The sequence below is a fragment of the Bacillus sp. PAMC28748 genome (assembly GCF_014250415.1).
Taxonomy (GTDB): domain Bacteria; phylum Bacillota; class Bacilli; order Bacillales; family Bacillaceae; genus Bacillus; species Bacillus licheniformis.
Genome location: NZ_CP060192.1, coordinates 1,998,654 through 2,056,324, shown reverse-complemented (window position 1 = coordinate 2,056,324; position 57,671 = coordinate 1,998,654). Strand labels below are relative to the sequence as shown.

Annotated in this window: 57 protein-coding genes (2 of these 57 cut by a window edge); 13 read left to right on the top strand and 44 right to left on the bottom strand. The window is 47.0% G+C overall.

Going from position 1 to position 57,671, the window contains the following annotated elements:
- The 8 genes from H7F26_RS10440 to H7F26_RS10405 form a co-directional block, all read right to left on the bottom strand.
- On the bottom strand, positions 1 to 1,511 hold the 5' portion of the coding sequence (locus H7F26_RS10440; RefSeq protein ID WP_185855270.1) for an NTTRR-F1 domain. 1,681 nt of this gene lie to the left of the window's left edge; the window shows 1,511 of its 3,192 coding nt (coding positions 1-1,511); the start codon lies at positions 1,509 to 1,511; its stop codon lies off the left edge, out of view.
- Between the two features lie 219 nt (positions 1,512 to 1,730).
- Entirely contained in the window at positions 1,731 to 3,056 is a 1,326-nt protein-coding gene (locus tag H7F26_RS10435) for an NTTRR-F1 domain (protein WP_061576136.1), read from the bottom strand.
- Positions 3,057 to 3,182: 126 nt separating this feature from the next.
- Complete coding sequence (locus H7F26_RS10430; RefSeq protein ID WP_185855269.1) at positions 3,183 to 3,875, bottom strand: N-acetyltransferase; 693 nt, start codon at positions 3,873 to 3,875, stop codon at positions 3,183 to 3,185.
- Between the two features lie 106 nt (positions 3,876 to 3,981).
- Positions 3,982 to 4,698 carry a trehalose operon repressor gene (treR, locus tag H7F26_RS10425; RefSeq protein ID WP_003179748.1) on the bottom strand — a complete coding sequence of 239 codons (717 nt, stop codon included), beginning with the start codon at positions 4,696 to 4,698 and terminating at the stop codon, positions 3,982 to 3,984.
- A 21-nt stretch (positions 4,699 to 4,719) separates the two neighbouring features.
- Positions 4,720 to 6,408: an alpha,alpha-phosphotrehalase gene (treC, locus tag H7F26_RS10420; RefSeq protein ID WP_003179746.1), complete on the bottom strand. Its 1,689-nt coding sequence runs from the start codon at positions 6,406 to 6,408 to the stop codon at positions 4,720 to 4,722.
- A gap of 73 nt (positions 6,409 to 6,481) precedes the next feature.
- Positions 6,482 to 7,894 (bottom strand): PTS system trehalose-specific EIIBC component, encoded by a 1,413-nt coding sequence (gene treP / locus H7F26_RS10415; protein WP_003179744.1) that lies wholly within the window; start codon positions 7,892 to 7,894, stop codon positions 6,482 to 6,484.
- Between the two features lie 189 nt (positions 7,895 to 8,083).
- Positions 8,084 to 9,496 (bottom strand): alanine/glycine:cation symporter family protein, encoded by a 1,413-nt coding sequence (locus H7F26_RS10410; protein WP_003179741.1) that lies wholly within the window; start codon positions 9,494 to 9,496, stop codon positions 8,084 to 8,086.
- A 61-nt stretch (positions 9,497 to 9,557) separates the two neighbouring features.
- Positions 9,558 to 9,944 (bottom strand): DnaJ family domain-containing protein, encoded by a 387-nt coding sequence (locus H7F26_RS10405; RefSeq protein ID WP_003179739.1) that lies wholly within the window; start codon positions 9,942 to 9,944, stop codon positions 9,558 to 9,560.
- 261 nt (positions 9,945 to 10,205) lie between these two features.
- Here H7F26_RS10405 and H7F26_RS10400 point away from each other — a divergent pair, with 261 nt between their 5' ends.
- The 4 genes from H7F26_RS10400 to H7F26_RS10385 all read left to right on the top strand — a co-directional run bounded on the left by H7F26_RS10400 (position 10,206) and on the right by H7F26_RS10385 (position 13,548).
- Positions 10,206 to 12,167 carry a lipoteichoic acid synthase gene (locus H7F26_RS10400; protein WP_003179737.1) on the top strand — a complete coding sequence of 654 codons (1,962 nt, stop codon included), beginning with the start codon at positions 10,206 to 10,208 and terminating at the stop codon, positions 12,165 to 12,167.
- 124 nt (positions 12,168 to 12,291) lie between these two features.
- A complete protein-coding gene (map, locus tag H7F26_RS10395; RefSeq protein ID WP_003179735.1) occupies positions 12,292 to 13,044 on the top strand; it encodes a type I methionyl aminopeptidase in 753 nt (250 codons plus the stop codon).
- A gap of 85 nt (positions 13,045 to 13,129) precedes the next feature.
- Positions 13,130 to 13,285 carry a hypothetical protein gene (locus H7F26_RS10390; protein ID WP_003179733.1) on the top strand — a complete coding sequence of 52 codons (156 nt, stop codon included), beginning with the start codon at positions 13,130 to 13,132 and terminating at the stop codon, positions 13,283 to 13,285.
- A 131-nt stretch (positions 13,286 to 13,416) separates the two neighbouring features.
- A complete protein-coding gene (locus H7F26_RS10385) occupies positions 13,417 to 13,548 on the top strand; it encodes a DUF2639 domain-containing protein (protein WP_003179731.1) in 132 nt (43 codons plus the stop codon).
- 226 nt (positions 13,549 to 13,774) lie between these two features.
- Here H7F26_RS10385 and H7F26_RS10380 read toward each other — a convergent pair whose 3' ends face one another.
- Positions 13,775 to 14,425, bottom strand: a complete 651-nt coding sequence (locus tag H7F26_RS10380) for an MOSC domain-containing protein (protein ID WP_011197643.1) — start codon at positions 14,423 to 14,425, stop codon at positions 13,775 to 13,777.
- A gap of 111 nt (positions 14,426 to 14,536) precedes the next feature.
- On the opposite strand from H7F26_RS10380, the gene H7F26_RS10375 reads away from it, so the two are divergent.
- The 3 genes from H7F26_RS10375 (at position 14,537) to H7F26_RS10365 (ending at position 15,835) form a co-directional block, all read left to right on the top strand.
- Positions 14,537 to 14,809: an acylphosphatase gene (locus H7F26_RS10375; protein ID WP_003179727.1), complete on the top strand. Its 273-nt coding sequence runs from the start codon at positions 14,537 to 14,539 to the stop codon at positions 14,807 to 14,809.
- Positions 14,810 to 14,915: 106 nt separating this feature from the next.
- Positions 14,916 to 15,200: an autorepressor SdpR family transcription factor gene (locus H7F26_RS10370; protein ID WP_009329070.1), complete on the top strand. Its 285-nt coding sequence runs from the start codon at positions 14,916 to 14,918 to the stop codon at positions 15,198 to 15,200.
- Entirely contained in the window at positions 15,197 to 15,835 is a 639-nt protein-coding gene (locus H7F26_RS10365) for an SdpI family protein (RefSeq protein WP_003179724.1), read from the top strand. The genes H7F26_RS10370 and H7F26_RS10365 overlap by 4 nt, the downstream gene beginning before the upstream one ends.
- 87 nt (positions 15,836 to 15,922) lie before the next feature.
- Here H7F26_RS10365 and H7F26_RS10360 read toward each other — a convergent pair whose 3' ends face one another.
- The 3 genes from H7F26_RS10360 to H7F26_RS10350 all read right to left on the bottom strand — a co-directional run bounded on the left by H7F26_RS10360 (position 15,923) and on the right by H7F26_RS10350 (position 19,795).
- Positions 15,923 to 17,020 carry a nitric oxide synthase oxygenase gene (locus tag H7F26_RS10360; RefSeq protein ID WP_003179722.1) on the bottom strand — a complete coding sequence of 366 codons (1,098 nt, stop codon included), beginning with the start codon at positions 17,018 to 17,020 and terminating at the stop codon, positions 15,923 to 15,925.
- A gap of 128 nt (positions 17,021 to 17,148) precedes the next feature.
- Entirely contained in the window at positions 17,149 to 18,792 is a 1,644-nt protein-coding gene (locus H7F26_RS10355) for a M14 family metallopeptidase (protein ID WP_003179721.1), read from the bottom strand.
- Between the two features lie 208 nt (positions 18,793 to 19,000).
- On the bottom strand, positions 19,001 to 19,795 hold the full coding sequence (locus tag H7F26_RS10350) for an MBL fold metallo-hydrolase (protein WP_026080777.1): 795 nt from the start codon (positions 19,793 to 19,795) through the stop codon (positions 19,001 to 19,003).
- 105 nt (positions 19,796 to 19,900) lie between these two features.
- On the opposite strand from H7F26_RS10350, the gene H7F26_RS10345 reads away from it, so the two are divergent.
- Positions 19,901 to 20,683, top strand: a complete 783-nt coding sequence (locus tag H7F26_RS10345) for an MBL fold metallo-hydrolase (protein WP_003179719.1) — start codon at positions 19,901 to 19,903, stop codon at positions 20,681 to 20,683.
- A gap of 46 nt (positions 20,684 to 20,729) precedes the next feature.
- Here the strand turns inward: H7F26_RS10345 and H7F26_RS10340 are convergent, their stop codons facing one another.
- The 4 genes from H7F26_RS10340 to H7F26_RS10325 all read right to left on the bottom strand — a co-directional run bounded on the left by H7F26_RS10340 (position 20,730) and on the right by H7F26_RS10325 (position 23,328).
- The gene (locus H7F26_RS10340; RefSeq protein ID WP_228767674.1) at positions 20,730 to 20,975 is read right to left on the bottom strand and encodes a VanZ family protein; all 246 of its coding nucleotides are present in this window, start codon (positions 20,973 to 20,975) and stop codon (positions 20,730 to 20,732) included.
- A 2-nt stretch (positions 20,976 to 20,977) separates the two neighbouring features.
- Entirely contained in the window at positions 20,978 to 21,307 is a 330-nt protein-coding gene (locus H7F26_RS10335) for a hypothetical protein (RefSeq protein WP_003179718.1), read from the bottom strand.
- A 127-nt stretch (positions 21,308 to 21,434) separates the two neighbouring features.
- Positions 21,435 to 22,871 (bottom strand): anion permease, encoded by a 1,437-nt coding sequence (locus H7F26_RS10330; RefSeq protein ID WP_003179716.1) that lies wholly within the window; start codon positions 22,869 to 22,871, stop codon positions 21,435 to 21,437.
- Positions 22,872 to 22,980: 109 nt separating this feature from the next.
- Positions 22,981 to 23,328 carry a YflT domain-containing protein gene (locus H7F26_RS10325; RefSeq protein WP_003179714.1) on the bottom strand — a complete coding sequence of 116 codons (348 nt, stop codon included), beginning with the start codon at positions 23,326 to 23,328 and terminating at the stop codon, positions 22,981 to 22,983.
- A 194-nt stretch (positions 23,329 to 23,522) separates the two neighbouring features.
- Between H7F26_RS10325 and H7F26_RS10320 the strand changes: the two genes are divergently transcribed.
- Positions 23,523 to 23,906: a YfmB family protein gene (locus tag H7F26_RS10320; protein ID WP_003179712.1), complete on the top strand. Its 384-nt coding sequence runs from the start codon at positions 23,523 to 23,525 to the stop codon at positions 23,904 to 23,906.
- Positions 23,907 to 23,962: 56 nt separating this feature from the next.
- Entirely contained in the window at positions 23,963 to 24,985 is a 1,023-nt protein-coding gene (locus H7F26_RS10315; protein ID WP_003179710.1) for an NADP-dependent oxidoreductase, read from the top strand.
- A gap of 43 nt (positions 24,986 to 25,028) precedes the next feature.
- On the opposite strand, the gene H7F26_RS10310 is transcribed toward H7F26_RS10315, so the two are convergent.
- Positions 25,029 to 26,159, bottom strand: coding sequence for a DEAD/DEAH box helicase (locus H7F26_RS10310; RefSeq protein WP_003179708.1), 1,131 nt, complete (start codon positions 26,157 to 26,159; stop codon positions 25,029 to 25,031).
- Between the two features lie 137 nt (positions 26,160 to 26,296).
- Between H7F26_RS10310 and H7F26_RS10305 the strand changes: the two genes are divergently transcribed.
- Positions 26,297 to 27,853 (top strand): ABC-F family ATP-binding cassette domain-containing protein, encoded by a 1,557-nt coding sequence (locus H7F26_RS10305; protein WP_003179706.1) that lies wholly within the window; start codon positions 26,297 to 26,299, stop codon positions 27,851 to 27,853.
- A gap of 42 nt (positions 27,854 to 27,895) precedes the next feature.
- Here H7F26_RS10305 and H7F26_RS10300 read toward each other — a convergent pair whose 3' ends face one another.
- Together H7F26_RS10300 and H7F26_RS10295 are read right to left on the bottom strand one after the other, a co-directional pair.
- On the bottom strand, positions 27,896 to 29,080 hold the full coding sequence (locus tag H7F26_RS10300; protein ID WP_003179705.1) for an MFS transporter: 1,185 nt from the start codon (positions 29,078 to 29,080) through the stop codon (positions 27,896 to 27,898).
- 58 nt (positions 29,081 to 29,138) lie between these two features.
- Positions 29,139 to 29,561, bottom strand: coding sequence for a MerR family transcriptional regulator (locus tag H7F26_RS10295; RefSeq protein WP_003179703.1), 423 nt, complete (start codon positions 29,559 to 29,561; stop codon positions 29,139 to 29,141).
- A gap of 163 nt (positions 29,562 to 29,724) precedes the next feature.
- Between H7F26_RS10295 and H7F26_RS10290 the strand changes: the two genes are divergently transcribed.
- A complete protein-coding gene (locus H7F26_RS10290; RefSeq protein ID WP_003179701.1) occupies positions 29,725 to 30,555 on the top strand; it encodes an ion transporter in 831 nt (276 codons plus the stop codon).
- Between the two features lie 42 nt (positions 30,556 to 30,597).
- Here H7F26_RS10290 and H7F26_RS10285 read toward each other — a convergent pair whose 3' ends face one another.
- From H7F26_RS10285 to H7F26_RS10245, 10 genes are all read right to left on the bottom strand, one after another.
- Complete coding sequence (locus H7F26_RS10285) at positions 30,598 to 31,794, bottom strand: cytochrome P450 (RefSeq protein WP_003179699.1); 1,197 nt, start codon at positions 31,792 to 31,794, stop codon at positions 30,598 to 30,600.
- 17 nt (positions 31,795 to 31,811) lie between these two features.
- On the bottom strand, positions 31,812 to 32,813 hold the full coding sequence (bioB, locus tag H7F26_RS10280) for a biotin synthase BioB (RefSeq protein WP_003179696.1): 1,002 nt from the start codon (positions 32,811 to 32,813) through the stop codon (positions 31,812 to 31,814).
- Positions 32,810 to 33,517 carry a dethiobiotin synthase gene (gene bioD / locus H7F26_RS10275; protein ID WP_003179691.1) on the bottom strand — a complete coding sequence of 236 codons (708 nt, stop codon included), beginning with the start codon at positions 33,515 to 33,517 and terminating at the stop codon, positions 32,810 to 32,812. Before bioD ends, bioB begins: the two co-directional genes overlap by 4 nt.
- On the bottom strand, positions 33,514 to 34,653 hold the full coding sequence (gene bioF / locus H7F26_RS10270) for an 8-amino-7-oxononanoate synthase (RefSeq protein WP_003179689.1): 1,140 nt from the start codon (positions 34,651 to 34,653) through the stop codon (positions 33,514 to 33,516). The genes bioD and bioF overlap by 4 nt, the downstream gene beginning before the upstream one ends.
- Positions 34,643 to 35,989, bottom strand: coding sequence for an adenosylmethionine--8-amino-7-oxononanoate transaminase (gene bioA, locus H7F26_RS10265; protein ID WP_003179686.1), 1,347 nt, complete (start codon positions 35,987 to 35,989; stop codon positions 34,643 to 34,645). Before bioA ends, bioF begins: the two co-directional genes overlap by 11 nt.
- Positions 35,970 to 36,755 (bottom strand): 6-carboxyhexanoate--CoA ligase, encoded by a 786-nt coding sequence (locus H7F26_RS10260; protein WP_003179683.1) that lies wholly within the window; start codon positions 36,753 to 36,755, stop codon positions 35,970 to 35,972. The genes bioA and H7F26_RS10260 overlap by 20 nt, the downstream gene beginning before the upstream one ends.
- Positions 36,756 to 36,923: 168 nt before the next feature.
- Positions 36,924 to 38,126 (bottom strand): GTP-binding protein, encoded by a 1,203-nt coding sequence (locus H7F26_RS10255; protein ID WP_003179681.1) that lies wholly within the window; start codon positions 38,124 to 38,126, stop codon positions 36,924 to 36,926.
- Positions 38,127 to 38,191: 65 nt separating this feature from the next.
- Positions 38,192 to 39,142, bottom strand: a complete 951-nt coding sequence (locus tag H7F26_RS21965; RefSeq protein ID WP_227592814.1) for a nucleoside recognition domain-containing protein — start codon at positions 39,140 to 39,142, stop codon at positions 38,192 to 38,194.
- Positions 39,037 to 39,864, bottom strand: a complete 828-nt coding sequence (locus tag H7F26_RS21960) for a GTPase (protein ID WP_011197635.1) — start codon at positions 39,862 to 39,864, stop codon at positions 39,037 to 39,039. The genes H7F26_RS21965 and H7F26_RS21960 overlap by 106 nt, the downstream gene beginning before the upstream one ends.
- A complete protein-coding gene (locus H7F26_RS10245; RefSeq protein WP_075876106.1) occupies positions 39,858 to 40,970 on the bottom strand; it encodes an NAD(P)/FAD-dependent oxidoreductase in 1,113 nt (370 codons plus the stop codon). The genes H7F26_RS21960 and H7F26_RS10245 overlap by 7 nt, the downstream gene beginning before the upstream one ends.
- Positions 40,971 to 41,102: 132 nt before the next feature.
- Here H7F26_RS10245 and folE2 point away from each other — a divergent pair, with 132 nt between their 5' ends.
- Positions 41,103 to 42,005 (top strand): GTP cyclohydrolase FolE2, encoded by a 903-nt coding sequence (folE2, locus tag H7F26_RS10240; protein ID WP_003179674.1) that lies wholly within the window; start codon positions 41,103 to 41,105, stop codon positions 42,003 to 42,005.
- Here the strand turns inward: folE2 and H7F26_RS10235 are convergent.
- From H7F26_RS10235 to H7F26_RS10165, 15 genes are all read right to left on the bottom strand, one after another.
- The gene (locus tag H7F26_RS10235; protein ID WP_124932269.1) at positions 42,002 to 42,187 is read right to left on the bottom strand and encodes a hypothetical protein; all 186 of its coding nucleotides are present in this window, start codon (positions 42,185 to 42,187) and stop codon (positions 42,002 to 42,004) included. The genes folE2 and H7F26_RS10235 overlap by 4 nt on opposite strands.
- Positions 42,174 to 44,063 (bottom strand): ABC-F family ATP-binding cassette domain-containing protein, encoded by a 1,890-nt coding sequence (locus H7F26_RS10230; protein WP_003179669.1) that lies wholly within the window; start codon positions 44,061 to 44,063, stop codon positions 42,174 to 42,176. The genes H7F26_RS10235 and H7F26_RS10230 overlap by 14 nt, the downstream gene beginning before the upstream one ends.
- A gap of 84 nt (positions 44,064 to 44,147) precedes the next feature.
- Entirely contained in the window at positions 44,148 to 45,572 is a 1,425-nt protein-coding gene (locus H7F26_RS10225) for an SLC13 family permease (RefSeq protein WP_003179667.1), read from the bottom strand.
- Positions 45,573 to 45,717: 145 nt separating this feature from the next.
- Entirely contained in the window at positions 45,718 to 46,119 is a 402-nt protein-coding gene (locus H7F26_RS22230) for a methyl-accepting chemotaxis protein (protein WP_370510519.1), read from the bottom strand.
- A gap of 466 nt (positions 46,120 to 46,585) precedes the next feature.
- Complete coding sequence (locus H7F26_RS10215) at positions 46,586 to 48,043, bottom strand: benzaldehyde dehydrogenase (RefSeq protein ID WP_009329084.1); 1,458 nt, start codon at positions 48,041 to 48,043, stop codon at positions 46,586 to 46,588.
- Between the two features lie 157 nt (positions 48,044 to 48,200).
- Positions 48,201 to 48,524 carry a DUF2178 domain-containing protein gene (locus H7F26_RS10210; RefSeq protein WP_223307071.1) on the bottom strand — a complete coding sequence of 108 codons (324 nt, stop codon included), beginning with the start codon at positions 48,522 to 48,524 and terminating at the stop codon, positions 48,201 to 48,203.
- A complete protein-coding gene (locus H7F26_RS10205) occupies positions 48,508 to 48,717 on the bottom strand; it encodes a helix-turn-helix transcriptional regulator (protein ID WP_003179660.1) in 210 nt (69 codons plus the stop codon). The genes H7F26_RS10210 and H7F26_RS10205 overlap by 17 nt, the downstream gene beginning before the upstream one ends.
- A gap of 156 nt (positions 48,718 to 48,873) precedes the next feature.
- Positions 48,874 to 49,593, bottom strand: coding sequence for a YebC/PmpR family DNA-binding transcriptional regulator (locus tag H7F26_RS10200; RefSeq protein ID WP_003179658.1), 720 nt, complete (start codon positions 49,591 to 49,593; stop codon positions 48,874 to 48,876).
- Between the two features lie 411 nt (positions 49,594 to 50,004).
- Positions 50,005 to 50,763: a class I SAM-dependent methyltransferase gene (locus H7F26_RS10195; RefSeq protein ID WP_061565909.1), complete on the bottom strand. Its 759-nt coding sequence runs from the start codon at positions 50,761 to 50,763 to the stop codon at positions 50,005 to 50,007.
- Between the two features lie 165 nt (positions 50,764 to 50,928).
- On the bottom strand, positions 50,929 to 51,051 hold the full coding sequence (locus tag H7F26_RS10190) for a PhrK family phosphatase-inhibitory pheromone (RefSeq protein WP_011197633.1): 123 nt from the start codon (positions 51,049 to 51,051) through the stop codon (positions 50,929 to 50,931).
- On the bottom strand, positions 51,048 to 52,160 hold the full coding sequence (locus H7F26_RS10185) for a Rap family tetratricopeptide repeat protein (protein WP_003179651.1): 1,113 nt from the start codon (positions 52,158 to 52,160) through the stop codon (positions 51,048 to 51,050). Before H7F26_RS10185 ends, H7F26_RS10190 begins: the two co-directional genes overlap by 4 nt.
- A gap of 247 nt (positions 52,161 to 52,407) precedes the next feature.
- Entirely contained in the window at positions 52,408 to 53,256 is an 849-nt protein-coding gene (locus H7F26_RS10180) for a PRD domain-containing protein (protein ID WP_003179649.1), read from the bottom strand.
- A 29-nt stretch (positions 53,257 to 53,285) separates the two neighbouring features.
- A complete protein-coding gene (locus H7F26_RS10175) occupies positions 53,286 to 54,752 on the bottom strand; it encodes a glycoside hydrolase family 1 protein (protein ID WP_026080778.1) in 1,467 nt (488 codons plus the stop codon).
- A gap of 5 nt (positions 54,753 to 54,757) precedes the next feature.
- Positions 54,758 to 56,623, bottom strand: a complete 1,866-nt coding sequence (locus H7F26_RS10170) for a beta-glucoside-specific PTS transporter subunit IIABC (protein WP_016886279.1) — start codon at positions 56,621 to 56,623, stop codon at positions 54,758 to 54,760.
- Positions 56,624 to 57,281: 658 nt separating this feature from the next.
- Positions 57,282 to 57,671 carry the end of an MrcB family domain-containing protein gene (locus tag H7F26_RS10165; RefSeq protein ID WP_003179643.1) on the bottom strand. Its footprint extends 726 nt past the window's final position, so the window shows 390 of its 1,116 coding nt (coding positions 727-1,116); the start codon falls outside the window, past its right edge — the gene reads right to left on this strand; it ends in the stop codon at positions 57,282 to 57,284.

Sequence of the window (57,671 nt, the reverse complement as noted above, 5' to 3'; positions counted from 1 at the left end):
GTTGCTCCGGTTGCCCCGGTTACTCCTGTTGGACCTGTGGCTCCGGTTGGACCCGTTGGGCCTGTCGCCCCTGTTGGACCCGTCGCTCCCGTTGCGCCTGTGGCTCCCGTTGCCCCGGTTACTCCTGTTGGACCCGTTGGGCCTGTTGCTCCCGTCGGACCTGTTGCTCCTGTTGGGCCGGTTGCTCCTGTCGGACCTGTTGCTCCTGTCGGGCCTGTTGGGCCTGTTGCTCCCGTCGGACCTGTTGCTCCTGTTGGACCCGTTGCTCCGGTTGGACCCGTTGCTCCGGTTGCGCCTGTCGGGCCGGTTGCTCCTGTTGGGCCTGTTGCTCCCGTTGGACCTGTTGCCCCTGTTGGACCTGTCGCTCCTGTTGCCCCTGTTGGACCCGTCGCTCCTGTTGCCCCTGTTGGACCCGTCGCTCCTGTTGCCCCTGTTGGACCCGTCGCTCCTGTTGCCCCTGTTGGACCCGTCGCTCCCGTTGCCCCGGTTACTCCTGTTGGACCCGTTGGGCCTGTTGCTCCTGTCGGACCTGTTACTCCTGTTACTCCTTTTGGACCGGTTGAGCCTGTGGCTCCGGTTGCTCCCGTCGGGCCGGTTGCTCCTGGCGGACCTGTTGCGCCTGTCGCTCCAGTTGGACCCGTTGGGCCTGTTGCCCCTGTTGTACCCGTTGCTCCTGTTGGGCCTGTTGCTCCTGTTGCCCCTGTTGGACCCGTTGCTCCTGTTGCCCCGGTTACTCCTGTTGGACCTGTGGCTCCCGTTGCGCCTGTCGGGCCTGTTGATCCTGTTGAGCCGGTTGCTCCCGTTGGTCCTGTTGGACCCGTTGCTCCTGTTGGGCCTGTTGCCCCTGTTGGGCCTGTCGCTCCCGTTGGGCCAGTTGCGCCTGTCGCTCCTGTCGGGCCGGTTGCTCCTGTTGGACCCGTTGGGCCTGTCGCCCCTGTTGGACCCGTTGCTCCTGTTGCCCCGGTTACTCCTGTTGGACCTGTGGCTCCCGTTGCGCCTGTCGGGCCTGTTGATCCTGTTGAGCCGGTTGCTCCCGTCGCTCCTGGTTGATCAATTGTTATCATTGCAACATCATCAATTAGTATCGGTGCCCCCCCACTAAGAGGGAGTTTTTGAATAGTTACCACTCCTATAACGGTTCCAGGAGGAGCACTATTCGTTGTAGCATATATTTCATTCCACACATTTACTGCAGATAGACGGTTTACTGGAATTGTTAAGCTTAATCCCTGCGACAAAAAGTCAAAAGAGGAGTTGTAATAATCTACTGTTATTACAATCGCAGGATTAGGAGCGCTGCTAGCTTTTGAAATAGATATAACAAATTCAAAATTCTCTCCCGGGTTAACCAGAAAGCTCTGAGCTAAGATTCCAATCGATGAAGTTACCAAGTTAACACTATAAATCCCTGAATGGCTGAAATTAGAAGTAACTACGGCATTAAATCCTGTCCAAGGCGGCAGAGAACCGGTTTCAAACCCTCCATTTATTATTCGATTCTCAATGGTCAATCAAGTTTCACCACCCTTTCTCAAAAATTGAGATAATAATATCCCTCAAACAAAATATGAAATATCTATGTATACCGTTTGGATAAAACTCTATTTCTTTGAATTTTTATAACGCCAATCGCTATAAATGATAAATTTTATAATTTATCATTAGAATCTTTTAAACAAAAACCCCCTTTAAGCTTTATGAAAACTTAAAGGGGACTCTTCATTTTACAATCAATCAAAGATTACAGCATTTAGCGCTCTTGTATTAACATTGGCTGCCAAAAGGTTAGTCCCTGTTACATTAATTCTAACCTCATAAGTTTGTGTTCCTGCCCCTGGTGTATCAACCCATGTAAGGTTAGGAATATCACCATATACACGAACCGAACCTGCCGATTTTTCATCCTGAGAATCAACAGACACTTGTGCGATAGCGCTGTTATTTCTATACAATGTAAAAATTATACTGTATTCAAAAGTAGTAGCTGGCCCTATGATAATATCAACTTCAGCCATAGAATCGAGTTTTATATTCTGTCCAGCTGAAGAGGTAACAGTTGTCGTTAGAATTGGTGTTTCGCTGCCAACTGTGAGTGAAACAGGGTCAGTTGACTGCGCCGGTGTTCCCAACAGACTTCCCGGACCCGTTGCGCCTGTTGGACCTGTTGCTCCCGTCGGACCGGTGGCTCCCGTTGCGCCTGTTGCTCCCGTCGGACCTGTCACTCCGGTCGGACCCGTCGCTCCTGTCGAACCTGTTGCTCCTGTCGGACCTGTTGCTCCCGTCGGACCTGTCACTCCTGTTGGACCTGTCGCTCCGGTGGCTCCGGTGGCTCCGGTCGGGCCGGTGGCTCCCGTTGGACCGGTCGTTCCTGTCGGACCTGTCGCTCCGGTGGCTCCGGTCGGGCCGGTGGCTCCCGTTGGACCGGTCGGGCCGGTTGCGCCTGTTACTCCCGTCGGACCTGTTACTCCTGTTGGACCCGGCGCTCCTGTCGGACCTGTCACTCCTGTTGCTCCTGTCGCTCCCGTGGCTCCCGTTACTCCTGTTGCTCCCGTCGGACCTGTCGCTCCTGTTGGACCTCCTCCACCCTCAACACTCAATAGAGCAACATCATCCACAAGCACACTTGCAGTTCCCGCCTGCGGAATGTTGTTGATCAAAATGAATGCCTGGGTGGTGCCAGAGGGAGCCGGTGAAGTTGTTTGATAGACTTCAAGCCATGTCCCATTTTCGGCTGCCGGTATTCTGCTTGACGGCACAGTGGCAAACAGCCCGTATCCGAGAAAATTAAATTGACTGTCAAAATAAGTAACCTGTATCGTTACAGAAGGTGCCGGGAGAAAGCTTGCTCTCGCAAGAGAAACAAGAAATTCGCTTCCTTCCCCCGCCCTGGCCGGAACAAATTGAGCAATATATGATGTGACTGTTCCGCCAAGAAATCTCGCAGAGAAAAAACCTGAATGCGAAAACTGGCTTGTAACAGATGCGTTTACGCCTAACCAGGACGAGAGGGTACCTGTCTCAAAACCCCCGTTCATCACCGCGTTTCGAATGGACATTTTTCCACCCCCAATTCCTCTTCAATTTGTGGCTGCAATGATCTTTAATAGATATTGAAGCTCTATATCCTATGATCTCTCTTTTTATGCAGACACGTTATATAACACGGCTGAGATGAAAAACCGTCACTTCATCAACCGGCCTGGATTGCCCACAGCCGTTTTGCCTGCGGGAACATCTTTTGTAATGACGGCACCCGCTCCAATGACCGCCCCCTCCCCGACGACAACCGCCGGCAGCAATGTTGCGTTATTCCCGATTTTCGCTCCTCTTTTAATAGTTGGACCTTGATACGGGTAGTTTCCCTTTCCCATATATTTATCATTTGACGTGGAACAGCAGGGACCGATAAACACTTCATCCTCAATCGTCATATCAGCAGTGATATAGCAGCCCGTTTGAATTGTTGCTTTACTTCCAATTCTGGTATTGTTTTCAACCATCGCATTGCGTCCTATAATGCTTTCTCTGCCGATCGCGACATTTTCGCGAATGCTCGCCATATCCCCCACGAAGACGCCTTGTTCCAACAGCACGTCTCGGTAAATCACAGCGCTTGCTCCAACTATGGCATCATCTTCTATCCGCAAAGGGGCTCCTGCCTGCTTCGGCTGGCGAGCCATTTTTTTATTTGAAGAAGCCGCTTTGCCAAGGACGGCCAAATCGCCGATTTTCACCCCGCTGCCGATATGAGTGTCCTTTTTAATAATGGCATGATGGCCGATTGTTACGTTGTCCCCGATGACCACATTTTCTTCAATAACGGCATACTCTCCCAATACCACGTTCTTTCCGATCTTTGCAGTTTCATGAATCATTGCTTACATCCTCCATTTCTCATTTACACCTGCTGTAGCATATTCAATGCGGACGTAATGAGAAACGGCTTCATAAAAAAACACGGCCGCCGTCAGGCGAACCGTGCTACTTTTCTCTTCTTGCAAAATCGACAAACCGGAATTTATCAAGGCGGTGTCTGCTTTCCGTATATTGAAACAAGGTCGTATCATCAAGAAAAACGAAATTTTTCACGACCACAATGTGCTCGTATCCGTTCAGATCCAAATACTCTTGATCCTCTGCCGTACATGGCTCGACTACAATTTCCTTATGAGCATAGCTGATGACGAGCCCGCATTCATCTTCAAGGTATTGATAGATCGAGTCCTCGCATATTTCTTTCGTTAAAAGCGGCACGTGTTTGCGGATAAGATAGTCTTTATCCAGGATGATACGCTCTCCGTTGATGTTCCGCGACCTGACAACCCGCCATACCTCTTCATCTCCGGAAGTGCGGAGCTGCTTTTGAATATATGCGTCCGGATGCGTCAAGCCGAACTCATGGACCGTCGTGCTTGTCTCTTTTCCGAGCGTTTCTGAAAGCTCCTTAAAGCTGACCAAACCGGAAACCGGGAACTGCATTTTCTCCCTGTGCAGCACGACTGACCCCTTCCCTTTAATCTTCTGAATATATCCGTTCTGAGCAAGCACGTTCAGCGCTTTCCGAACGGTTTCCCTCGAGGTGTCGTGCTGTTCGGCAAGGTCGTTTTCAGACGGCAGGATATCTCCGGCATTCAGTATGCTTTGATCGATTTGTTCCGCGATTTGTTTGTAAATCATCATATACTTGTTGATCTTCATTTTTTTACCACCACGCTTAGTTTAGCATGGTTTGGCAAGATGATAAACAATCGATTGATATGGTTTCACTGTGAAGCGTTTAAATGACTCGGGAAGATCGGTGTCATTGGAAATGAGAACCTTGGCATCATAGCCTTCAATATCAATATCGTCAGGCAGCTGAAACTCGGTCTCTTTCCCGTAAAAATTATTGATCACCAGCAGTTTTTCATCCGCTCCGTTTCTCAAATACGCGTAAAGCTCTTGATCGTCTTCCAGTATGAGCTGATAATCGCCGGTTGTAATGATATCGAATTCCTTGCGGAGCTCATTCAGCTTTTTATAATGGTAGAAAATCGAATCAGGATCGTTGAGCGCTTCTTCTGCGTTGATTTCTTTGTAGTTGTCAGGCACCGGAATCCACGGTGTGCCCGCCGTAAACCCGGCATTTTCTTCTCCGTTCCACTGCACCGGCGTCCGCGAATTATCACGGGATTTCGCTTTCAAGATTTCGATGATTTCGGCTTCCGGCTTCCCTGCTTCTTTCAGGATACGGTACATATTGAGAGATTCGACATCCCTGTAAAGGGAGATGTCATCGAATTTCGGGTTGGTCATCCCAAGCTCTTCTCCCTGGTAAATGTATGGCGTTCCCTGAAGCATATGAATCGCGGTTGCCAGCATTTTCGCAGACTTTTTGCGGTATTTTCCGTCGTCCCCGTACCGTGAGACGATCCGCGGCTGGTCGTGGTTGCACCAGAACAATGCGTTCCATCCGCCCCCTTTATTCATTTCCGTCTGCCATTCAGAAAGAATCTTCTTCAGCTTTAGAAAATCAAAATCCGCAAGCGCCCATTTTTCCCCGTTTGGATAGTCGGCCTTTAAATGATGAAAGTTAAACACCATATCGAGCTCACGGCTTTCGGGGTTTGTATACCGGATGCAATCTGCGATTGTAGTCGATGACATTTCTCCGACCGTCATGCTGTCATATTTTGAAAAAACCTCCCTGTTCATTTCATTCAAAAACTCGTGAACCCTCGGCCCGTCCGTATAAAATCTGCGTCCGTCCCCCTCGTCATCATCAGGGAAACGCTGGTCTTTTGAGATGACATTGATGACATCAAGTCTGAAGCCGTCGATTCCTTTTTCAAACCAGAAATGCATCATCTCGTACACTTTTTTTCTGACTGCTTCATTCTCCCAATTCAAATCCGCCTGTGTCACATCATAGAGATGGAGATAATACTGTCCGCTCTCTGCATGAAACTCCCACGCCGAGCCGCCGAATTTCGATTCCCAATTTGTCGGCGGAGCGCCGTTCGGCTTCATGTCTTTCCAAATATAAAAGTCGCGGTACAGATTTTCTTTGCCGGACGCCGCTTCTTTAAACCATCTGTGCTCTGTTGATGTATGGTTGACGACAAGATCCATGATCACCTTTATGCCGCGCTTGTGGGCCTCTTCAAGAAGCTCTTCAAAGTCGGCCATTGTTCCATATTCTTCATGGATGCTGTAATAGTCGCTGATGTCATAGCCGTTGTCGTTTTGCGGCGATTGATAAATCGGCGTCAGCCAAATGACATCACAGGCGAGCTCCTTGATGTAGTCGAGCTTTTCGATGATGCCGCGTATGTCGCCGACACCGTTTCCTGTTGTATCTTTAAAGCTTTTTGGATAAATTTGGTAGACGACTGCTTTTTTCCACCATGGATTTTCTTTCGTTTCCATTTTCAACACCACCGCTTTCTTCTTTATGAAAATGGGAAAAGGGCAGACAAATATGCGCGCCCCTCTCCCTCTCTTATTTCATTTTTAATTTTGCGTAGAGATATGTTCCGGCAAACGGCGCGATCAACACGATCGCCATTCCGATCGCAAACGCTCCCCAGTATTGGCTCATAATAGAGAAAATTCCAGGTACGCCGCCGACGCCGACAGAGCTTGCCAAAACCCCTTGCGAGGAAATGAACATACCGGCAATCCCCGAACTGATCATCGCGATCACGAACGGAAATCTGTATCTGAGATTCACTCCGAACAATGCCGGTTCGGTAATTCCGAGATAAGCTGAAATTCCGGATGTCAGGGACAGGCCTTTCTGCTTCTCATCTTTGACAATAAACATCATCGCAAGCGCGGCTGAACCTTGTGCAATATTGGACAGCGCGAGCATCGGCCATAAAAATGTTCCGCCGAGCTTTGAGCCGATCAGCTGAAGGTCAACGGCAAGGAATGTATGATGCATTCCGGTAATGACGAGAGCGGCGTAAAGCCCTCCGTATAACAGTCCGCCCAGTACGGCGAATTGTTCAAAGACAGCAATAAGGCCTGATGTTAAAACATTTCCGATGGCAAATGTAATCGGTCCAATGACAATAAATGAAGCAAAACCTGTGACAAGCAGCGTAATCGGTGCCACAACAAGGAGCTGAATGCTCTCAGGCGTCCGCTTTGTCAAAAAGCGCTCAATTTTTGCCAGCAAATAAGAAGCGAGCAAAATGGGAAGCACCTGCCCCTGGTAGCCGACCTTCTGCACTTCCAAACCGAATAAATTCCAGACAGGAATCTCTCCGCTTTGCTCCGCAGCCCCGTATCCCCAGGCGTTTAACAAATCAGGGTGCACAAGCATGACGCCGAGCACGATGCCGAGCAGCGGATTTCCGCCAAACCGCTTGACGGCCGACCAGCCGATTAGCGCAGGGAGAAATGCGAAAGCAGTCCCCGCGATCAAGTTAATCATATTAGCGAGATCCGCCCATTGCGGATAGACTTCAACGATTGATTTTCCGCTGAAGAAAATGTCTTGAGCCGTCAGGATATTGTTGATCCCCATCAGCAGCCCGGCAGTGACAATCGCCGGCAATATTGGAATAAATATATCTGCAAGCGTTTTCACGGCACGCTGTAAAGGATTCATATTTTTCTCTGAGGCTTTCTTAACATCATCCTTTGACGATTCGCCGATTCCTGTTGCCTTCACCAGCTCCGCGTACACATTGTTGACCGTTCCTTGGCCGATCACCACTTGAAATTGGCCGTTAGTCGAAAACGATCCTTTGACAACATCTATTTGCTCCAGCACCTCTTGATTGACTTTGCTTTCATCGAGCAATGCAAATCGCAAACGCGTTACACAATGGGTTACCGCTGCAATGTTGTCAGCACCGCCGACAGCATCGACAATCCGTCGCGCTGATTGATTCAAATCAGTCATTCCAATCCCTCCTTCTCCTCTTATAACCTGTATATACACGTTATAGGTATATTGTATTCCTGTATATACAAGTAGTCAATATATTTTTGTAGCGCTTTCAAAAATTAAAAAAAGCCGGATGTTCCCTTCATAAAACGTAGGAGAGCAAGGCTTCCTCCGATTTATGAGCCGGGAACAAACCGGCTGTGATCATAAATTGTTCACTTTTTCGTCACCTTCATAAACGCCGTCCTGCTGACCGATGTCTTTCAAATAATACTTTTCTGATGTAAAAAACTCATCATATAAAGACCTTACTTTTCTGCTCAAGAGCAGCACCGCCAAAATATTCGGAAGAAGAATGAAAACGAGCGCGAGATCGAGGAATCCCCATATCGCCTTTGCTCCTCCGGCAGCACCGATGACGACGGCGGCCAGGTAGATGAATTTAATCACATGTCCCGCGAGCCGTCCGAACAGAAATTCAGCTTGTTTTACACCGTAAAAAATGACTACTGTGATCGTTGATAAGACAAAGAAAACGAGCGAGACAGAGACGAAGTATCCGCCCACAGGGCCAAAATAGCTGCGAAATGCGGCTGCGGCCAGCGCCCCCGGATCGCTTGATGCGTTTTCGCCGGTCCAGACGCCTGATGCGAGCACGACGAAGGCGGTGGTCGTGCAAATCAGCAGCGTATCGACCACGATGCCGATCACCGCCCAGAACCCCTGTCTCACAGGGTGGTCGGTCATCGCCGCTGCGTGGGCAATCGGCGCCGTCCCCATCCCGGCTTCGTTGGAATAAAGGCCTCGTGCAAACCCCCAGCGAACGGTTTCGGCAACTGCCGCACCTGCAAAGCCGCCGAATGCCGAAGAAGATGTAAACGCATTCAAAAAGATGAGAGAGAAAAAAGCGGGTACAGAGGAAAGGTTTGTGACGACAATCAGGAAACCGGCCCCGATGTACGCCCCTGCCATAAGCGGAACTGCGAGCTCCGTCACTTTTCCAATCCGTTTAATCCCTCCGATCACCACTAAACCGATCAAAAAAGCAATCCCGATTCCGGTGTATAAACGATTGAACGAGAACGTCTCAGCCAGCGATGCGGAAACCGAATTTCCCTGCACCATGATGCTCGGTACAAGTTCGATCATCAGCGCTACTGAAAAAAAGACGCCGAGCCATTTCATGGAGAGCCCTTTTGTAATGTAATACATCGGTCCCCCGACATATTCGCCCTCTTCATTTTTTTCTCTGTAGTGGACGGCGAGGACGCTTTCCGAAAACTTGATCGCCATGGCAAACAGCGCGACCAGCCACATCCAAAAAACGGCTCCCGGACCGCCGAACATGATGGCCGCAGGCACACCGACGATATTGGCGGCGCCGACTGTTGAGCTGAGAGCCGATGTCAAAGCCTGCAGCGGTGTAACCGTCCCTTCTCCTTTCGGCTTTTTGCCGACACTTCCGATCGTCTGCTTAAAGATATAGAGAGGATAGCGAAATTGAAAAAATTTCAGCAGGATCGTCAAGTAGACTCCTGTCCCTGTCAGCAGTATGATCAGCGGTGGCCCCCACAGCCAATCTGATATGTATTCAACCCAATTCAATAATCGTTCCATCCTATCACCCTTTTGTTCGTTTACGGGTCAATACCACTACAGGGGAGAAATAAACCTGCTTTTAGCGCTTTTTATTTCCGCTCAGCCTTCGGTACACTTTTTCTTTATAAAACGCTGAGGCAGGCTTGGAAAACATGCCTTTTTTGTCGGCGAGCCTGTCGAGCCTGAGCCGGGTTTCTGTTTTTCTCTCAATTAAACGCTCGCGCTCGTCTTCATCCGCGCACTTTGCGATTAAGTCGTCAATCGTCATCAGTTCTTTCTTTAAAGCGCCTTCATCCCCCGCCATTCCGGCGTTTTTCATCACTCTGTAAGCCATGCGGAGATGCTCTGGAACATGGGCGGCATCGTCTTTTTTCAAAGGTTTCCCCATTCCCGGAAGCCCTTCGAATTCGCCGTCCTTAATGGCCTGCTTAATCTTGTCTTCAGAAACGATGCTCGAAAAATCCATGGTCTAAATCCTCCCTTTTCGTTCATATACTAACAACAGTCTGCCATAAAGATCAGTTCCCGCCAATGCAATACAAGCGTAAAATATTCCCAAACATCTTTTTTAAAGCTGTAAAACCCTGATTTGACAGGGGTTTTGCGATTTTTTTCGCAAGGCCGGTTTCCGCTTTTCTAAATCGGTATTTCATGGTATATTTTATACATTCGTTTTTTTCTTTCGTTCCGATGGTTTTTACTGATCCGGAAAAAAGGAGTGTAACAATTGAAAAGATTTATTAAGGAAAGAGGCCTTGCCTTCTTCCTGATAGCCGCTATATTGCTATGGCTAAAAACTTATGCTGCGTATGTAATTGAATTTAATTTAGGAATAACCAACACAGTACAACACATTTTGCTTTTTGTGAATCCGATTAGCTCAAGCTTGTTCTTTCTTGGATTGGGACTCTTGTTCAAGAAAAAAATACAGCAGACAGCGATTATAGTGATTCATTTTTTAATGTCTTTTTTGCTATATGCGAACGTTGTATACTACAGATTTTTCAGCGACTTTATCACGCTGCCTGCAATCATGCAGGCAAAAACAAACGGAGGACAGCTCGGGGACAGCATCTTCTCGCTTATGCACCCGCTTGATGTTCTGTATTTCATCGACACCTTTATTTTAATCGGGCTGGCTGTTTTCTATAACAGACCATCTGAAACAACAACGAAGCGTCCGTTTAAAATTGTGATGGGAGCAAGCATCCTCGTCTTCCTCGCCAACCTGGCCGTTGCCGAGATCGATCGTCCGGAGCTTCTGACCCGTTCTTTTGACCGCAACTACCTTGTGAAATATTTGGGAACCTACAACTTCACAATCTATGATGCGGTGCAAAATATCAAGTCAAACAGCCAGCGCGCACTGGCAAGTTCCAGCGACGTAACGGAAGTTGAGAACTATATTAAAGCCAATCATGATAAGCCGAATGCCGAATACTTCGGAAAAGCGAAAGGCATGAACGTGGTTTACATTTCACTGGAATCACTTCAGACCTTCCTGATCGATTATAAGCTCGACGGCAAAGAAGTCACGCCATTCTTAAATTCACTGGCGCACGACAATGAAACGTTTTATTTCGATAACTTTTTCCACCAAACCGGACAAGGTAAAACGTCCGACGCCGAATTTATGATGGACAACTCGCTGTATCCTTTATCGCAAGGGTCAGTGTTCATTAATAAAGCGCAAAACACGCTGCAGTCGGCTCCGGCCATTTTGAAGTCTCAAGGCTATACATCAGCGGCGTTCCACGGCAACTACAAAACGTTCTGGAACCGCAATGAAATGTATAAAGCCATCGGTTATGACAAATTCTTTGACGCTACGTATTACGATATGAGCGAAGATAAAACGAAAAACTACGGGTTGAAAGATAAACCGTTCTTTGAAGAATCAATGCCGCTGTTGAAAAGCCTGAAACAGCCGTTCTATACGAAGTTTATCACCCTTTCGAACCATTTTCCGTTCGAGATGGATGAAGGCGATACAGACTTCCCTGCCGGGGATACCGGCGACAGCGTCGTTGACCATTATTTCCAGTCGGCCAACTACATGGACCAGGCGCTTGAACAATTCTTCAACGACCTGAAAAAAGCCGGACTGTATGATAATACGATTGTCGTCATGTACGGGGACCACTACGGTATTTCTGAAAATCACAACAAAGCGATGGCCAAAGTTTTGGGCAAAGACATCACACCATATGAAAACGCCCAATTGCAAAGGGTGCCGCTGTTCATCCACGCGCCTGGGGTCAAGGGAATCAAATCCCATAAATACGGCGGCGAAGTCGATGTAGCCCCTACCCTGCTTCATTTGATGGGCGTGAATACGAAAGATTACCTGATGAGCGGTTCAGACCTTCTGTCACCGGAACACCGTGAAATTATTCCGTTCCGCAACGGCGATTTCGTCTCTCCGGAATATACGAAAACGAACGGAAACTACTATGACACGAAAACAGGAGAGCTACTGAACGAAAAAGACATCGATCCGAACATCGAAGAGGCCGTGAAAAAAGAACTCGAAATGTCGGATAAAATCGTCGACGGAGATTTGCTGCGCTTCTATAAACCGAAGGGCTTTAAAGCGATCAATCCGAGCGACTACGACTATACCAACCACAATCCGAAAACATCAGAATCTGATGCGGCGCAAACAACGAAATCGGATTCCGGACAATAAACAGACAGCACCCGCTTCTAAATAAGCGGGTGCTTTTTTTGTCTTGAAGCCGCTCTGTTCCTTTTTCGCAAACAAATATGGTAAGCTTGAAATGGAATATAAAAAAAGAAAGCGGGAATGAATTGTGATTGTAACGAATGACCAAGAGCTGGAAGGGCTCAAGAAAATCGGCAGAATCGTCGCTTTAGCCAGGGAGGAAATGAAGGCAAAAGCAGCTCCCGGCATGAGCACAAAAGAGCTGGATCTCATCGGAAAAGAAGTGCTTGAAGCCCATGGCGCCGCATCGGCTCCGGAAAAAGAATACGACTTCCCGGGAACGACGTGCATCAGTGTGAACGATGAAGTCGCCCACGGCATCCCAAGCGAATCCAGAATTTTAAAAGAAGGGGATTTGATCAACATCGACATCTCCGCTGAATTTGGCGGCTACTATTCTGATACGGGCATTTCTTTTGTACTCGGAAAAGGCGATGAAATGCTGCACAAGCTTTGCCAAAGTGCGGAAAGCGCTTTTCAAAAGGGGCTTTTGCAGGCGCGCGCCGGCAAGAAACAAAACCAAATCGGCAGAGCCGTATACAATGAAGCAAAAGCAAACGGATTTACCGTCATTAAAAACCTGACGGGACACGGGATTGGAAGGAACCTCCATGAAGCGCCCAACCATATCTTAAATTACTATGACCCGTTTGATAATGCGCTCTTTAAAAACGGAACCGTCATCGCCCTTGAGCCGTTTGTTTCCACAAAAGCAGAACATACCATCGAAGCCGGAGACGGCTGGACATTCAAAACGCCTGACGGCAGCTTTGTGGCGCAGATCGAGCATACGATCGTCATCACGAAAAACGAACCGATCATTTTAACACAGCTTGACTGATTACGCATAAAAAAGCCCGGCTCATAGAAGCGCGGGCTTTTATGCTAAAATAAAAGACAAACTGTGCCGAAAGGAGCTTTACCGCATGCTGTTTGCCATCATCGGGCTGATCTTTTTTATCGAGAGCATCCTGTTAATCGTATATGCTCATAAAAAAAAGAACGGCTTCTTAAAATATATTGGGATCGTCCTCAGCATCGCGATCATTGTGATGATCGTCACCAGTTTGACACACGGCTGACGCCTGCCCTCAAACTTCCAGACTATGTCGAAAGACTCAGTTTTTAAAAATTGCCGCCTATCCCTTTTCAGCGTTTTTCTATAGATGTTAGAATCCCAATTGCATCGAAATATAGAAGGGAGTTTTCTGCCATGCATTACGGAAGCAAAGGCTGGTATGTAGAAGAACTGAAAAAGCTGGGAATGACGAAGTATGAAGGAAGAAAGCTTCAAAGCTATAAAAAACACTTTTTGGCCAACCTGCTTGAAAGCGTCAAAAAATAAACATCCTTTAAGCTCAGCGTGACCCGCAACCCTTGCAGTCTAGGAAGGCCGAGCATCGAAGCAGACTTTCACAGGAGGTGATTACGGCGGCGTTCAGGCAGGACGCCTGGCGGTTAGCCGCCGATCCTTCCTCTATTCGTGAGCACCGACTTAGCAGGCCTGACAACGAATGCGAGGGTTTGTCGACACGCTGAAAGCCGTATTCCTCTTCAGACACGGCTTGTTTTTATGCGCTCAGCTGCTTTAAAAATGAGCTTCTCCAGCTTTCCGACAGCGCTTCAACCTCAAGGATCTTCCGAATGGCTGGGTGATTGCCCATGTCATGGTACATCAAATGATTGGCATACGAGACCGTGGCTTCATGCGCATCTCTTGAAACGAGCTGCAGCCGCGAATCAGGCGCAACAATTCCTTCTTCGAGAACCCTGAAATAGAATCCGCTGTACCCGGTGTCCCTCACTTTTAACACCATATCTTTTTGATTCAGACGTTTGGCCAGCTTGAAACAAGGCTGGCGCGGCTGGCTGACTTGAACAAGAGCTTCCCCCAGCTTAAAGATATCGCCGATGCACACTTCTTTTTCGGTGAGCCCTTTAACTGTCACGTTTTCTCCAAATGCCGCCTCTGGCAGCTTTCGCTTCAAGACGCTTTCCCAATACATGTAGTGATCCGCCGGATAGACGCAAACCGCTTTATCCTCTCCCCCGTGGTGAATCAGATCCGCCTGCCCGTCCCCTTCAAAATTCGTACGGCTCAAATAGACAGGTCCGCTGACAGGCTCCTTCACGATTGCCGTTTCCACCTGCTTACCGTCGAATTCGTATGTACGCGGACGGCCTACATGAATAGATATGATTTCATACTCCTGATTTTCCAAAACCTCACGCCCTTCCTTTATTTTCATATTTTAACGATTCATCCGAAGCATGTCTATCCCATGATCTCAAAATGGGAAATATGGTAGCATAAAAGAAAAGGGGTGTTCTCGATGCTTCAATACAGAATCATTGTAGACGGACGCGTTCAGGGCGTGGGATTTCGCTATTTTGTTCAAATGGAAGCAGATAAACACAAATTGACAGGCTGGGTTCGAAACCGCGACGACGGCACAGTTGAAATCCGCGCCGAGGGACTTGAGGAAAGCCTGAAGCAATTTTTAAAAGCAATTCAAAAAGGAAGTCCATTCTCAAAAGTAACGGATGTAAAAGTGGAAGAAACCAAAGAATTGGACGGATTCCAAAAGTTTAATATCAGCTATTGAGAAATCCGCCGGAGATGGCGGATTTTTTTAATAAATCTTGACTAAATTTTTCTTTTATTTTAGTATTTAGTTAAATAACTAAATACTTATTCTAAGGATGCTAAATATGAATCAAACCTTTAAAGCTCTAGCTGATCCGACGAGAAGAAAGATTTTGAACCTGCTGAAGGACCGGGATATGACCGCCGGTGAAATTTCCGACCAGTTTCAAATGTCTAAACCAAGTATTTCTCAGCATTTAAAAATTTTAAAACAGGCTGAATTAATTCAGGATGAAAAAAAAGGCCAATACATCATCTACTCGCTAAACACTACAATGTTTCAAGAAATCATCGGCTGGGCTTTCAGTTTTACTGAACAAGCCGGCAAAGATAAAGGGGATGCAAAATGAGAAAACACATTTTTTCGCTCGCTATAATCGCTATGAATCTAATCATGTGGGCAATCGCTTATCCGCACATTTCCGGTCAAGTTCCAATCCATTGGTCATCTTCGGGGGAAATCGACAGGTATGCTTCCAAAATGGAAGCGATGCTTGCCATGATTGGGCTGCTCGTTTTTGTATATGTCTTGATGTTCTTAACGCCGAAAATCGATCCGCGCAGAAAAAACTATCAGCTTTTTTCGAAGACTTATTACATTCTCATCAATGCCATGCTGCTTATATTTTCTCTGATCAACGTGCTTGTTATCATGACCGGGCTCGGGTATGATCTGCCGGCGGGCAGCATCGTACCGGTTCTTGTAGGCGCTCTATTAATCGTCATAGGCAATTACCTACCGAGAGTCCGCTCCAACTTTTTTTTCGGGATCAAGAACCCTTGGACATTGAGCAGTGATTCAATCTGGAAAAAAACCCACAGATTTGCGGCGAAAGTATTTACTTTGGCAGGACTTCTAATAGCTGCGGACGGGTTGTTATCAATCAGTCCAGAAATCATGCTTCCGGTTATTTTGGCAACGGTTTTGGCGCCCTATATTTATTCTTATGTTTTGTACCGGAAGGAAATCAATATGAAAAGCTGAGACGATTCAAAAAGGCTCCGATTTGGAGCCTTTTAGCTTCTCCTCAGAAAAGGCGGCATTGTTGGGTAGCCGCTTTTCCTGAGGATTTTATTTGTTAAGGTAAGGCTTTTCCTGATAAAAGTAATTCGGTTTCAGCGTTTTATTTTCATAATAGCTGTGAAAGATATGGGTCGCTGCCGGCGATAACGGCGGAATCAGCCACGTCCAGCTTGCTGCAAGCTCCCTTCCGGCTTCAGCCTCCTGCTCCTCGAACCGCTTGAATTGGCTTGCCGCAGTATGGTGGTCGACGATGCTGACGCCGGCTTTTTTATAGGAGTGAAGCACCGCAGTATTTAATTCAACAAGCGCCTTGTCTTTCCACAGCGAAGTATTCCGCTCCGTATCAAGCCCCATAATGGCTGCCACTTTTTCGAGCGCATTATAGCGGTCTGCATCCGCGAGGTTGCGCGCTCCGATTTCAGTTCCCATATACCAGCCGTTAAACGGGGCGGCATTATAATGAATCCCTCCGACTTCCAGCTTCATATCGGCTATAATCGGTACAGCGTACCACTTCAGCCCCAAACTTTTGAAGCCTTCAATCTCCGGATGTTCAATCCGAACCTCTTTGACGATTTCACGAGGCAGCTCATACCACACAGGAGGACGCCCATCTATTTGAAAAACAAGCGGCAATACGTCAAAAGGCGTACCTTCGCCTTTCCAGCCGAGCGCTTCACACGCCTTTGTCAGTTCCAATGACGCCGGATCGCCGATAACGCCTTGCTCAGTTTCATACCCCGCATACCTGATCAGCTGGTGGTTCCAAATGGACACTTTTTTTTGTCCGTTTTGTTCCGGGGGGAAAACCGTAATGAACGGTCTGATTTTCCCTCCGTTTGTTGCAAGCTGAATATGGTGGAAAAGCGCATCCCGCACCTCTGCCTCGGTTTGAACGCCTCTTTGATCGATGACAGTAAGAGAGTGCCAAAACAGCCTGCCGATGCAGCGGCTGCTGTTTCTCCACGCCATTCTGGCTCCATGTTCGATTTCTTCTAATGTATGTGTATAGCTTCCGGTTTCTCTGATTTCTTTATCTATTTTATGTAAGCGCATCCTTGTTTCTTCTTCGGACTTCGACAGTTCCCCGTAGCAGAGCTCGATGAAGGCCTTGGCTTCCCTCCATAATTCTTCATGTGATTCCAACCGGATTCTCTCCTTCCAGATTTCAGACTGATATTTATTGTATAGGTTTCGATCTCAGTTTAAAACAATTATGTATGAAAAAACAAAAAACCGCTAAAAAGCATCCGTCAAAGACGGATGCCTGGTGATTATTCCTTAAAATTAAGCGTTTTGGTGTTCAGCATGAAGCGGTAAACCGGCAGCTCTTTGCCTTTTTGAGAAGGAATGTAACCTGTGCTTACATAACTGTCAACCGACTCCGGCTCAAGTGCGATTGACAGCAGATTGCTTTGCTGCTGAGCTGTAAAATAGATTTTTGTTCCTTTAGGAAACTCTTTTTTCTGTTTTTTGAGCTTCGTTTCTACCTTGATCACTGGCCGGCCCTCAGATTCTCCCGCTGTTTCTTTCGATAAAACCTCATACGCTTCAGCGGTGAGTTTTTGTTTGAAAGCCAGTGTCACGCTCTTTAATCCCTGATCCTTCAGCTTCTGTTCGATATCTTGATGGCCCGGAAGGACAAGGTAAGCGGTCGGCCGAGTTCTTGACAGCACAGGAACGGCCTCTGAGGCGCTGTAATATTGGACAGGAACGTCAACTGCTTGTCCTGAGGCAATATCAGCGACTTTAAGCGTGTCTTTAAACGGGCCTGCAAACTCACTGTTGATGACCACTTGGTCTTTATCGCTCACTTTAGCGCCGTTTTGTATCAGCTTTAATTTTTCTTTGGAGACAAGGCGCTTGATCTCGGCTGCATGCTTCACTGTCGTGTCGATGATCGTCTCATGTGTAGCAACCTGAGCCGCGACTCTTCTTGCAAAATTTTCGCGTCCGATGTCTATTCCCCTGCTTTCCACCAGGAAGGAAAGGGCAGGCTGGAGGGCGAATGCATTACGCCCGATTCTCGCTTCTGTACCGCCTTCATAGATTTCGATTTTTCCGTCCTTGCTTTTTCCTGTCGTATAATAAGCATCATTAGAAAATCCTTTTTCATCAAGTTTAGCTCTGACGCCGTTCACATAAAGGCTGTCGGACGCATGCCTGATCGACTTGGGAATGTTTAAATTTTTTCCTGATAAAATTAAAATATCATGGTATTTTAATGACCCTTTTTCGCCTATGCTCTGAAATTCGTTTTGGCCGACACCGTATTCATGGGCATCGATAACGACTTCAGGCGAATACTTATTGAATTCTTGGTGAATGGCGCGCACTTCTGGAGACTCGAGCTTGACATGATCCCTGTTTCCGTCGATTCCGTTCGCCAGCCGTCTGTTGAACTGATATGATCCGTCAGGATTGACCCGCGGAACAACGATGACATTGATCTTGTCCAACACTTTGTCGCCATACGGTCCGGCCAGTTTTTCAGCTATCGCCAGAGCAGATTCTCCCGCTGCCGGCTCATTTCCATGTATCTGTCCTTGCAGCCAGACGGTTGGTTTTTTTGATATGGAACGTATTTGCTTGTCCTTTGTGAAGTAAAGCACAGGAATATTTCTTTTTTCAATTGAAAAACCGATATTCCCGATTTTGACATTCGGGCTTTTCTTTGTCAGACTGGTTATAAACTTCATCATTTCTTCTTGTGTCGTAAAGGCTTCCCCTTCTTTTACAAAAGCAGGGGTTGAGAATGTTTCTTCAGGCTCCGGATATAATGATGACACTTGCTCTGGCTGAGTATAGTTCTTTCCATAGTAAGGGGTTTCCGCAGCGTACACCGCATCGGACAGCATCAGTCCTGCAAACATTGCCGAAGTTGCCAGCAAAGCTTGGACCCTTTTTTGAATTTTCATCTTTTCTCAGCTCCTTTCAGGCATACCTGCATTATAAATGAAATATCAACATATTTTGTCTAAAATTTCAGAAAATGATTCCTTTGGTATACATCAACATCCGGAATTTAGAACAATGGACGGCCATCATCACATGTAAAATGGTTAGTTTTTCCCTATAAAAAAACATTCAGCCTGGCTGAATGTTTTAAGCGCAGCATATGACAATTTACGAATCAGAGGCGGGCAAGCGGTCTGATAGATCAAGGAGCGCTTCGGAAAAATCGCTTCCTTTCATCGGTACACCGTGTCCCGTCAATAATGCAGCCGGTTTTAATCCTGCCAGCTTCCGAACCGAATCTGCTGCTTTTGTCCAATCCATTGTGAAATAAGCCGGCGGTCCGTTCAGCTCCTGCTTTTGAATTGCCACTTCAAATAGAGACTCCTGCTCAACAGTTGTAACGGCGTCCCCTGCGATCAAGGTTCTGTCCGACTGCCGGAAAAGCGAAACATGCCCCGGTGTATGGCCCGGCGTCTCAATCCATTTCCATCCTTCAAGAAACGGAAGCGAACCATCTTTATTAAGCTGCTTTACATGGAACGAAATGTTGATGGAGTGCCTCGGAAATAACGGAGACATCTTTGCAACCAGCCCGCTTTTCACTTGCGGTTTTGCAGGCGGATAATCGGCTTTTCCCATTAAATAAGGCATTTCTTTCTCATGGGCGTAAACTGGAACCGGCCATGTTTCGAGAAGACTTTCCAAAGCGCCGACATGGTCGAAATGTCCGTGTGTCAAAACGATTCCTTTAAGCCGAAAATCGCCAAACCGCTCTTTCGCCTCTCTTAAAATGAATGGAGCGGACTTGGGCATACCGGCATCGATTAAAACGGCTTCCCGCGAATCGGGATCGAAAATAAAATACACATTGACGATTTGCACCGTCAAACCAAATACACCTTCGGCATACTCCTCCAGGACCCCGCTGTTAACGGATGTCAAAGGCATGTAAGGATCACTCATCATGTTCACCACTCTCACCTATTATGTATTTTATTATTTTGCACATTTGACTGGGAGATATGCATCGATGAGCACCTTTGAAAAAAATGAAGGAGGGACAAACCAATGGCAGATAGTCAGTGGTTTACTGTGACAGAGCTTGATGAATCCACATATGCGATCAGCGAATACGGGCATTGGGAAAAAGTACACTCTTATTTGCTTATAGGGGCGAAGGATGCCGTTTTAATTGATACGGGTCTTGGCATCGGCAGCATGAAGACGGTGACGGACGGTCTGACCGATCTGCCGGTCAGCGTCATCACAACCCATGTCCATTGGGATCACATCGGAAGCCACGATGAATATCAGCGCATTTACGTCCATGAAGCTGAGAGAGAATGGCTGACGGACGGAATCAAAGGACTTCCGATCGAGCAAATTCGCCGCGATGTCTCGAGAGATATCACCAAGCCTGTTCCGGCCGGCTTTTCCGCTGAAACATACACCCCGTTCAGAGGCGAACCGTCGGGAACGCTGCAAGACGGAGATACGGTCGGCTGCGACTCAAGGCCGCTTGTTATTTATCATACGCCTGGACACTCCCCGGGGCATATTTGCATCTTTGATCCAGCGTCAGGCTACTTGTTTACCGGCGATCTGCTGTATACCGGAGCTCCAATCTATGCATTCTATCCGACGACTGATCCGGCTCAACTGGTTCAGTCGCTTGAAAAAGTTTCGGCTATCGGGCGCGTAAAAAAGGTTTTCGGCGGGCATCATCAGCTCGGTCTTGCTCCTGACATTTTAGAGGAAGCCGGACATGCGGCACGGCACTTGAAGAAACACGGACTGGCACAGCACGGCACAGGCATGCACCGATTTAAGAGCCTGAGCTTTCAATTTTAACTAAAAAAGATGATTGCCTAGCCGGGAACCAACTTTCGCGCTTTCTTCAAAAATGCAGACCTTTCCTGCGGGAATCTGATCCTTTAGCTCCGAACATGAAAGACGTCAGGCAGAAACCGATTACACCGCCGGCCGTATTTAAAATTAAATCATCCACATTAAAGGTTCTCGCCATTATTAATCCTGTCACAGACAGCACAAGCTGGAGACTCTCAATCAAAAAGCTCGTCAAAAAAACAAAAACTGCCGCTTTTTTAAGCGAAGTTTTTCTCCATAGAACGGAAAGATACACACCTAAAGGAATGAGCAATAAAACATTAAAAAATGTAAGCTTGACGGAATTCCAAAAAAACAATCAAAGCCGCTCTGCTGATACATTTGCACCCATTCAGTGACAAAATAAAACGGAATGAGCTGAATGTTCATTTGAGCGTATGCCGGCTGCGGCGGAATGTTGATTCCGCCTATCGTATAGTGATAAACGGCGCTCAAATAAACAATAAAACTGGCAAACACTATTTTTCTAAAAAAACTTGTCTTTTTTCGGTTTTTCACAATGTCGTACAAAAAGTAGACGATCGCATACAAGAAACCGAGCAGCATGAAATCAACTGACCAAAACATTAACGTTCACCCCCTTACGTTCGGTGTATTTAAACAAACCCTTTCTAGACTACAAATCGTGGAATTTCAAATCAACAGCGTCGATATGAACATAAAAAGAAGGACAGGATCTCTCCCGCCCTTCATTTTACCATATGCCCAGTAATTTCCACCATAACCCTCCGACAACAAGCCATGTCACAATATGAACAATCGACAAGATGAAGCCGATTGACCACCATTTGCTTTGCGGAATATAGCCGGCCCCGAAAAAGACGGGAGCCGCTCCCGCTCCGTAATGCGTTGTCGAAGCAAAAAGGTTGCTGAAAAACGCAAGGCTTAATGCTGCGAGAAGCGGCGGAGCGCCTGCAGCGATAATCACGGCGAGAAAGGCCGAATACATCGCGCTGATATGAGCGGTTGCACTCGCAAAGAAATAATGCGAATAATAGTAAACCGCAATTAAAATGAGAAATGCGCTGATCCAGGAGAATCCTGAAACATACGATTTCATCGCATCGCTGAACCAGCCGACCATGCCGAGTTCATTCAAGAAGCTCGCCAGCATGACGAGCGCGGCAAACCATGTCAGCGTATCCCATGCGCCTTGCTCTTTCTTAATATCGTCCCACGTCAGAACCTGTGTCAAAAGCAGGACGGCTAAACCGATCAATGCCGTTGTTGTCGCGTCAATATTCAGGTTGCCTCCGAAAATCCATAAAAAAAGGACGAGCAAAAAGACCGCGACCATAGAGAGTTCCGATTTTTTGAACGGGCCCATTTCTTTGAGCTTCTCTGTTGCGATTTTCGCCGCATCAGGCGTTTCTTTCACCTCAGGTGGATACAGTTTATAAATGACAAGCGGGGTGATGATCAAGCTGACAAGTCCCGGGACGATGGCCGCCACAGCCCAGCTTGTCCAGGTCAGATTCACACCTGCCACATCATGGGCAAGTTTGGCAATCAGCGGGTTTGCCGCCATAGCCGTTAAGAACATCGCAGAAGTGATCAAGTTCCCCTGAAAGCCCACCTTCAGCAAGAAAGCGCCGATGCGCCGTTCCGTGCCGTCCTTGGGCGTCGACTGAAAAGTTTCGGATAACGAACGGATAATCGGAAAAATAATTCCCCCGGCACGTGCGGTATTACTCGGGATCGCCGGCGATAAAATCAAATCGCTGACAAGGAGTGAATACGAGAGTCCGAGTGTTTTTTTGCCGAACATCCGTACAAATAAATAGGCGATTCGCGCACCTAAACCGGTTTTAATAAATCCCCGCGAAATAAAAAAGGCAATGACGATCAGCCAAATCGTCTTGTTTCCAAACCCGCTGAGCGTTTCTTCAATCGACAGCGTTCCAGTGAGCGCCGTGATCGCCAATGCGAATACGGCGATTGCCCCCATCGGCAGCGGTTTTGATATAAAGCCGATAATCGTTGCCACAAAGATTGCAAATAAGTGCCATGCTTTCGGGTCCAATCCGGCGGGCGACGGAATAAACCAAATAACCGCTCCGACTAAAATCGTGACCGCAAGAGGAATGATGTTCAGTGCCGATTTTTGTTCTGCATCTTTTTCTTTAGCCACAGCTTTTCCTCCTATTCATATCGTTTTCGTTTATTATTCTACTCCTTTCAAGCTATCATTCAAATTTTATTTTATTAAAAAAACTGCCGACCATGTCGGCAGTTGCAAATTATACCCAGGATTTCACTTTTTCATGATCCGTAACGAAGAGGAGGACTTTTCCTTCATCAAGCTGTTTCTCGAATTGTTCTGCTTCTTGTTTTGAAAAGCCGATCTCATGAATTTTATTGCGGAGCTCGTCCCCTTTTTTGTTGAAGATATTGCCGACGGCATTTTTGATGCCTGTCTCTTCGGCTCCAATCGTATTGGCATCCGCGTTGTCTGCAAGTCTTTCAGTACGGTCGTCGTCATGTGACAAAACGTAAATATCTTCTCTTGCAACTCCGATTTCCCTGAGTTCCTCAACATCCTTCATCAGTTTTTCATCGTTTGTATATTGTCTTACTACTGGTTTCATATGAATCTCCTCCCTTTTTCATGTTGTATTTAAAACTTACCCTTTGTTCACACGGCTAAACGGAGGAATGCTCTGTCATGACATTTTCATTTCAATGTTACAATTGTTATAAATTTTCAGACAAAATGTTTGAAAGGGTTGCCAATTCAGGTACATTAACAAATAGACAAGGCTTTTAGATGGGGTGATTTAGCGTGTATTATTTTTCACCGGAACAGCAATACAACGCATGGATCATTAGCGATTTGGTCAAGCAGATTTTTTCAAGAGAGGGTCATCAGGAAGCTGATACTCATCGATTTGAATCATTTGCCGCCAGACGATTCGGCATCAATATCGATTATGTCTTTTCGATCATCATGAACATCGGCGATCCGGAAGAAAGGAGAACGGCAAGCAGCACCGAAGACCTCCTCTCTTCTTATCTCCTGTCATTGCTTCCTTTTATCACAAAAGACATGTTCCAATATTCAAGAGAAAATGCCAATCAATATCTTTTAAATGAAAGAAATGCCGATGTTTTTCACCTTTTTCTGCCCGATTCTGTACTGAAGAAAACATTTCGTGCAATCCGCTGATCTTTTGCTAAACCTCTTTTTTACGTGGTAAGTTATAAGTAAAAGGAGGAATCATTATGCCGCAAAAGCAAATTGAACTTGCAAGACGTCCGCAGGGCATACCTGTTATGGACGATTTCCGCATAAAAGAAACGGAAATTCCGGAAGCAAAAAACGGTGAAGCGCTTGTAAAAACGCTTTATGTCTCAGTGGACCCTTATATGAGGGGAAGAATGCAGGATACGAAATCCTATGTCGAGCCATTTCCGCTTGATGAAGTGATCACCGGGGGCGTGATCGGCGAAGTGATATCTGCAAAAGGAGACAAGCTCAAAAAAGGGGATATTGTTTTGGGCCGCTTGGGCTGGCAGGAGTATTCAGCGGTTCGCGAAGACAATCTCCAGAAAATCGATCCGTCCCTCGCACCTGTTACCGCTTTTCTTGGAATTCTCGGCATGACCGGTTTGACGGCCTATTTCGGACTTCTGGACATCGGACAGCCAAAAGCCGGTGAAACGGTTGTTGTCTCCGGGGCCGCCGGAGCAGTCGGCTCCGCCGTCGGACAAATCGCCAAAATCAAAGGGGCAAGAGTCGTCGGAATTGCGGGCTCTGATGAAAAAACGGCATATTTAAAAGAAAAGCTCGGTTTTGATGAAGCAATCAATTATAAAACAACGGAAAATATGGCTTCAGCGCTTGAACAAGCTTGCCCGGACGGTGTCGATGTTTACTTTGACAACGTCGGTGGCGCGATTTCAGATGCCGTCTTCACCCTGATCAATAAGTTTGCACGAATTCCAGTCTGCGGGGCGATTTCTTCTTATAACGTCAAAAGCGCAGAAGAAGATATGGGACCGCGCGTACAAACGGCCTTGATTAAATCAAGCGCCCTGATGAAGGGATTTGTCGTAAACGATTACAGGGACCGCTTTCCTGAAGGAATCAAACAGCTCGCCGAATGGGTGAAAAGCGGACAGCTTCAATATGAGGAAACGATAACAGAAGGTTTCGAGCGGATACCTGAGGCATTTTTAGGCTTGTTTGAAGGAAAAAACCTCGGCAAGCAGCTGATCAAAGTCGCCGATTCCGACAATGCCTGAGCATTCATATAAAAAGAGGCCTGCCGGCGGCAGGCCTCTTTTCTTATCTTTCAATAATCCGTCCTCTTTCATACACGATCCGCTGAAGCGGAATTTCAAGCTTCTTCGCCAGCTTTTTCAGCCTTTCTTCTTCAATGCGGTTGACAAGGCTGATCACGGTTCCTTCATTCCCCGCTCTTCCCGTCCTTCCCGACCGGTGGATATAGCCTTCAACGTTTGGCAAATCGGCGTGGATGACATAAGGGAGATCTTCGATGTCGATCCCGCGCGCTGCGATATCGGTCGCGAGAAGCAGTGTGAACTCTCCCGCCTCAAATGCCTGCAATATTTTGGCGCGCTCAATTTTTTTCGCCTCGCTGTGAAGGACGCCGATTTCTACATGATGAAATTTGAGCTTTTCGGCATATACGTTTAAATTGCCGATGTCTTTAACAAAGACGAGCGCCTGCATGCCTGGAAGCCGAGAGAATTTCTGCAGAATTTTCACCTTATCCCGCTGGTCGCATACGAGAAATTGATGTTTGACTTTTGCCGATTCTTCTTTCGACCTCTTGATCTTGAGAACTTCCGCATCCTTGGTCATTTCACGAAGCTCGCGTTCGGCATCGTCTTTTAAAGTCGCCGAAAAACAGAGGAGCTGCCTGTCGCGGAGCGTCGATTTGATGATGCTTTGTATCGTCCCGCGGTGCTCCGGCGTAAGCAGATGATCGGTTTCGTCAAGGACGATCGTTTTCACTTCGTGCATTTTCAGCTTTTTCATTTTAATCAGCTCAAATACGCGTCCAGGCGTACCTGCAATGATGTGCGGGTGTTTTTTCAGCTTTTCCTGCTGCTTTTTGATATTGGCGCCGCCGATCAGGGAAGCGGCTCTGATATCAGAGCCTTTTTTCCATTCAACGATCACATCAAAAATCTGCATGACAAGCTCGCGGGATGGAGCCAGAATCACAGCTTGCACGTTCTTTTGATCCGCCTCCAGCTTTTCCAGAATCGGCAGGACGTATGCGAGCGTTTTGCCCGTTCCAGTCGGCGACTCGGCGATCACGTCACGCCCGTCCAAAATCAGATCGACCGCGTTTTTTTGGACATTCGTCGGATCTTGAAAGCCCGACGCCTTCCAGTTTTCTTGAATAAACGGTTTTGCTTTATTTAAAAATGGCCATCTTTCTGTCATGTTTTTCTCCTTTTATCAGGTTGATTCTGCTCCTAGTATCTCAAAACAAAAGCGGCTTCGCAATTTTTCTTTTATTGTTCCCTCCGAGTTCGATATAATCTTATAGAATACAGATTATATTTCTTGAGGTGCAAAACATGAGTTTACTTACAGTTACAAAGCTGAGCCACGGTTTTGGCGACCGGGCGATCTTTCATGATATATCCTTTCGCTTGCTGAAAGGCGAACATGTCGGTCTCATCGGAGCAAACGGCGAAGGAAAATCGACCTTCATGAATATCATTACGGGCAAACTTGAGCCTGACGAAGGAAAAGTAGAATGGTCAAAAAACGTCCGGGTCGGCTATCTTGACCAGCATACATCGCTTGAGCGCGGACAAACGATCCGCGATGTGCTGAGAAACGCTTTCCATTATTTATTTGCGATGGAAGAAGAAGTGAATGCCATCTACACAAAAATGGGCGAGGCCGACCCCGACGAGCTTGAAAAGCTTCTCGAAGAAGTCGGAACGATTCAGGACGCCCTGACCAACAACGACTTTTACGCGATTGACGCAAAAGTTGAAGAAATCGCCCGCGGCCTCGGGCTCAACGATCTCGGACTTGACAGGGATGTCGCGGAATTGAGCGGCGGTCAGCGGACAAAGGTGCTGCTCGCCAAACTGCTCTTGGAAAAGCCCGACATCCTGCTGCTCGATGAGCCGACAAACTATCTGGACGAACAGCATATCGAATGGCTGAAACGCTATTTGCAGGAGTACGAGAACGCCTTTATTTTGATTTCTCACGACATTCCGTTTTTAAACAGCGTCATCAATCTGATCTACCATGTGGAAAACCAGGAGCTGACCCGCTATGTCGGCGACTACAACCAATTCCGCGAAGTATATGAAGTGAAAAAACAACAGCTTGAAGCCGCCTACAAAAAACAGCAGCAGGAGATTTCAGAGCTGAAAGACTTCGTCGCCCGCAACAAAGCGCGCGTCAGCACAAGAAATATGGCAATGTCACGGCAAAAAAAGCTCGATAAAATGGATATGATCGAGCTCCCTTCGGAAAAACCGAAGCCTGAATTTCACTTTAAACAAGCAAGAACATCCGGAAAGCTGATTTTTGAAACGAAGGAGCTCGTCATCGGCTATGATGAGCCGTTGTCCCGCCCGCTGAACTTGAGAATGGAGCGCGGCCAAAAAATCGCTCTGTACGGAGCCAACGGCATTGGAAAAACGACATTGCTGAAAAGCCTCCTGGGGGAAATTTCACCGCTGTCGGGAGAAGTCGAACGCGGCGAACACCTTCATATCGGCTATTTCGAGCAGGAAGTCAAAGAGACCAACAACAACACATGCATAGAAGAAGTGTGGAACGACTTCCCGTCCTTTACACAGTACGAAATCCGCGCGGCCCTGGCGAAGTGCGGGCTGACGACAAAGCATATCGAAAGCAGGGTTTCCGTATTAAGCGGAGGGGAAAAAGCAAAAGTCAGACTATGCAAGCTTATCAATTCAGAAACGAATCTGCTTGTACTCGATGAACCGACAAACCACCTTGATGTTGAAGCAAAAGAAGAATTAAAAAGAGCTTTGAAAGAATACAAAGGCTCTGTCCTGCTCATCTCTCACGAACCTGAATTCTATATGGACATAGCGACAGAAACATGGAATTGCGAGTCATGGACAACGAAAGTTTTATAAACAAAAAAGCTTGTTTCCTTTTAGGGAAACAAGCTTTTTTCATTAATGACCGGCTTTGATGCCCGCCAAATAACGGCGGCCTCCAGCCAAGACGGCGATGCCGGCAAGCACGGCGATGCATCCTGCAAAATATGGAGTATGCGCAGTAAAATGATCGGCTAACACACCGGCGATCCAAGGCGCAATGGCCCCGCCGATGAACCGGATGGAGCTGTAGGCAGATGAAGCAACAGACCGTTCGACAGGCGCGGCTTCCATCACCGCGGTTGTCAAAATCGTATTGATCATGCCAAGAATACCTCCGGCTATGATGATCGCCCCGATGACGAGCGCCATGTGCTCCGTCCAAATCCCGATCGCGAGCAAATCAGCTGCAAACAGCATAAACAGAAGGATCAGAGATCGGACGGTTCCGAAGATCCGCTGTACGGCCGGAGCGATAAAAACGGAAGTGATCGCAAGAAACAGCCCCCAGCCGAAAAAGACATAGCCGAGGCCCCGTTCATTTAAGTCAAGAACAAACGGCGAATATGCAAGCAGGGTGAAGAAACCGAAATTATATAAGAATGCGGCTCCTGACAGCGTCAACAGCCCTTTATAACGAAGCGCTTTGATCGGCGCACTGACGGAAATTTTCTTCTGCGGCTTTTGGACAGGCGGCAAAAGAAAAAAGATGGCCAAAAGAGCAGCGGCCATTAAAACCGATACACCGAAAAACGGCGCTCTCCACGATATCGTGCCAAGCTCTCCGCCGGCAAGCGGTCCAACCGAAATGCCCAATCCCAAAGCAGCCTCATACAAAATAATGGCTTTTGCGCTTCCGCCAGAAGCCACGCTGACAATGACGGCAAGCGCAGTGGAGATAAACATGGCGTTTCCGAGTCCCCAGCCGCCGCGGAAGCCGACAAGCTGAGAGATGGAATGCGAGAGCCCGCCCAGGCCCGCAAAGACGATGATCAGGATCAAACCGCTGATTAACGTCAGCTTTGCTCCAATCCGGCTCGAGACAGCGCCTGATAAAAGCATGGCAAAACCTGTGACTAACAGATAGCTTGTAAATAAAAGCGAAACCTGGCTGGGGGAAGCATGCAGCTGCTGCGCGATCGCCGGCAGAATCGGATCGACGAGCCCGATCCCCATAAACGAGATCACGCAGGCAAAGGCTACCGCCCAGACCGCTTTTGGCTGTTTAAACATACTGGAGTTCTCAGGTGGTTGTTCATTCATTATCTATCAAACCTTCTTTCCAAATAAAGAAACGCTATGAAAATAGCGTTTGTCTTGTTTAATCAATTGATTGTAGGGCATTCTCGGCTTTTGCCTGCATACCTTCCAAGCGCTTCTTGAATGATTGAAATTTTTCAATCTTTTCATCAATCATTCTCATCTGTTCATTCAGCATCCTCTGAATGTCTTCAAGCTTTTCTTTTCGTTCCCGTTTATCCAGCGACAATAGGTATCCTTCTTTATTCATCTCCAGGTGCTTGCCCGTTTCCATGAACTGCTGGAGCTCCTGCAGCGAGAATCCCAGCACTTCCTTCGCGCTGATCACTCTTTCAAGTTCCTCAAGATCGTCTTCAGAGTAAAGACGGACTCCGCCTTCCGTCCGCTTCGGTGAAGAAAGCAGACCGATTTCTTCGTAAAAGCGGATCGTTCTTTTCGTCAGGCCGCTTCGCTTGGCCATTTGATCAATCTTCATCCACTCCACGTCCATATCCCCCCGAGATTTTTCTTCTTTTCTATTATACTACCTTTATACTTTTACGTAAACGTTAAGTTTTCGATGCGAAAATAAAGGAACTGACTTGACATCTTCCTGCTGTTGTAACGTATCATAGAAATACATCAAAACAGGAGGACAAATAACAAGAGTGAACACTCATCAAAATCGATATTCGGTTCAAAGCAAGGTTTCGGCATTGATTAATTGCCGGCTGTTTCAGTCATTCATCACGACGGTCATTGTGTTGAATGCCATCTCGATCGGTTTGGAAACTTACGCTTTCTTTAAGCCTTATCAAAAAGTATTTTTTATTGTGGATTGCTTGTTTTTAACGATATTTGTAATCGAACTTTCTCTTAAACTGTTCGTTCAAAAACAGCACTTTTTTAAAAACAACTGGAACGTTTTTGACTTCGTGATCGTCGCCGGCAGTTTGATTCTTTACAATACGAATTTCGTCAGCGTTCTCCGTATTTTCCGGGTGCTGCGGGTCCTGCGGACGATCACTTCGGTCCCCTCATTAAGACGGATCGTCAACGCGCTGTTTATGGCGATTCCGACCATCAGCAGCGTCATTATCCTGATGAGCATCATTTTTTACGTGTACGCCGTCATCGGTACGATGTTCTTCTCCGCCATCGCGCCGGAATACTTCGGCAACCTGCAGCTCAGCCTTCTGACACTGTTTCAAACCTTTACGCTCGAATCGTGGGCAAGCGGCATATTCAGGCCCATTTTTGCCGAGAGCGGCTGGTCATGGCTCTATTTCGTTTCATTTATCGTCATTGCGACTTTCATTATGATCAACTTGATCGTCGGGGAAATCGTGAATAATGCGCAAAAAATTTCTCAGGAAATAGAGGATGAGACAGGCGAGCTGAAAGAGGATACAAAAGAAATCAAAGAACTGCGCGCAGAAGTCAAAGAATTAAAGGCGCTTCTGCAAACCTATATTACCCAAAATGAAAAGAAAGATTAAAAAGGGCCGGCACCTGTAAGCCAGCCCCTTTTTTCGTCGTCTTTAATTGAGGATGACAGGCAGCTCGGCCAGCGATCTAAAGCCGATTAGCCTGCGAAATGGAACGTCTGTTGAAGCAAGCTTCAAGTTAGGCAGCCGCGCCAACAGTGCGGGAATGGCAATTTGCGCTTCGAGCCGCGCCAATGCCGAGCCTAAACATACGTGCGCACCGGCTCCAAAGGCAAGGTGCGGATTCGGCTTTCTTGTGATGTCAAATAGATGCGGGTTTTGAAATATCTTTGGATCGCGGTTGGCGGCGCCTAAAAGGATATATAAGTGCTCTCCTTTTTTGATGATTTTCCCGTTGATTTCGCAGTCCTCCGACGCGGTGCGCGCTGTCAGCTGTGTCGGGCTTTCATAGCGAAGACATTCTTCGACGGCCGACTCAATCAGCAGCGGATTTTCTTTCAGCTCACTGAGCTGGTCAGGATGTGTCATGAGCAAAAACAACCCGTTCGTCAAAAGGTTGACTGTCGTCTCATGTCCGGCAATCACAAGCAGGATGCACGTCGCAAGCACTTCTTCATCAGCAAGCTGCTCATGACCGGCGAATGTGCTGATCAGGTCTTCAGAAGGATGCGCTTTTCGCTTTTCAATTAAATTTTTAAAATAAGCCGTCAGCTTGGCAACGGTATCACCGCCTTTTGCCATTACCTTTCGTGTACGGGTCAAATCGATCGTTTGAATGAGATCCGCCGTCCATTGCCTGAATTGGTACCTTTCCTCTTCCGGGACGCCGAGCATGCCGGCAATGATAAGGCTTGCCAAAGGAAAGGCGAATTCCGATACCATGTCCGCCGTCTTCTTGTTTTCAAGCTGATCGAGCAATTCATGGACGGTTTCTTCTATAGCAGGGCGGAAAGTTGCCGTCTTCTGCGGCATGAATTCTTTGCCGGCAATCGTCCGCATCCGCTTATGGCCGGACTCATTTTGAAACAGCATCATATTTCGCTGCAATCGCTGAAGTTGTTCATATTTAGTAGAAGCTTCTGGGAGAGGAACGCGGTTTATAAATGCCGGTTCCTTCAAAATCGCTGCCGCTTCTTCATATCCGGTGACATACCAGCCCGGATGCTTTAAAACGGTTCCTTTATATACAGGATGAATGGACCGCAGCTGATCGTAAAACAGATATGGATCTCTCCAAAAATCCGAATCCGATTTCAGGCTCGGCCCTGCCTCGTGCAGTTCTGTCGTCATGTTATATCTCCCCCGTGCTACCGCTGTAAACTGGCTTTCATTTCTTCGACCGATTCGACTTCGAACCCTAAATCATGAAGCATCTTATGGTCCTCTGTTTCATTCTGTCCTGCCGTCGTTAAATAGTCTCCGACGAAGATTGAATTGGCGGCATACAGCCCCAACGGCTGCAAGGAGCGGAGGTTGACTTCGCGCCCCCCTGAAATGCGGATTTCCTTTGTCGGGTTGATAAAGCGGAACAAAGCTAAAACCTTTAAACAATAAAGCGGATTCAATTCATTGACCCCTTCCAGCGGAGTCCCGTCGATCGCATGCAAAAAATTAACTGGAATCGAGTCGGCATCCAGCGCCTTTAAGCTTTTCGCCATATCAACGACATCCTGCTTCGTCTCTTTCATCCCGACGATGACGCCCGAACATGGGGACATCCCGGATTTTTTGGCTGTTTCCACAGTGTTCACCCTGTCATCATACGTGTGGGACGTTGTAATATTTGAATGGTTGGTTTTTGATGTATTGATGTTGTGATTGTACCGGTCTACTCCGGCTTCCTTCAGCCGCTCGGCTTGCCCGGGCTTTAGCAGTCCGAGGCATGCGCAGATTTTTAAACCGTACGTTTCTTTGATTTCTTTAACGGCGTCGACCACTTGATCGACTTCTCTGTTGGACGGTCCTCTGCCGCTCGCCACGATGCAGTATGTTCCGATATTTAAATCGTGCGCACGCTTTGCGCCTTCAAGCAAGGTCGTTTTGTCGACCATCCGGTAGCTGTCGATCGGCGCTTTTGATATCGAAGACTGCGAGCAGTAGCCGCAGTTTTCCGGACAAAGGCCGGATTTTGCATTCATAATCATATTGAGCTTTACTTTTTTTCCGTAGTAGCGTTTTCTGATTTGAAAAGCGGCATGCATAAGCAGAAGAACGTCGTCATCCGGGCATTCCAAGATGGAAAGCGCCTCTTTTTCAGTTACTTCCCCGCCATCCAGCACACGTTCTGCAAGTTCCATCCACTGATTCATTTTTCTGCCCCCATTTGCATTTGATTCATAATCAAGGAAACATCGACATGATCCTTGATCATGTGGTGAATTTGTGTTGGTGAAGCGTCTTCAAGCTTCGGTGTAACGCCGAGGAGCGGTACACCGCAAAATCTTTCAATCATGTCCGGATTCGTCTGTTCGTCAAGTCCCGGCCGGCTGCTGATGCCGTTGATCACGATGCCGATCACGCGTATCCCCATTTGTTTTGCGTATTGGGCGGTTAAATACGTATGGTTGATCGTTCCGAGATTGGGACGCGCCACAATGACGGCCGGCAAATCGAGCGCTTTGATCAAGTCGCTGACGAAATAATCCTCCCCGAGCGGCACAGCAATTCCGCCTGCCCCTTCAACGATGAAGCACTCGTGCCGATCCTTTATCTTTTTCCAATGGTTCACGGCATCTTCCAGCCCGACTGTCCTCCCTTCGAGCTTCGCAGCTGTGTATGGTGCAAGCGGCTCTTTAAAAATAAAAGGCGTAACCTCTTCATCAGTAAGAGGCGTTTCAGACATGTTCTTTAAAAGAGCTGTATCACTCTGCGGATCGCTAGCGAGCTCGCCGCTCAAAAACGGCTTAAACACGCCGACATCTACATGCTGCTCTTTCAGTAAAGCGGCAAGACCGCAAGCGATAAACGTCTTCCCGACTCCCGTATCTGTTCCCGTTACAAAAAAACCCTTCATTTCACCAAGTTCAACTCTCTTCCCATTAATTTAAACCCCTCTAATAGATCTTCAATATCTTTCAACCTGCGTTCTGCGGTGACGGTCAGCCTGATCCGGCTCTCTCCTTCTGCAACAGTCGGCGGTCGGATGGCCGGGGCTTCAATCCCCTTCTCCTTCAGGCCGTTTGCAAATTGAACAGCTTTTTGGGGATCTCCGATCATAACGGGTATGATCGGCGTATCTTCTCCGTTGACCGTAAACCCGATATCCACGAGACTCCGTTTGATCGTGTTCACCGATGATTGCAAAAGCCGGCGTTTAGCCCGGCTGTCTTCGATGATATCTAAAGCTTTGCATGCCGCCGCACAGCTTGCGGGCGGGACAGCCGTTTGAAAGATAAACGTTCTCGCATGATTCAGCAAAAAATCGATCAATGTTTTAGAACCTGCGACGAAGCCGCCTTCTGCGCCTACAGCTTTACTTAACGTACCGATCACAACATCGGGAGAGACGCCGAAATACTCGCTCGTTCCCCTGCCGGCTTCTCCCAAAACCCCTGTTGCATGGGCATCATCTACGATAACAAAGGCCCGGTACTGCTTGGCGAGCAGCATGATTTCGTCAAGCGGCGCAATCGTGCCGTCCATGCTGAACACGCCGTCTGTCACAATAAAGCGGCGTGCACGGCTCTGTGCGGCGCGGAGCTTTTCTTCAAGATCATTCATATCCTTGTGGCGGTAAACAACCGTATCAGCTTTTGAAAGGCGGCAGCCGTCGATGATGCTGGCGTGGTTCAATTGATCGCTTAATATGACGTCTCCTTTTTCAGGCAAAGACGAAAGCACGCCGACATTGGCCAAATATCCGCTTGAAAACAAGAGAGCCGCTTCCGTCTGCTTAAAACCGGCGATTTTCCGCTCAAGTTTTTCATGCCATGCGGTATTGCCTGACGTCAGCCTTGATCCTGTGCTTCCGGCTCCAAAGCGGCGGAGCGCTGTTTCTGCGGCATGAATCAGCCGTTTGTCGTTCGCCAGGCCCAAATAATCGTTTGACGCCCAATTCGTACGTTCAGCTTGAGGCAGTTTAAGCGAGCGGTAAAGCCCGGCTGCTTTCGTCTTTGCGAGCCGGCTGCTGAGCCATTCGTCAATACGCACGGCCTGTAACCTCTTGAATCGCTTCTTTCATAATCGACACCATGGCGCGCAGGTCATCGGCGGTGCTGGCGAGCGGAGGAAGAAATGCGACAACATCCCCGAGCGGCCTCGTCAGCATGCCAAGCTCTCTCATTTTCAAAGACACCCGGTATCCGATTCGCTCTTCGGGCGGATAAGGCTGCCTCGTTTCCTTCGACTGAACGAGCTCGATCCCGCTCATAAAACCGAGCTGGCGGATGTCGCCGACATGAGGGAGCGCTGCCAGATCATGAAAGAGCGATTCCAGTATTTTCGACTTTTCCGCAACTTGAGCGACGATTTTTTCCGATTCGAACAGGCGCAAATTTTCCAGCGCAACGGCACAACCAAGCTGGTTCCCCGTGTATGAGTGGCCGTGGAAAAACGTTTTGAGTTTGTTGTAGTCATCATAGAACGCCTCATAAATTTCCTCTGTCGCAAACGTTACGGCGATCGGCAAATAGCCTCCGGTAATGGCCTTTCCAGCCGCCATCAAGTCAGGTTGAACACGTTCATGCTCACAGGCAAACATTTTCCCGGTTCGGCCGAATCCTGTCGCCACTTCATCGACAATCATTAAAACGTCATATTTCGTGCAGAGCTCCCGGACGCCTGCCAAATATCCTTCAGGCATCACGATCATCCCTGATGCCCCTTGAACCATCGATTCGACCGACATCGCGGCGATCTCATCGTGCCGCTCGCTCAGGAGCCGTTCGAGTTCTGCGAGACATTCATCGCGGCACTCGTCCGGGTTGCCGCTTTTCGAGCGGTATACGTATGGAACGTTCACCTTAAAGCTTTCAAACATAAGCGGCCCGTATACATGGTGGAAGAGCTCGATTGCACCGACGCTGACAGCGCCGATCGTATCGCCGTGATAGCCGTTTTTCATCGAAATGAATTTTTGTTTCTCCGGCTTGCCGATGTTTTTCCAATATTGAAAGGCCATCTTCAGCGCGATTTCCATTGCTGCGGCGCCGCTGTCCGAATAAAAAACACGCGTCAGATTTTCCGGCGTGATCTTGATTAACACCTCGGCAAGTTCTGTCGCCGGAACATTTGTCATTCCCAGCAATGTCGAATGAGCGATTTTGCCGAGCTGTTTTTTGATGGCCTCATCCAGTTCCTTCTTGCGATGGCCATGGACATTGAGCCATACTGAAGAAAATCCGTCGTAGTACACCCTGCCGTCGATATCTTTCAGCTTGATTCCCTGCCCGCTTTCGATGATCAGCGGGTTTTCGTCATAGTCTTTCATTTGGGTAAAAGGCAGCCAAAGATATTGTTTGCTTTTCTCAACGAATGATTGATTCATGATTTACCTCCTGACCAATGAATACAGGCTGTTTTTCCAAATCGTCTATGCAGCTTTTTACATCTGCTGATCCATCAACAAAAAAAATCCGGCAGCCGCTTTCGTCCCCATGCTCTTTCATCTTTGTCATCCGCTGATAACCCAGCTTTTTAGCCGCAACATAGCCCGTTATGTAATCAGGGTCATCCGACCAGCATAATTCGGCGATGACGGCCGGGTGCTCACATACCTTTGAGGCGATGGCAAGCGCCTCTTTCAACCGTGGATTTGGCGGCACCCCGCACAAAGCGGCCCACCTTTGAAAATCGGCCTCCGGCCAATCGAGCCGCGAGACGCGCACTCCTTTTTCTTTTCTTCCGTCAATCCGCCGGCCGGAATGAATATCAAACAAAACGGCGCCCCTCACGCCCCAGTATTCGGCAATGCCTTGAAACGCTTTTTCAACCGCGCTTTCCGGCACGCCGGCGCGGCTGATCAGCTCACGGGCGAGCGCTTGTCCTTCTTCCGCTGATACCGTTTCATTCGTTTCAATGCGCAAAGGTTGAACAAGCTTTATCGGTTCGTTTACAAGATCGAACTGAATTTGCATAAAGTCCGGCCTGCCCCGCGAATGAGACATACCTTTTTCCAATAAATCGCTGACGGCATCATTTAAACCGATGAAAGGCACAAGCCGCTCTCCTCCGGATATGTGTTTTCCCCCCTCTTCATGGGGACCGTTCTCGGAGGCTCTCATTCTCACACTGTAATACGCTTCCCCCTTCATGCTTTCATCCCCCTTCTTGTTCATATGTTAACCTATTATTAATTAGAGTTAACATTACAATAAAATATTAGTATTCCTTTCCTGATATGTCAACATCGCGTCCAAAACACCGGTTTGTTGGAAATAAAAAAGACAAAAGAGATGTCTCTCTTTTGTCTTTTTTTAGAATTATCTAGCTCTTTCAATCTGCCAATCGAACGGGTCAGATAAAAGCGACCAGTCGGCCGCCATCTCCGAATCTGTTAAAAGGCATCGATCCGCTTCTGCGGTAATTTCAGACGGCGACAGATCCAATCCGATAAAGACGAGCTTTGTATGGCGGTCTCCGAATTCTTCATTCCATTCTTTTAAAAGCTCAGGGTTCTGTCTGAGAATTTGTTCCTGTTCCGGTTTGGACAGTGCGGCCACCCAATAAGAGATCGGTTCCAGCGACACGGAAGGACCCGCCTGCGACATCAAAAGGGCAAGGGTGTTGCGCGTCGCACACCAGGCTATTCCTTTCGCCCTGACGACGTTTTCCGGCAGCGAATGAATCCAGTTATAAAACCGCTCTGTATGAAAAGGACGGCGCGCTTCGTATACAAACGAAGATATTCCGTATTCTTCAGTCTCAGGCGTATGCTGGTGGTGTCCTTGGTTTAATTCCCTGATCCAGCCTGCTGAACCGCTCGCTTCGTCAAAATTGAAGAGACCGGTGTTTAAGATGGCCTTCGGATCGACCTCTCCTTTGACCGCTCTGATGATGTTTGCTTTAGGCTGCAAAGTTTTCAGCACTTTCTCAAGCTTTTGCAGATCTTCCTCGGAGACAAGGTCGCATTTATTCAAAATCAGCACATCGCAGAACTCGATTTGATCGATGAGCAGATCGGCGATGTCGCGTTCATCCTCTTCGCCGACAGCCTCTTTCCGGTCCAGCAGGCTGTCCCCCGACTGAAAATCGTGCCAAAAACGATTGGCGTCGACAACCGTCACCATTGTGTCCAAGCGGCAGAACCGGGTCAAATCAATACCCAATTCTTCGTCGATGTAAGAGAACGTCTGAGCGACCGGGATCGGTTCGCTGATACCGGTCGATTCGATCACGATATAATCAATATTTCCCTGCTTCGCCAGCTTTTCGACTTCAACCAGCAAATCCTCTCTGAGTGTGCAGCAAATGCAGCCGTTTGACATTTCGACCAGCTTTTCATCCGTCCTCGACAGGCCGCCGCCTTGCTTGACAAGCCCTGCATCAATGTTGACTTCGCTCATGTCATTAACAATAACGGCGACTTTCAGCCCTTGGCGGTTTTGCAATATGTGATTCAGCAGCGTCGTTTTACCCGCCCCCAGGTATCCGCTTAATACTGTCACAGGAATCTTTTTACTCATTTTTTCATTCTCCTTCCTCTTATCAAATCGTAATTATTACGATTTATATTTTATTTCACCACACTTTATTTAAAAATGCAAAGCGTCAGCTTCAAGATGATCATGATGATCAAAACCGAAACGACTGAAGTGGCCATCTGTTTTCCCATAATGGCTGCCGCCGTTTTCATCCCCAGTTCCTTGGCAATTGTCCAAACCGTCACCATGCATGGAGTAAAGGTTGATGCCAAGTAAATGAGCAGAAAGAGCGTTGCTCCCGGCAGCATGTCAAGAAGCGCTCCATTCCCTTCATTGAACAAGAGAATGCCGTCTTTCCTGATCAGGGAAAAAACAAGGCCAGGCGCCGCATCTTCTGGAGCGCCGAACAGGCTTAAAACAGGCGAGACAAGCAATGTCACAAGACGGATGACACCGAGTTCATTCAATACGGTCGCCGCCAGGCAAATGATGAGAAAGATCGGCATCGCCTGAAAGATAAATTGCTGAAGCACTTCTTTTACTCGAAAGACGATCCCTTTCCAGGACGGCTTCTGCAAAAACGTTTGCCGTCGCTCGAAGTAAGCGGCCCATTTCTGATCGATGCGATACCATATCCGGTTATGAACGGCCGCTGCGGCAACAAGAACAGCGAGGTAAGGAATAAACAGCCACTCCCTTCCCGCAGCATGAAAAATCGACAGCGTCGCACCGATTTGGTAGCTGCACGCTGATCCGAAAGAAATAAACGATACACAGCGCTTTCTCGTACACATGCTGCATGACCGCGTCTGCTGAACGGACACGACATTGCAGCCAAATCCGGTCAAAAGCGGAACTAAATCACGGCCGTTCAGACCGATCTTCCGCATCAGCGGGTCCAATGAATCGACGATCCGGTCCTTTAAACCCGAATCATCCGCTGCCGCATTCGCTATAGACATAAACAAAACGACAGGAAACGCCCAAACAAACGAGTAAATGCCAAGGGATAACAGGCCATAGTTCCCCGCCAATGCCGCGCCCAGCCATGACGGCAAGCCCCCGACCGCATTTTGGAGCGGACAACCGCCCATTTGTCCGCAGATTGCTGCACCCACTCTGATGTATGATAAGCCAATACGATCGGCGCCATAAACAACAAACATAAAAGTGCAGCGCTCACTACAGGCCCCGCTACGGGACGATGAAACACAGACTGCTGAACAGCCACACTTTCAAGTTCAATCTGTTTCATCCGCCTCCGTTTGAGCGGATGAAATTCAGCCTCTTTTCTTAAAAAAGCGATGATCCGCTCTTTTTTATCGTCTGTCACGGTTCTCGTATCAACCAGCAGGACCGGGAGACTGTGCTTGGCCACTTGCTCAGAAAGCTTCCGGCGCATGGCGTCCGTCATTTTATCCTGAAACGTAACGATAAAGCAGACGCGCCGGGCTTCCGGCGGAATCAGCTCCAAGACCGCGTTCAGCTCTTCAGAAAAATGGGTGCCGCGCAAGACGGCAACCACCTCATCGGCCTTTTCGATCTCTTTTTTCAGCGCTCGTTTCGACACGCTGCCATCCTCCCGAATGCCCGGTGTATCAATGGCTTGCCAGCCCGGAAGGCTTTTGATCTCCCGTTCAGCCGCAAATATCGTCGATCCTTTCACATTTGCTGCTTCGCCTGCCCTCTGATCAGTGATCGCTGAAAAAAGCGTTGTTTTTCCGACCGATTCGAGTCCGATGAAGAGCATGCGCTGCCGCCGCGTTGGTTCTTTCAGCATTCACACTGCACCTCACAGCAGCTCAAATCTGTGAGAAACATTTGATTTTCCCTGTATTCTGTCAGCACCTTTTCATCGATCGAAAACCTTCGTTTTTTCAACAAATGCTCGGCGATGACGGCGAATCGCTGCCTGAATTTATAAATGAAGCAAAAGACCGCGTTTTGATGCTGAACGCTCGGCCCGATTAAATAAAGACCGTCCGTCACGGTCGACATGTCTTCATTTGTTAAAAGCGGCTTGCCGTTCTCTCCCCATTCAAACAAATGCTCGATTTGTTTTGCGCCGGAATGAAAGCCTGTCGCGATAATCGGCCGTGTTTCCGAACGGATCTTCCTCCCGTCTGACAAATATAAATCATAGGCTGGTCCGTTTTTCGCCAGTTTCTCTACAACGGCTTTTTCCAAAAACTGAACCTTCCCTTTTTCATACGCATCTTCTAGACGCTCCCATGTGTAAGGTGAAAGCGACCTGCTCGGATCGGCTTCAGCGTTTTCGCGGAGCGAATTCGGCATCACAACCGTCACATCGCTGCCATAGGACGCCAGTTGTACCGCCGCATCCATTGCGCTCTCATAGCCGCCTACCACGTAAAAATGGGCTTTTTCAAATTGGCTCCATCTGGCGACCTTGCTGTTGTGGATGCCAATCTCTGCACCATGAAACGAATATTTCGGGAATTGGAATTCACCGGCTCCCCAAATAACGTCTTTGGCCTTCATAGTGCCTTTATCTGTTTCAACTGAAAAACCGCCGTCGTCTTTATGAACGCTGCGAACCGATGTGCCTTCTTGAATTGGAAGCTGAAAATGATCGGCCAAAAGCGCCAAATAATCTCCATACTCCCGTCCGCTCAAGTGCTCGCGTTGAAAAGTAAAGGCAGGGGATGTTCCCGGAGCAACAGCGTTTAAATCCAAAGCCCCGAATCCCTGCCCGGTAAAGGACGGCGTTATCAGTTTCATTTCTTCAGGCCAGCTTCGGAATGAAGCTCCTGCACGGTCTTTTTCCAAAATCGTAAACGATTTAAAACCGAGTTTTTTCAGAACGATCCCCATTCCAATACCTGCGGGTCCCGCTCCAACAATGACGATTTCGCTATGCTGCAAAACAACCACTCCCTAAACGAAATCATTTCGATTTAATTTGCATGCTTTAGACATGACCACTTGATTTTATCACAGCATTGCCTCAAAATAAATAGGAACTATTTCGATTTACTGAAGAAAGGGGTCTCATCAATGGAACGCAAACTGCATTTGCCCGCAAAACCCGAACGCCACCGCCGCTTCGGATCTGTCGAAGCCGTGAAAGGAATAAAACCGACTGATAAAGAACAGATGAAGGATATTCAAAATACACCGAACGACTATTTTTTTGACATTGACCATGTCGGTGTCTCAAACGTTTCGCATCCGATTTTGATTGCTTCCTCGCTCAAGCCGTTTACACAAACGACGATCGGCGCTTTTTCCTTTACGACGAGCCTTGCGCGCGACCGCAAAGGAATCAATATGAGCCGCCTGACAGAACAGCTGCAGCGCTATCACGAAGCAAACTGGACGGTTGACTTCCATACACTGAAAGATTTTGCAAAGGATTTAGCCGGCAATATGGAACAGGAAAGCGCATCCGTCTCCGTCAGTTTTCCATGGTATTTCGAACGCATCAGCCCGGAAACCAAATTGTCCGGACTGATGCATGCCGATATCCATATGACAGTCTCTTATCATGAAAACAAAGGCTTTTCGCAAACCGCCGGCATCACCGCCCATGCGACGACGCTCTGCCCTTGTTCAAAAGAAATCAGCGAATACAGCGCCCATAACCAGCGCGGCATAATCAAGATCACCGCGCATATCAATGAACAGGCGGAGATGCCGGACGATTTCAAAGCCGAGCTTCTTGCCGCAGCGGAAACGAACGCAAGCGCAAAGCTCCATCCCGTCTTAAAAAGACCCGATGAAAAGAGAGTGACTGAACAGGCTTATGAGAATCCAAGATTTGTAGAAGACGTCCTCCGCTTAACAGCTGCCGACTTATACGAAATGGACTGGATCTCCGCCTTTGAGATCGAATGCCGGAACGAAGAATCGATTCACTTGCACGATGCCGTGGCGCGGCTGTCGTTTTCCAAATGTTAAAAAGCTCGGCCGAAAAAATGGCCGAGCTTTACAATTTTAATGATGAGCGTGGTCAAGCAGACGATGCTGAACATCATAAAGAATGCCAGCGAGCCTCTTCTGTTTTCTTTGCGGCAGCCCATTGCTTTTATAAACAAGAGAACACATAATGCGGCCATCAGCAGACAGTTACGATTGTTCAAGCTCTTCGATCAACAGCGACAGCTCTGTCCAGCGCTCCATTGCCGCTTCGAGCTCTTCGGCTGTTTGCGCCTGCTCTTCCATCAATGTCTGGATTTTGGCAAAATCGCTGCCGGCGGCGGCGATTTCCTCTTCAAGCCGTTTATGCTTTTCTTCCAGAGCGGCGATTCTGTCTTCGATGCCGTCCCATTCCAGCTGATCTTTATAAGACAGTTTCTTCCTTTTCTTTTTCTCAGGTTTGACAGGTTCTGCGGCTTCAGACGCCGGCTTTTGACGGCTGTTCTCCTTTTGCTTCTCCATATATTCGCTGTAGGAACCTTGAAAACGCGATACGTTTCCGCCGCCTTCAAATACAAGCAGCCTGTCGACTACGCGGTCAAGGAAATAGCGGTCATGGGATACGGTCACGACAACGCCGGGAAACTGCTCCAAATAATCTTCGAGCACGCCGAGCGTCTCGGTATCAAGGTCGTTTGTCGGCTCATCGAGGAACAGGACGTTCGGCTCCTCCATCAGCACTTTCAAGAGATAAAGGCGCCTCTTTTCCCCGCCTGACAGCTTGCGGATCAAGTTGCGCTGCACGCTCCGCGGAAAGAGGAACCTTTCCAGCATCTGCTCCGCTGTGACCACTTGTCCGTCGGCCGTTTTGACGACCTCAGCCGTCTCCTTGATGTATTCGACGACCTGCAGCGCATCGTTCATTTCGCTGTGATCCTGTGTATAATAGCCGATTCTTACGGTCTGGCCGATCGTGATCTGTCCTCCGTCAGGCTTAATGCGCCCGGCAAGCGCGTTTAAGAGTGTTGTTTTGCCGATCCCGTTCGGTCCGATGATGCCGATCCGGTCCCCCGGCACAATCAGTTCATTGAATGAACGGACAAGCTGATTCCCGCCGCGGCTGATGTCAACGCCTTCCGCTTCAATCACCTGCTTGCCGAGACGGTGGGAGCCGATCGCGAAATCAAGGGAAGAACCGGTTTCAGGCGCGTCCTGCTCCTTTAGTTCCTCCACCCGCTGAATTCTTGCTTTTTGCTTTGTCGAACGGGCTTTGGCCCCCCTTCTCAGCCAAGCAAGCTCCCTTCTGAGAAGGTTTTGCCGCTTCGTTTCGTTTTGTTCGGCGAGCGCTTCTCTTTCGGCCCGCTTTTCCAAAAACACTTCGTAGTTCCCTTTGTATGTGTATAGGCGCCCTCGATCCAGTTCATAGATCCTGTTGGTCACCCGGTTTAAAAAATAGCGGTCATGGGTGACGAGGACGACGGAGCCCGGATACCCGCTCAAATAGCCTTCAAGCCATTCGATCGTTTCATTGTCAAGGTGGTTTGTCGGCTCATCCAAAATGAGGAGGTCAGCGGGCTGAATTAATGTTTTCGCAATCGCAACACGCTTTTTTTGCCCCCCGGAAAGGGAGCTCACTTCTTTTGCCACATCCGCGACGCCAAGCTTCGTCAATATCGTTTTTGCCGCCGTATTCGCGTCCCAGGCGCCATGTTCGTCCATTTTCCCCTGCGCCGCCAGCAGGTTTTCCTGCTTCTTCGGATCATCAGGCGCCGCATTCAGCTCCTGAAGCGCCTGCTCATACGTCCTCATCGTCCGCATCATCACGGAATCTCCCGAATAAATGTGCTCAAGCACGGTTTCCGGACCGTCCAAATCAGGATCCTGATCCAAGTACTCGATATGGAGGCTGCCGGGCTTTGTGATGTCTCCTTTTTCGGTCGATTCATGGCCGGCGATCACTTTCAGCAAGCTGCTTTTTCCCGTTCCGTTCGGTCCGATCAAGCCGATCCGTTCGTTTTCTTCAATATGGAACGATATATGGTCAAATAATGTTTTGTCTCCGTAAGTTTTATATAAACCTTCCGCTTTAAAAATGCTCATCTGTCTACCAATCCTAACGTAATGTCATAACTTTATTTTAATGCAGATGATGCAAGAAAACTAGTGAGAGCTTTTTCGCGGACATTATTGAAAGACGGCCGGAAGCCAAAAATATGCGCTGATCACAATCAAGAAGACACCTGCGATATTGAGCCAAAAGCCCGCCCTGACCATATCCTTTATCGTCAGCAGATTGGAGCTGAAGACGGCCGCATTCGGCGGGGTGGAGATCGGAAGCATGAAGGCGCACGATGAAGCAAGCGCAGCTGCCGCCATCAGCCCGTACGGCTCGACCTGAAGCGCGGCGCCAAGGCCGATCGTCATCGGAATCACCATATTGGCGACAGCCGTATTAGACATGATTTCAGTCATAAATAAAATCGCAGCCGTCAAAATAATCAGGACAAATAAGTAAGGGTGGCCTTCCAACAGCTTGAGCTTGCCGCCGATCCATGCTGTCAGATTGGTCGCCGAAAAACCGGCCGCAAGCGACAAGCCGCCTCCAAACAATAGAAGCAGTCCCCATGGCAGCGACTGCATATCCTTCCATTCCAAAATCCGTTCATCCTTTGTACTCGGAATTAAAAACAGCAGAACCGCTCCGAAAATCGCGATCGACGTATCTGATATTTGAAACGGAAGGATAAATTTGAACATCCACAAACATGCGGTTAATAAAAAAACGGTAAAAACCGATTTTTCCTCCCTCGTCATTGCGCCAAGCGCCTTTAAATCATGATCGATAAAATCAGGCTTTTTTCCTTGAAAAGCGCTCACTTTAAATTTTATTTTCGTTAAATAAACATATAAAATGGCAAGAAACAGAATGGAAACCGGGAACCCGAATAAAAACCATTCAAAAAACATAATTTCGTGATTGAGCATCTGCTTGGACATCGCGGCAAACACCGCGTTCGGAACGGAACCGACCAATGTGGCAAGTCCGCCGATCGACGCCGCATACGCGACAGCCAGCAAAATGCTTTTGCTGAACTTCTGCAGCGATTCGCCTTTTAAAATTTCTTTTTCCTGCACTTCTTTAATGACTGCTAGCGCTACGGGAAGCATCATCAAAGCGGTGGCAGCATTCGAAATCCACATCGATAAAAACGCAGTCGCCGCCATCACGCCAAGCACGATCCGGTGGCTTTCAGCCCCGATCCGCTTTAAAATGTGCAAAGCCATCCGTTTATGAAGATTCCATTTTTCGATGGCGATCGCAATGATAAATCCCCCCATATACATAAACACAATCGGATCGCCGTATGCTTTGGCCGTCGTTTCCATATCTAAACCACCCAATGTCGGCAGCAAAATGACTGGCAAGAGCGATGCCGCCGGAATCGGCACGGCTTCCGTAATCCACCAGACGGCCGTCCAGGCTGTAACCGCAAGAACGATTCGCGGCGCGTAAGCCAGCTCAGCTTCCGGTATCAAGCCGAGAATCAGCAAAAAACTGATCGGCCCCAATAACAATCCGGTCAGTTTAGTCGTTGTATATACTCTCATCTATCCCATCCCCCTTGAAAGCGGTTTCCCATTCATCACTTTTCGCTTTGACCGGGGAAAATTCCTCTAAAAAATTTAAAATAAAATTTTAATAAATGAAAAATTAGAAAAGCCCGCCGATTTTGCCAGCGGGCCTGTGAAAGTTCTAGTCTTCAAATTGGTGTTCCGCCATCTTGGCAAGGTTTTGCGCGTTGCTGCTGATCTCCTGCATCGTGGCGGAAATTTGTTCAACACCTGCGGCCTGGCCGCTCGTATGTTCATTGATGACTTCGATCGAATGCTCAAGGTCTTTTAATAACGCGTGGATTTTCTTCGTGATTTGGTCAATCTGGCCGACGTTTTCTTTTGAGTGTGTCGCAAGCTTGCGGATTTCGTCGGCGACGACGGAGAACCCTTTTCCTGACTCTCCGGCTCTCGCCGCTTCAATCGCCGCGTTCAGCCCGAGCAGGTTGCTTTGATCTGAAATGCCTTTTACGGTGACTGAAATTTTCTCGATTTCTCCGGCGCTTTCACTGACTTCCTTCGCCTGCTTGGAGATGTCGGACATTTGTCCGGAGAAGCCGCTGACAGATTCGGCGATATCCTGAATGGCCGAAGCCGTCTGCTCGACGATGACCGACAGGCTTTCCGCGACGCGGTGAAGCTGATCCGATTTTTCAAGGCTCGTGCCGAGCCCGACTCCGCCGATAACCCTTCCGTTCTCGTCGTGGAGCGGGATCGCTCTCGCCGCAAGAGGGAAGCCGAACAGCTCCTTAGGCACCATGCTTACTTTCTTTTTGTTTTGGCGGATGGCGTCTGTAATAATATCGCCTTCCTGCAAAGGGTCACCCGCTTTGACATTCAGGGAAAATGTCTTTCCCGGGATGTTGACGATCAGCTTTTCGGTATCGTAAATCCCCACTGTCACATCGTCCTGAATCAGCTGATTCAGGAACGGCGCCACTTTCACAAAAGCATCCAGCAGCGGGTGGATGTCCGTTTTTACTGCTTCATTCATGTATCAAATCCTCCTCTTAATATGGAAAACTCCTTTTTTGGTGCTGGACGGAAATCCATTTTAATGTCGTAAATTCGTCAAGGCTCCACTCTCCGTTCAGCCTTCCGATCCCCGATTGCTTTTCACCGCCGAAAGCGACATGCGGCTCATCGTTGATCGTCGTGTCATTGACATGGATCATGCCCGTCTCGATTTGCTTTGCGATGGCAACGCCGCTCTCCACATTTCCCGTGTGTACGGCTCCGCTCAGTCCGAAAGGCGTGTCATTCGCGATCTCAACCGCGTCTGCTTCGGTCTCAAACGGCATGACGCATACAACCGGACCGAACAGCTCTTCCTTGGCGACAGACATATCAGGCGTGACATCCGCAAGAATCGTCGGCTCGACGAGATTGCCTTTAATATCGCCTTTCAGAAGCGGTGTGGCGCCTTCTTCGATGCCTTTTTCAATCGATTTTCTTAAATGTTCAGCTTGGCGTTCATTAATAACAGGGCCGATAACGGTTTCAGGGTCCAGCGGATCGCCCGTTTTAAGCCCGGATACTTTTTGGCTGAACAGCTTTAAAAATTCCGGATACACTTCTTTTTGAACAAGAATCCGGTTGGCCGACATGCAGATTTGCCCTTGATGTGTGAAGCGGCTGAAAGTCGCGGCATTGACGGCGTATTCCAAATCGGCATCCTCGAGAACGATCAAGGCGCTGTTTCCTCCGAGTTCAAGCAGCGGTTTTTTGAAATGTTTGATCGCCAGCTGCCCGATATAGCTGCCGACCTTCGTTGAACCGGTAAACGAGATGATTCGCGGAATCGGATGCTCAACGAAGCTGTCGCCGATTTCCCCGATATCTGTGACCACGACATTCAGCAGTCCCTTCGGAAGACCGGCTTCTTCAAAAATCTTTGCAATCAGCGTGCCGCCGCAAATCGGTGTTTCCTCATGCGGCTTTAAAACAACGCCGTTCCCGGCGCCAAGCGCGGGCGCAACTGATTTTACAGATAAAAAGAACGGAAAATTGAACGGACTGATGACGCCGACCACTCCCGCCGGAATGCGGTATATCCGATTTTCTTTCCCATCAACCGGTGAAGGGAGAATTTTGCCTTCCATTTTGAGCGGGAAGCCCGCCGCTTCTTTGATCATATTGACGACAAGATCGATTTCAAAAGCCGCTTTCAGCCGTGTTCCGCCAAGCTCCTCCATAATGAGAAACACAATCGCTTCTCTATTGTCTTCAATATAAGCCGCGGCTTTTTCTAAAATTACCCTTTTTTCATAGGGATTGACGCCATCCCATTTCTTTTTCGCCTCAAGCGCAGCTTTGTAAGCCGCATCGACATCCTCCCGCGTCGCTTTCCGAAAAGAGGCAATCGTTTTATGGGTAAAAGGATTCAGATCGGCCAACACGCTTTCACTTTGGCCGTCTCTCCATTCCCCTCCTATGTATTGACGGTTGAGGTCAGTTATTTGAATCATTCAGTCCATCTCCTATCAAACAGTTTTGGGAAAAGTTAGACTACATCTTATGTATCGGCAATCTTTCAAGAAAATTCAATCTTATGGGTCTTTTGGATATAAAAAAAGATTTTACCGATAAATCGGTAAAATCCGGATACAAGGGGAACAGCACCGCTCAGTTTTTCTGAGCAAGATAAACGGTTGTGATCAGCATTGATAAATATTGCAGGATATATAAACCTGTTATTAGGAAAAATGAAAAGGATATTCCTTGGAAAATGATCACCAACGCCCAGGCAATTAAAATGGCCGCCATTGTAATGTTCCAGGAGAGCGCCTTAGCCTGATAGCTAATCTTCTGCTGGCGCTCATCGAACAGCCTCTCTTTTTTTCCAATTCGTCTGTTTACTTTGTAAACAATTGCGATCCCGAGCACGCCTATTCCTAAGCCCGCTAAAGCGATCAGTATGTTTGTCATCGTTTCAGTCAATATTTTCATCCCCCTCAAAAATAAATAAATCTTCAATCAGACATTCAAAAATTTGAGCCAGTTTATGCGCCAGAACGAGTGAAGGTTTATATTTTCCCTTTTCAAGGGAAATCACCGTTTGCCTCGACACATTAAGCCTTTTAGCCAGTTCTTCTTGTGTCATGTTCAGCGAAGTGCGCTTTTCCTTTATTAACGTTTTCATCTTTCCTCCATTGGGAATGTAAAGTTCACTATACGTAAAGTATACTTAACAAAAAAATAAAATGTCAAGTTAACTTTACAATAAAAAAAGATAGACAAAACAGGTCGTCCTCCTGTTCATCTATCTTTTCTTTACCGATTTTTTCAGGGCCTCTTTTTACGCCCCTAAATCGACATTATGGTAAACTTGCTGAACGTCTTCCAGATCTTCCAGCGCGTCAATCAGCTTTTCAAACTGTGCGCGCGCGTCCTCTGGAAGGGCGACGTCATTTTGCGCGAGCATCGTCAGCTCGGCCACCGTGAACTCAGTGATGCCGGCGTTTTGCAGCGCCTCCTGTACGGCGTGGAACTGATCGGGCTCGGCATAGACGATCACTGCATCGTCTTCCTCTAAAATATCACGGACATCGATATCCGCTTCCATCAATAATTCGAGCGTTTCATCAGCCGTTTTGCCTTCAAAGCCGATGACGGCCGTCGGATCAAACATGTAAGCGACAGATCCGCTCACACCCATGTTTCCGCCGTTTTTGCCAAATGTGGAGCGCACATCGGCAGCCGTGCGGTTGACGTTGTTTGTCAACGCGTCAACGATCACCATCGCTCCGTTCGGACCGAAGCCTTCATAGCGCAGCTCGTCGTAATTTTCCTCAGAGCCGCCCTTCGCTTTTTCGATCGCCCGCTCAATAATCGCTTTCGGGACATTGTATGTTTTGGCGCGCTCAAGCACGAATTTCAGGTTCTGGTTCAGTTCGGGATCGGGCTCTCCCTGCTTTGCCGCCACATAGATTTCGCGGCCGAACTTCGCGTAGATTCGGCTCGTATTCGCATCCTTGGACGCTTTCTTCTCTTTTATATTGTTCCATTTACGGCCCATGATGTAACCACTCTCTTTCAACATTGAATCTTTCATTCACAAAATCTATTATACCGCAGGGCCGGGCGATTTCATCAAATTGATGCATCGAATTTACGACATTTTTTTGGAAATCCTTCTAAGACGCGAGTTTTCCGCTGCCTTTCTTCTGCTCCTTCTTCACAACCGTGACAAAGATTCCGGCAATCACAAACACGATTCCGGCCAAATGAACGAATAGAGTAAAAAGCAAGCACCGTAACAATCATCGCATAATAGTCGCAGCCGCACTATCGAGAAAATAATTGGTAACAGTTTGGGATGACATCGCTTTTCCTCCTGATGTATGGATAAATAACCGGCTTTAAGAAAAAAAAGGATGTCACCATATAATATGAGACACCCTTCTTAGGCACAATCTTTGATCAATCTCTAAATCGCTTCCGCTAAAATCATAAACCGGTACTGTGTGACGTCAAAATAGCCCTTTTCTTCAATCATTTTATGAATCTCGTACAATTCATCCTTGTATTGATTCACTTCAAAACCGGGCGCCTGCCAGGGAATGGCTTTCAAATAATAGACCAGAGCCCCAATATCATAAAACCTTTGAGTCGGACACTCTTCTCTGCTTTTTAAAATCTTAAAATCATGCTTTTCCATCTCTTTTAACGCTGTTTCCAAGTCCCAATCCTTAAATTCTTCATTTAGCGGCACGCCAAGTTTTTCATTTATTTCTTCGCAATCAAGCCCGCCGACTTGCTGAGTGAGAAACCGTCCTCCTTTTGAAAGGATTCTCCTCACCTCTTGTGCTGAATATGATTCGTGTTTATTGATGATCAGGTCGAATTGGCCGGATTCAAATGGAAGCTCTTCATCATCATCAATTTGAACGACCTGAACCCCTAAAGGCGTCAATCGTTCCTTTGCGACTGGCACATTTGGCATATAACATTCAGTAGCGTATGCTGACGGAGGAAACGGCCCCAATTTCGATAAAAACTCGCCGCCGCCTGTCCCCATATCGAGCATGGATTTGGAATCTTGTATAAGAGACAGAGCCATGCTTCCGTATGACCATGAAAGCAGGTCGCTTTTCATTCGTCCTGTGTCTTCAATGAAAGAAAAATCCCAGCCGCTGAAAGGCTTGTCTGCGTGCTTTAAATATGAAAGAAATGTTTTGTCATTCATAATATTCCCCTCCAATTTTTAATGTTTAAATATGTTTTAAACGATTGGAGGGCCTCTCGCGAATCTGGAAGGTTTTTATATTTCATGCTCTGGCAGATTCATTGTAATTCCACACCCCGTTTCATGATTTAAAAAAGAAGCCCTGTAAAAGGACTTCAGCGAACATTAACCCCCAACCGGCAGCTCCGCTGTTTGAACGCCGCCTGACGCCTGATTGTGGCTTTGGGATAAAGCAGCTCCGCCTAAGACCATAGCAGTTAACGACAAGCAAAGAATTAATTTTTTCATGACAATACCTCACTCCCTAATGATCTCATTTTGTTTTCGGCTTTCATGAATATTTTAACAAATTCCAGCGCTTTCTTGTCATCTCCTTTTTTCTCAAAATAGCTTGAGATGAGCAAAGAAAGATCGCAGACACCGTCTAAATCATTCATCTCGTCCAAGGAATGGATGTCGTCTTTGATGCTTTTTACGTTTTCATGGCAATACAGCTCATAAATAATATTTATTTTCTTTTCATAATGCTTATTCCCGTTTTTCTTTAATTCCTCCTGTCCTTTTTTATGATAGAACAGGGCCGCTTCTGTTTCGCCGATTTTGAAAAACTCTCTGGTCAGCATGTAAAGCGAGTTGATATAGTAGCTTGACTTGCACCATTCGGCGTTGCTCAAAGCATGCTGGACGGCGAGAATGCATTCCTGAGACCGGCCGGAATTGGAATACAGAATGCTGATATTGTGATGAAGCATCGCTTCTAAAAATGAATCGTCAATCTTTTTGGAAATTTCAATCGATTCTTCAAAGTACTTCTCCGCATCTTTAAAGCGCTGCATCTGCATGTAATTTGTCCCCATCACAACTTGGGAAATCGCCAGCTTTTTTTCGTACCCGTCATGCATTTTGTAAATATTCATCGCGTCTCTCGCATAATTGAGAGAAACCGCATTTTGCCGAAGAGACATATACAGCCAGGACACTTTAAAATAAAACTCGGCCGCTTCAATCTGATCGGGCACCTTCGCCAGTTTTTTCTCGGCAACCTTGTACAGACTGATCGCCCGCTCAACATTCTTGTTGTACGCTTCATGCATCGCCTCAAAAAAGTAGAAATAGTAATCGATCATATGATCCGTCTGCTCGATGCACTCGATTTGCGAATCATTAAAGTAAGACTCCCGCGGCAGCCGCTCTCCCCTCGCATCATAAAGCATCATCCGGTACCGCTCCTCAAGAAGCGAAAAATAAGCCAGCACATTCTGATCCTCTTCCATCTCGGAAAACATCGACTTCGCCTCATCAAAAAGATGCTTTGCCTGCTCAGTATCGTGCTTTTTAATGGCCAAATGGAATTCGTTCAACACCCCCGCAACCACCTCTGAAGCGACCTTGCTCATGCCGAACCCCCTCTTTCTTTTTAAGATTGTTCTCTATCTTTAACATGATCTTATCACACGTGTAAATTTTTGTAATGACCTTTTGTCAATTAGTAATCTGTTTTTGTCAACAATTGAAAAAGCCTTTTGTTGTCAATTTCAACTGTTGGTAGTGATCAACAACTCATCTTGCCTATAAACAAAAAACGCTCCTTCTTTTTCAAAAACAAGAAACCACTCGCCTTCCACAAAGGCAAGTGGCTCTCATTTATTTTAATTGCTGATAAGAAATCAATCGATGAATATGGACTGCCAAGTATGTCAGTTCATCATTCGGAATGACGTTTCCGTGTACCTGCTTGATATAATCCTTAATTTTGAAAGCTACATCCATTGCTTGCGGATATAAATTAGCAATTTGCTCAAATAATTCATTCTCCTGATTTGCCAGCAATTTATCAGCGTAAAATCTTTCAACGAAAAATTTAACGTGTGTGATAAATCTGCTGTAGTGGATGTTTTCTTGATCTAATTTCATGTTTAATGTGTAACGGACAAGGTTGACAATGCTCCCGATCATTTTTGCATTTTTCATTCCATCTTTTGACTCTGTCTCTTCACCTAATGCATTGATTAAGTGGAACGCAATATTTGCCGCTTCCTCTTTCGGCAATTGGATCCCAAATGTTTCATTGATGAGCTGAAGCGCATAATTCCCTGCCTCAAACTCTTCCGTATAGTAGTTTTTAATTTCCCAGTAGACGCGATTCGTAATATTGATGTTCTTTTTATAGCGCTCTACTGCAAAATTCAAGTGATCCATTAATGTGAAGTATACACCGGAATTTAGCTTTGTTTTTAATCTTTCTTCTGCATGCTGAACAATTTGCTGGGTCAATTCAATAAATTCTTGCGGAATTGAATCCAACAGTTGGAGAAATTCCTTTGCCTTCATATTGTCTACTGGCATAAACACTTGATCAGCCTGTTTTTCTTCAATCATATTCCCAGGTTTTCGTCCGTAACCGATGCCCCTGCCGCATAAAACCATCTCCTGTCGGTTCTGGTCTACAGCCAGTACCACACTCGAGTTTAAAACTTTTTTTATTTTAAACATCGCCATCACCTTTTCATGAATGCGGTTTTTTAGTCTAATACTTCTCCGTTTGTCTCAATCACTTTCTTATACCAGTAGAATGAATCTTTACGTGAGCGCTTCAATGTCCCGTTGCCATCGTCATCTTGATCAACATGGATAAATCCATATCGTTTGGACATTTGAGATGTTCCCGCACTAATAATGTCAATGGGTCCCCAGCTGGTATATCCAAAGAGATCAACACCTTCTTCAATGGCTTCTTTCATCTGACGGAAATGCTCTCTGAAATAGCTAATACGATAGTCATCATGGATCGATCCATCGCTTTCGACAACATCTTTCGCACCCATACCGTTCTCCACAATAATGAGAGGTTTTTGATAGCGATCATACAATTCAATGAGCGAAATCTTTAAGCCGACCGGATCGATTTGCCAGCCCCAATCTGTTGACGGCAAATATGGATTTTTCACACCGCGAATCGTATTGCCATCTGTTTTTTCCAGACCCTCCTGTGCAGATTCTGTCAGGGACATATAGTAGCTAAACGAAACAAAGTCTACCGTATGTTCTTTTATAATGGCAAGATCGTCCGCTTCCATCTTAATATTGATATTTTTTCGTTCCAGCATGCGTTTGATCAATGGCGGATATTCGCCAAACACTTGAACATCTGCATAGAAATAGTTATCAAGGTTTTGCTTCAGTGCGCGTTCAACATCACTCGGATGACAAGTGTGCGGGTATGTCGTGAGTTTCGTTAGCATACATCCCACCTGACTGCCGGGAATGATGCGATGACAATCTGCAGTCACAAGAGCGGATGCCACAAATTGATGGTGCAATGCTTGATAAACCGTTTCCTCTATTTTCCCTTCAGGACAGCGATCAGGAATGATTCCCGCTGTAATGAAAGAATGGCGATGTATACTGTCAATTTCATTAAAGGTAAGCCAGTATTTTACGACATCTTTATAGCGTTCAAAACACACATTTGCGAACTTCACAAAGAGATCGATCACTTTTCTTTCAACCCATCCGTTGTATTTCACACTAAGTGCTAATGGCATTTCATAATGTGACAGAGTCACGATCGGTTCAATGTTATGTTTTTTCATTTCTTGAAACAGACGATCATAAAACTGAAGGCCTTTCTCGTTCGGCTCAGCTTCTTCTCCTGTCGGGAAAATTCGGCTCCATGCAATCGATATACGCAATGTTTTAAAACCCATTTCTGCAAAGAGAGCCAAATCTTCTTTATAGTGATGATAAAAGTCAATCCCTCTGCGCTTCGGATATTTTTTTACGTCCGGGTCTTTCATTGCACGATCAATGTTTTCAGAAGAAACAGCAAGGTGTCCTTCATAATCTTCCACACTCAAATTCGAACGGTACATGGCAATATCAGCAACAGACGGTCCTTTTCCATCAACATTCCAGGCTCCTTCTGCTTGGTTTGCGGCAATCGCCCCGCCCCATAAAAAGTCTTTCGGAAATCCTTTTGTTTTTGTCATCATGATTACCCTCCTAATTGTGTAACAACCATCAACGTATCTTGACGATTGACCTCTTTTAATTGCGTGACTTTTATATCATATTGATCCGTATTCGTAATAACTGCTAGTGTAACTGGATCATAACCTGCTTCTTTAATTTTCTCCAGTTCAAATTGAATGAGCAGATCACCCGCTTTGACTTGATCCCCCACTTTTACCAATGGTTTAAAGAACTTGCCCTCTAGCTGAACGGTGTCGATTCCAATGTGGAAAAGAACCTCAACTCCGTTTGCTGTTTTCATACCGAGTGCATGGTTTGTTTCAAAGAGAAGAGAAATCTCGCCATCTATCGGTGCATATAGTTCACCCTTTGAAGGAATAATGGCAATTCCTTCTCCCATTACCTTTGAAGAGAATATGTCATCTTCTACATCAGACAGTGAAATCATTTGACCGATGACTGGACTTTTGAACGTCTCATCTGCGCCAAGTTTTTCAGCGAAAACACCTGGCTCTGCTTCTTTTTCTGTTTCTTCTGTCTTTCGATCCTTTCCTAAAATAAAGGCAGCAACAAACGCAACAACAAATGAGATGGCAAAACCAATCACTGCGAACATGAAGTTGCGCGGAAGCTCGTCAGATATGAACATCGACATACTTGCAAGACCAGGTCCAACAAGAACAAACGCTTGAAGTCCGACAAGTCCAACGAAGATGCCTCCGGTGAAAGAACCGATCATGACACTGCCAAGCACACGTTTATTTTGCAGTGTCACCCCGTATAATGCCGGTTCGGTAATGCCAAAAAATGCTGAAATCCCTGCAGAAATGGCAGTTGAACGAAGCACTTTATCTTTTGTGCGAAGGGCAACTGCGAAACACGCCCCACTTTCAGCGATATTATGTGCAAGTGATGCAGGCAAGTAAAGTGCCTCTTTTCCGAGATTGCCCATTGTCGTTACAGCGTATGGCACCATCGCTTTGTGCATCCCTGATGCGACCATAAATGGAAGGACTGCTGCCAGGAACGCAACCGCAACCCAGCCCACTTTGTCAAACATAGCAAGGATGATCGCTGTGAAGCCTTGCCCTGCTGTAAAACCGATTGGTCCCAGCAGCAGGAGAGTGATCGGAACTGTAATAACCAAAGACATCATCGGTACGAAGAAGATACGAATGGGTTTTGGCGAAATACGAGTAAACCATTTTTCCACCTGTGCATACAACAGGACAGATAAAATCGCCGGAAACACCTGATAGGCATACGCAATATTTTTCACATCGAATGAAAATAATTGAGCGCCTTCTGTCAGCATCGCCGTCATGTTTGGCAGAATAAGAGCGCCGACTGCCGATAATGCAACAAGCGGATTCACTTTCAGTTTATTGGCTGTCGTCACGGCGACTAGCAATGGCAGGAAGTAAAGCGGCGCATCGCCAACCATATTTAAAATCTGATACGTTTGCCCTTTGGCATCAATTAATCCGAATAACGAGAAGAGGAGGAGAAACGATTTTAAAATCCCTCCACCCGCAATGGCTGGAACAAGCGGTTGAAAAACACCGACAATGAAGTCTAATAGTACAGTCCCTACTTTTCGCTTTTCCTTCGGCTGATGGGAAGACCCATTTTGTCCAGAAAGTGCTCCGCCGAGAAGGCCGGTCAATTCCTCATAGACTTCGATGACATCGTTTCCAATCACGACCTGGCATTGGCCCGACATACGGACAGCGATGACACCTGGTGTTTTCTCAAGCGCAGGTACATCCGCCTTGTTTTGATCAATCAATGTAAAACGGAGTCGTGTCGAACAATGCTCCAAATGGGCAATATTCTCTTTATCGCCGACATGCTGCAATACGTCTCTTGCTGTTTGTGTGTAATTCACTGTTTCTCCCCCTTTTCTGAAACATGAGACCTATATTTAGGCAATAAAAAAAGGACCCAAACCGACAAATTAAAAAATTTATCGGTTTTAGATCCTGCCTGCATGACCAGTCACATGTCTAATTTATCAATATTGGATTTGATTAAAGTATATATCGGTTTTATGAAAGCGTCAACATTTATTTTATTTTTTTCGGAAAGAAGCGAATTTCCTGGTCAAATGGCCTATAGTTGTTTCATAATAGCGATGATAAACATCTTCATGCATCCTCAAATTGCGCGCCAAGATTCCATGGTTAAAAACATAAACTACACGCTTCGAATTTATCTCAATAATTGTCCGCAGCAAAGCATCATCCGACACAGCTCCACAAGCAGCGAGAAGTAACGAGCACATTCTAATTCTCTTCCACCTCGAAAAACATTGACTTCTCCTGTTCAATATTTATGCTTTTTAGTTGCCAAATGGAATTCGTTCAACAACCTCGTAACCACTTCTGAACCGACCTTGCTCATGTCGAATCCCTCTTTCCCTTTAAGATGTTATCTATTATTAAAATGATCTCATCACATGTGCAAATTTTTGTAATATCCTTTTGTCAATTATGTTAAAAAGCAAAAAGCCTTGGTAGCACTTGACCAAAGCTTTTAATTTGAATCTAATTATTCGATATTTCATATATTCGTTTAAGTTCTGAAAAAGTAATTTCAATTCCTACCTTTTTTAAGTGATCCTTACGCTGATCATACAGTTTTTTCAACAGTTTTTCCTTCTCCTCATCTTGACCATAATGAATAAGACGATGACAGTGTGGACATAGGCTTACCAAGTTTGCTAGTTGATCTAAGTCATATTTGAACTTCACTTGCTTAGCGATAGGGACAAGATGATGACATTCAACATAAGGCTTGTTGGTAGATTTAGAGATAAAAGTTTTGTGTGAATGATCAATTTCACAATTGTAGTTCGAAAGCACCATAGCTTTTGAGGCAAGACTTGCATTTCTTGTCCATTGCCTTTGACCACCTTGATTAATGATAGGTTGCGG

What these genes read in the sequence shown, in the direction of transcription:
- H7F26_RS10335 (WP_003179718.1), bottom strand. Translation starts at nt 21,307, where the DNA reads ATGTTTTGGTCAGTTGATTTCATGCTGCTCGGTTTCTTGTATGCGATC.
- H7F26_RS10190 (WP_011197633.1), bottom strand. Translation starts at nt 51,051, where the DNA reads ATGAAAAAATTAATTCTTTGCTTGTCGTTAACTGCTATGGTCTTAGGC.
- H7F26_RS10355 (WP_003179721.1), bottom strand. Translation starts at nt 18,792, where the DNA reads ATGAAAATTCAAAAAAGGGTCCAAGCTTTGCTGGCAACTTCGGCAATG.
- treC (WP_003179746.1), bottom strand. Translation starts at nt 6,408, where the DNA reads ATGGAAACGAAAGAAAATCCATGGTGGAAAAAAGCAGTCGTCTACCAA.
- folE2 (WP_003179674.1), top strand. Translation starts at nt 41,103, where the DNA reads ATGGAACGCAAACTGCATTTGCCCGCAAAACCCGAACGCCACCGCCGC.
- H7F26_RS10370 (WP_009329070.1), top strand. Translation starts at nt 14,916, where the DNA reads ATGAATCAAACCTTTAAAGCTCTAGCTGATCCGACGAGAAGAAAGATT.
- H7F26_RS10255 (WP_003179681.1), bottom strand. Translation starts at nt 38,126, where the DNA reads ATGAGTAAAAAGATTCCTGTGACAGTATTAAGCGGATACCTGGGGGCG.
- H7F26_RS10185 (WP_003179651.1), bottom strand. Translation starts at nt 52,160, where the DNA reads ATGAGCAAGGTCGCTTCAGAGGTGGTTGCGGGGGTGTTGAACGAATTC.
- H7F26_RS10385 (WP_003179731.1), top strand. Translation starts at nt 13,417, where the DNA reads ATGCATTACGGAAGCAAAGGCTGGTATGTAGAAGAACTGAAAAAGCTG.
- H7F26_RS10195 (WP_061565909.1), bottom strand. Translation starts at nt 50,763, where the DNA reads ATGAATGACAAAACATTTCTTTCATATTTAAAGCACGCAGACAAGCCT.
- bioD (WP_003179691.1), bottom strand. Translation starts at nt 33,517, where the DNA reads ATGAAGGGTTTTTTTGTAACGGGAACAGATACGGGAGTCGGGAAGACG.
- H7F26_RS10305 (WP_003179706.1), top strand. Translation starts at nt 26,297, where the DNA reads ATGAGTTTACTTACAGTTACAAAGCTGAGCCACGGTTTTGGCGACCGG.
- H7F26_RS10405 (WP_003179739.1), bottom strand. Translation starts at nt 9,944, where the DNA reads ATGGATTTTTCGAGCATCGTTTCTGAAGACAAGATTAAGCAGGCCATT.
- H7F26_RS10375 (WP_003179727.1), top strand. Translation starts at nt 14,537, where the DNA reads ATGCTTCAATACAGAATCATTGTAGACGGACGCGTTCAGGGCGTGGGA.
- treP (WP_003179744.1), bottom strand. Translation starts at nt 7,894, where the DNA reads ATGACTGATTTGAATCAATCAGCGCGACGGATTGTCGATGCTGTCGGC.
- H7F26_RS10350 (WP_026080777.1), bottom strand. Translation starts at nt 19,795, where the DNA reads ATGAGTGATCCTTACATGCCTTTGACATCCGTTAACAGCGGGGTCCTG.
- H7F26_RS10430 (WP_185855269.1), bottom strand. Translation starts at nt 3,875, where the DNA reads ATGATTCATGAAACTGCAAAGATCGGAAAGAACGTGGTATTGGGAGAG.
- H7F26_RS10315 (WP_003179710.1), top strand. Translation starts at nt 23,963, where the DNA reads ATGCCGCAAAAGCAAATTGAACTTGCAAGACGTCCGCAGGGCATACCT.
- H7F26_RS10215 (WP_009329084.1), bottom strand. Translation starts at nt 48,043, where the DNA reads ATGATTCAAATAACTGACCTCAACCGTCAATACATAGGAGGGGAATGG.
- H7F26_RS10435 (WP_061576136.1), bottom strand. Translation starts at nt 3,056, where the DNA reads ATGTCCATTCGAAACGCGGTGATGAACGGGGGTTTTGAGACAGGTACC.
- H7F26_RS10410 (WP_003179741.1), bottom strand. Translation starts at nt 9,496, where the DNA reads ATGGAACGATTATTGAATTGGGTTGAATACATATCAGATTGGCTGTGG.
- treR (WP_003179748.1), bottom strand. Translation starts at nt 4,698, where the DNA reads ATGAAGATCAACAAGTATATGATGATTTACAAACAAATCGCGGAACAA.
- H7F26_RS10310 (WP_003179708.1), bottom strand. Translation starts at nt 26,159, where the DNA reads ATGACAGAAAGATGGCCATTTTTAAATAAAGCAAAACCGTTTATTCAA.
- H7F26_RS10225 (WP_003179667.1), bottom strand. Translation starts at nt 45,572, where the DNA reads ATGAGAGTATATACAACGACTAAACTGACCGGATTGTTATTGGGGCCG.
- H7F26_RS10365 (WP_003179724.1), top strand. Translation starts at nt 15,197, where the DNA reads ATGAGAAAACACATTTTTTCGCTCGCTATAATCGCTATGAATCTAATC.
- H7F26_RS10345 (WP_003179719.1), top strand. Translation starts at nt 19,901, where the DNA reads ATGGCAGATAGTCAGTGGTTTACTGTGACAGAGCTTGATGAATCCACA.
- H7F26_RS10210 (WP_223307071.1), bottom strand. Translation starts at nt 48,524, where the DNA reads ATGAAAATATTGACTGAAACGATGACAAACATACTGATCGCTTTAGCG.
- H7F26_RS10200 (WP_003179658.1), bottom strand. Translation starts at nt 49,593, where the DNA reads ATGGGCCGTAAATGGAACAATATAAAAGAGAAGAAAGCGTCCAAGGAT.
- H7F26_RS10230 (WP_003179669.1), bottom strand. Translation starts at nt 44,063, where the DNA reads ATGAGCATTTTTAAAGCGGAAGGTTTATATAAAACTTACGGAGACAAA.
- H7F26_RS10325 (WP_003179714.1), bottom strand. Translation starts at nt 23,328, where the DNA reads ATGAAACCAGTAGTAAGACAATATACAAACGATGAAAAACTGATGAAG.
- H7F26_RS10300 (WP_003179705.1), bottom strand. Translation starts at nt 29,080, where the DNA reads ATGAATGAACAACCACCTGAGAACTCCAGTATGTTTAAACAGCCAAAA.
- H7F26_RS10205 (WP_003179660.1), bottom strand. Translation starts at nt 48,717, where the DNA reads ATGAAAACGTTAATAAAGGAAAAGCGCACTTCGCTGAACATGACACAA.
- H7F26_RS10175 (WP_026080778.1), bottom strand. Translation starts at nt 54,752, where the DNA reads ATGACAAAAACAAAAGGATTTCCGAAAGACTTTTTATGGGGCGGGGCG.
- bioA (WP_003179686.1), bottom strand. Translation starts at nt 35,989, where the DNA reads ATGAATCAATCATTCGTTGAGAAAAGCAAACAATATCTTTGGCTGCCT.
- bioB (WP_003179696.1), bottom strand. Translation starts at nt 32,813, where the DNA reads ATGAATCAGTGGATGGAACTTGCAGAACGTGTGCTGGATGGCGGGGAA.
- H7F26_RS22230 (WP_370510519.1), bottom strand. Translation starts at nt 46,119, where the DNA reads ATGTCCGACATCTCCAAGCAGGCGAAGGAAGTCAGTGAAAGCGCCGGA.
- H7F26_RS10285 (WP_003179699.1), bottom strand. Translation starts at nt 31,794, where the DNA reads ATGACGACAGAACTGCACGAGGCAGGGCCGAGCCTGAAATCGGATTCG.
- H7F26_RS10180 (WP_003179649.1), bottom strand. Translation starts at nt 53,256, where the DNA reads ATGTTTAAAATAAAAAAAGTTTTAAACTCGAGTGTGGTACTGGCTGTA.
- H7F26_RS21960 (WP_011197635.1), bottom strand. Translation starts at nt 39,864, where the DNA reads ATGCTGAAAGAACCAACGCGGCGGCAGCGCATGCTCTTCATCGGACTC.
- H7F26_RS10390 (WP_003179733.1), top strand. Translation starts at nt 13,130, where the DNA reads ATGCTGTTTGCCATCATCGGGCTGATCTTTTTTATCGAGAGCATCCTG.
- H7F26_RS10260 (WP_003179683.1), bottom strand. Translation starts at nt 36,755, where the DNA reads ATGAAGGGGGAAGCGTATTACAGTGTGAGAATGAGAGCCTCCGAGAAC.